Origin of the sequence: Allobosea sp. (assembly GCF_017308015.1) — a bacterium.
Classification (GTDB): Bacteria; Pseudomonadota; Alphaproteobacteria; order Rhizobiales; family Beijerinckiaceae; genus Allobosea.
The window spans coordinates 1-56,707 of sequence record NZ_JAFKFW010000030.1 but is presented as its reverse complement, the minus strand read 5'-3'; the positions used below and the strand labels follow the sequence as shown (position 1 = coordinate 56,707).

At 64.7% G+C, this 56,707-nt stretch carries 52 protein-coding genes and 1 pseudogene (1 of these 53 cut by a window edge); 17 read left to right on the top strand and 36 right to left on the bottom strand.

Annotation, left to right across the window (positions count from 1 at the left end; all coding sequences use genetic code 11):
• The 13 genes from J0I42_RS20825 to J0I42_RS20765 form a co-directional block, all read right to left on the bottom strand.
• Positions 1–349, bottom strand: partial view of a response regulator transcription factor gene (locus J0I42_RS20825; protein WP_291657655.1) — the 5' portion only. It extends 263 nt beyond the left edge of the window; only the first 349 of its 612 coding nucleotides appear in the window; the start codon lies at positions 347–349; its stop codon lies off the left edge, out of view.
• Positions 342–1,415 carry a sensor histidine kinase gene (locus tag J0I42_RS20820; protein ID WP_291657653.1) on the bottom strand — a complete coding sequence of 358 codons (1,074 nt, stop codon included), beginning with the start codon at positions 1,413–1,415 and terminating at the stop codon, positions 342–344. Before J0I42_RS20820 ends, J0I42_RS20825 begins: the two co-directional genes overlap by 8 nt.
• Before the next feature lie 149 nt (positions 1,416–1,564).
• A complete protein-coding gene (locus tag J0I42_RS20815; RefSeq protein ID WP_291657651.1) occupies positions 1,565–1,912 on the bottom strand; it encodes a hypothetical protein in 348 nt (115 codons plus the stop codon).
• 91 nt (positions 1,913–2,003) lie between these two features.
• Positions 2,004–3,335, bottom strand: coding sequence for an ABC transporter ATP-binding protein (locus tag J0I42_RS20810; RefSeq protein WP_291657649.1), 1,332 nt, complete (start codon positions 3,333–3,335; stop codon positions 2,004–2,006).
• A 22-nt stretch (positions 3,336–3,357) separates the two neighbouring features.
• Positions 3,358–5,109 carry an ABC transporter permease gene (locus tag J0I42_RS20805; protein ID WP_291657647.1) on the bottom strand — a complete coding sequence of 584 codons (1,752 nt, stop codon included), beginning with the start codon at positions 5,107–5,109 and terminating at the stop codon, positions 3,358–3,360.
• The gene (locus J0I42_RS20800; RefSeq protein ID WP_291657645.1) at positions 5,109–5,435 is read right to left on the bottom strand and encodes a hypothetical protein; all 327 of its coding nucleotides are present in this window, start codon (positions 5,433–5,435) and stop codon (positions 5,109–5,111) included. The genes J0I42_RS20805 and J0I42_RS20800 overlap by 1 nt, the downstream gene beginning before the upstream one ends.
• Before the next feature lie 644 nt (positions 5,436–6,079).
• Entirely contained in the window at positions 6,080–7,330 is a 1,251-nt protein-coding gene (locus J0I42_RS20795; RefSeq protein WP_291657644.1) for a serine hydrolase domain-containing protein, read from the bottom strand.
• 43 nt (positions 7,331–7,373) lie between these two features.
• Positions 7,374–8,210, bottom strand: coding sequence for an ABC transporter permease (locus J0I42_RS20790; RefSeq protein WP_291657668.1), 837 nt, complete (start codon positions 8,208–8,210; stop codon positions 7,374–7,376).
• Positions 8,211–8,242: 32 nt separating this feature from the next.
• On the bottom strand, positions 8,243–9,184 hold the full coding sequence (locus tag J0I42_RS20785; protein ID WP_291657643.1) for an ABC transporter permease: 942 nt from the start codon (positions 9,182–9,184) through the stop codon (positions 8,243–8,245).
• Positions 9,185–9,220: 36 nt separating this feature from the next.
• Positions 9,221–10,792 (bottom strand): ABC transporter substrate-binding protein, encoded by a 1,572-nt coding sequence (locus J0I42_RS20780; RefSeq protein ID WP_366509857.1) that lies wholly within the window; start codon positions 10,790–10,792, stop codon positions 9,221–9,223.
• Positions 10,764–11,777: a beta/alpha barrel domain-containing protein gene (locus J0I42_RS20775; RefSeq protein ID WP_291657641.1), complete on the bottom strand. Its 1,014-nt coding sequence runs from the start codon at positions 11,775–11,777 to the stop codon at positions 10,764–10,766. Before J0I42_RS20775 ends, J0I42_RS20780 begins: the two co-directional genes overlap by 29 nt.
• Positions 11,774–13,006 (bottom strand): CaiB/BaiF CoA transferase family protein, encoded by a 1,233-nt coding sequence (locus J0I42_RS20770; RefSeq protein WP_291657666.1) that lies wholly within the window; start codon positions 13,004–13,006, stop codon positions 11,774–11,776. Before J0I42_RS20770 ends, J0I42_RS20775 begins: the two co-directional genes overlap by 4 nt.
• An 81-nt stretch (positions 13,007–13,087) precedes the next feature.
• Positions 13,088–15,043, bottom strand: coding sequence for an aconitase family protein (locus J0I42_RS20765; RefSeq protein WP_291657639.1), 1,956 nt, complete (start codon positions 15,041–15,043; stop codon positions 13,088–13,090).
• A gap of 186 nt (positions 15,044–15,229) precedes the next feature.
• On the opposite strand from J0I42_RS20765, the gene J0I42_RS20760 reads away from it, so the two are divergent.
• On the top strand, positions 15,230–16,114 hold the full coding sequence (locus J0I42_RS20760) for a GntR family transcriptional regulator (RefSeq protein ID WP_291657637.1): 885 nt from the start codon (positions 15,230–15,232) through the stop codon (positions 16,112–16,114).
• Positions 16,115–16,381: 267 nt separating this feature from the next.
• On the opposite strand, the pseudogene J0I42_RS24115 reads toward J0I42_RS20760, so the two are convergent.
• Positions 16,382–16,619: pseudogene (locus J0I42_RS24115) on the bottom strand (IS3 family transposase); the annotation flags it as partial.
• 245 nt (positions 16,620–16,864) lie between these two features.
• Here J0I42_RS24115 and J0I42_RS20750 point away from each other — a divergent pair.
• Positions 16,865–17,533, top strand: coding sequence for a response regulator (locus J0I42_RS20750; RefSeq protein WP_291657635.1), 669 nt, complete (start codon positions 16,865–16,867; stop codon positions 17,531–17,533).
• Complete coding sequence (locus J0I42_RS20745) at positions 17,530–18,924, top strand: sensor histidine kinase (protein WP_291657633.1); 1,395 nt, start codon at positions 17,530–17,532, stop codon at positions 18,922–18,924. Before J0I42_RS20750 ends, J0I42_RS20745 begins: the two co-directional genes overlap by 4 nt.
• 100 nt (positions 18,925–19,024) lie before the next feature.
• Here the strand turns inward: J0I42_RS20745 and J0I42_RS20740 are convergent, their stop codons facing one another.
• The 5 genes from J0I42_RS20740 to J0I42_RS20720 form a co-directional block, all read right to left on the bottom strand.
• Entirely contained in the window at positions 19,025–19,900 is an 876-nt protein-coding gene (locus J0I42_RS20740; protein WP_291657632.1) for an ABC transporter permease, read from the bottom strand.
• Between the two features lie 11 nt (positions 19,901–19,911).
• Positions 19,912–20,736 carry an ABC transporter ATP-binding protein gene (locus J0I42_RS20735; protein ID WP_291657631.1) on the bottom strand — a complete coding sequence of 275 codons (825 nt, stop codon included), beginning with the start codon at positions 20,734–20,736 and terminating at the stop codon, positions 19,912–19,914.
• Positions 20,737–20,833: 97 nt separating this feature from the next.
• Positions 20,834–21,832 (bottom strand): ABC transporter substrate-binding protein, encoded by a 999-nt coding sequence (locus tag J0I42_RS20730; RefSeq protein ID WP_291657629.1) that lies wholly within the window; start codon positions 21,830–21,832, stop codon positions 20,834–20,836.
• A gap of 149 nt (positions 21,833–21,981) precedes the next feature.
• A complete protein-coding gene (locus J0I42_RS20725; protein WP_291657627.1) occupies positions 21,982–22,599 on the bottom strand; it encodes a ParB-like protein in 618 nt (205 codons plus the stop codon).
• 5 nt (positions 22,600–22,604) lie between these two features.
• A complete protein-coding gene (locus J0I42_RS20720) occupies positions 22,605–23,990 on the bottom strand; it encodes an RNB domain-containing ribonuclease (protein ID WP_291657625.1) in 1,386 nt (461 codons plus the stop codon).
• Positions 23,991–24,107: 117 nt separating this feature from the next.
• Here J0I42_RS20720 and J0I42_RS20715 point away from each other — a divergent pair, with 117 nt between their 5' ends.
• Entirely contained in the window at positions 24,108–25,835 is a 1,728-nt protein-coding gene (locus tag J0I42_RS20715; protein WP_291657623.1) for a SulP family inorganic anion transporter, read from the top strand.
• 81 nt (positions 25,836–25,916) lie between these two features.
• On the opposite strand, the gene J0I42_RS20710 is transcribed toward J0I42_RS20715, so the two are convergent.
• The 5 genes from J0I42_RS20710 to J0I42_RS20690 all read right to left on the bottom strand — a co-directional run bounded on the left by J0I42_RS20710 (position 25,917) and on the right by J0I42_RS20690 (position 29,141).
• Positions 25,917–26,249: a TRAP transporter large permease subunit gene (locus J0I42_RS20710; RefSeq protein ID WP_291657622.1), complete on the bottom strand. Its 333-nt coding sequence runs from the start codon at positions 26,247–26,249 to the stop codon at positions 25,917–25,919.
• A complete protein-coding gene (locus J0I42_RS20705; RefSeq protein ID WP_291657621.1) occupies positions 26,249–27,337 on the bottom strand; it encodes a TRAP transporter large permease subunit in 1,089 nt (362 codons plus the stop codon). The genes J0I42_RS20710 and J0I42_RS20705 overlap by 1 nt, the downstream gene beginning before the upstream one ends.
• Positions 27,334–27,813, bottom strand: coding sequence for a TRAP transporter small permease subunit (locus tag J0I42_RS20700; RefSeq protein WP_291657620.1), 480 nt, complete (start codon positions 27,811–27,813; stop codon positions 27,334–27,336). The genes J0I42_RS20705 and J0I42_RS20700 overlap by 4 nt, the downstream gene beginning before the upstream one ends.
• Positions 27,814–27,867: 54 nt before the next feature.
• Complete coding sequence (locus J0I42_RS20695; RefSeq protein ID WP_291657618.1) at positions 27,868–28,188, bottom strand: hypothetical protein; 321 nt, start codon at positions 28,186–28,188, stop codon at positions 27,868–27,870.
• Positions 28,189–28,268: 80 nt separating this feature from the next.
• Positions 28,269–29,141 (bottom strand): undecaprenyl-diphosphate phosphatase, encoded by an 873-nt coding sequence (locus J0I42_RS20690; RefSeq protein WP_291657616.1) that lies wholly within the window; start codon positions 29,139–29,141, stop codon positions 28,269–28,271.
• A gap of 583 nt (positions 29,142–29,724) precedes the next feature.
• Between J0I42_RS20690 and J0I42_RS20685 the strand changes: the two genes are divergently transcribed.
• The 6 genes from J0I42_RS20685 (at position 29,725) to J0I42_RS20660 (ending at position 34,343) form a co-directional block, all read left to right on the top strand.
• On the top strand, positions 29,725–31,110 hold the full coding sequence (locus J0I42_RS20685; protein WP_291657614.1) for a YncE family protein: 1,386 nt from the start codon (positions 29,725–29,727) through the stop codon (positions 31,108–31,110).
• Between the two features lie 11 nt (positions 31,111–31,121).
• Positions 31,122–31,562 carry a DUF305 domain-containing protein gene (locus J0I42_RS20680; protein WP_291657612.1) on the top strand — a complete coding sequence of 147 codons (441 nt, stop codon included), beginning with the start codon at positions 31,122–31,124 and terminating at the stop codon, positions 31,560–31,562.
• A gap of 1 nt (position 31,563) precedes the next feature.
• Entirely contained in the window at positions 31,564–32,079 is a 516-nt protein-coding gene (locus tag J0I42_RS20675; RefSeq protein ID WP_291657611.1) for an RNA polymerase sigma factor, read from the top strand.
• Positions 32,076–32,843: an anti-sigma factor family protein gene (locus tag J0I42_RS20670; protein WP_291657609.1), complete on the top strand. Its 768-nt coding sequence runs from the start codon at positions 32,076–32,078 to the stop codon at positions 32,841–32,843. The genes J0I42_RS20675 and J0I42_RS20670 overlap by 4 nt, the downstream gene beginning before the upstream one ends.
• A gap of 89 nt (positions 32,844–32,932) precedes the next feature.
• Positions 32,933–33,343, top strand: coding sequence for a hypothetical protein (locus J0I42_RS20665; RefSeq protein ID WP_291657607.1), 411 nt, complete (start codon positions 32,933–32,935; stop codon positions 33,341–33,343).
• Between the two features lie 217 nt (positions 33,344–33,560).
• Positions 33,561–34,343: a DJ-1/PfpI family protein gene (locus tag J0I42_RS20660; RefSeq protein ID WP_291657605.1), complete on the top strand. Its 783-nt coding sequence runs from the start codon at positions 33,561–33,563 to the stop codon at positions 34,341–34,343.
• A gap of 285 nt (positions 34,344–34,628) precedes the next feature.
• On the opposite strand, the gene J0I42_RS20655 is transcribed toward J0I42_RS20660, so the two are convergent.
• The 4 genes from J0I42_RS20655 to J0I42_RS20640 are packed head-to-tail and all read right to left on the bottom strand — an operon-like array spanning position 34,629 to position 37,649.
• The gene (locus tag J0I42_RS20655) at positions 34,629–35,360 is read right to left on the bottom strand and encodes an amino acid ABC transporter ATP-binding protein (RefSeq protein ID WP_291657603.1); all 732 of its coding nucleotides are present in this window, start codon (positions 35,358–35,360) and stop codon (positions 34,629–34,631) included.
• Positions 35,357–36,010: an amino acid ABC transporter permease gene (locus tag J0I42_RS20650; RefSeq protein WP_291657600.1), complete on the bottom strand. Its 654-nt coding sequence runs from the start codon at positions 36,008–36,010 to the stop codon at positions 35,357–35,359. The genes J0I42_RS20655 and J0I42_RS20650 overlap by 4 nt, the downstream gene beginning before the upstream one ends.
• A 7-nt stretch (positions 36,011–36,017) precedes the next feature.
• Positions 36,018–36,719 carry an amino acid ABC transporter permease gene (locus J0I42_RS20645; protein ID WP_291657599.1) on the bottom strand — a complete coding sequence of 234 codons (702 nt, stop codon included), beginning with the start codon at positions 36,717–36,719 and terminating at the stop codon, positions 36,018–36,020.
• 45 nt (positions 36,720–36,764) lie between these two features.
• Positions 36,765–37,649, bottom strand: a complete 885-nt coding sequence (locus tag J0I42_RS20640) for an amino acid ABC transporter substrate-binding protein (RefSeq protein ID WP_291657596.1) — start codon at positions 37,647–37,649, stop codon at positions 36,765–36,767.
• 211 nt (positions 37,650–37,860) lie between these two features.
• On the opposite strand from J0I42_RS20640, the gene J0I42_RS20635 reads away from it, so the two are divergent.
• Positions 37,861–38,775, top strand: coding sequence for a LysR family transcriptional regulator (locus J0I42_RS20635; protein ID WP_291657595.1), 915 nt, complete (start codon positions 37,861–37,863; stop codon positions 38,773–38,775).
• 419 nt (positions 38,776–39,194) lie between these two features.
• Entirely contained in the window at positions 39,195–40,127 is a 933-nt protein-coding gene (locus J0I42_RS20630; RefSeq protein ID WP_291657593.1) for a LysR substrate-binding domain-containing protein, read from the top strand.
• Between the two features lie 77 nt (positions 40,128–40,204).
• On the opposite strand, the gene J0I42_RS20625 is transcribed toward J0I42_RS20630, so the two are convergent.
• From J0I42_RS20625 to J0I42_RS20590, 8 genes are all read right to left on the bottom strand, one after another.
• Positions 40,205–42,553 (bottom strand): xanthine dehydrogenase family protein molybdopterin-binding subunit, encoded by a 2,349-nt coding sequence (locus tag J0I42_RS20625; protein ID WP_291657592.1) that lies wholly within the window; start codon positions 42,551–42,553, stop codon positions 40,205–40,207.
• A 25-nt stretch (positions 42,554–42,578) separates the two neighbouring features.
• Positions 42,579–42,941 (bottom strand): RidA family protein, encoded by a 363-nt coding sequence (locus J0I42_RS20620; protein ID WP_291657591.1) that lies wholly within the window; start codon positions 42,939–42,941, stop codon positions 42,579–42,581.
• Positions 42,942–42,973: 32 nt separating this feature from the next.
• Positions 42,974–44,209 (bottom strand): amino acid ABC transporter substrate-binding protein, encoded by a 1,236-nt coding sequence (locus tag J0I42_RS20615; RefSeq protein ID WP_291657590.1) that lies wholly within the window; start codon positions 44,207–44,209, stop codon positions 42,974–42,976.
• A gap of 32 nt (positions 44,210–44,241) precedes the next feature.
• Positions 44,242–44,952, bottom strand: coding sequence for an ABC transporter ATP-binding protein (locus tag J0I42_RS20610; RefSeq protein WP_291657588.1), 711 nt, complete (start codon positions 44,950–44,952; stop codon positions 44,242–44,244).
• Positions 44,949–45,716: an ABC transporter ATP-binding protein gene (locus J0I42_RS20605; protein WP_291657587.1), complete on the bottom strand. Its 768-nt coding sequence runs from the start codon at positions 45,714–45,716 to the stop codon at positions 44,949–44,951. The genes J0I42_RS20610 and J0I42_RS20605 overlap by 4 nt, the downstream gene beginning before the upstream one ends.
• Entirely contained in the window at positions 45,713–46,660 is a 948-nt protein-coding gene (locus J0I42_RS20600; protein WP_291657585.1) for a branched-chain amino acid ABC transporter permease, read from the bottom strand. The genes J0I42_RS20605 and J0I42_RS20600 overlap by 4 nt, the downstream gene beginning before the upstream one ends.
• Positions 46,660–47,529 (bottom strand): branched-chain amino acid ABC transporter permease, encoded by an 870-nt coding sequence (locus J0I42_RS20595; protein ID WP_291657583.1) that lies wholly within the window; start codon positions 47,527–47,529, stop codon positions 46,660–46,662. The genes J0I42_RS20600 and J0I42_RS20595 overlap by 1 nt, the downstream gene beginning before the upstream one ends.
• A gap of 83 nt (positions 47,530–47,612) precedes the next feature.
• Positions 47,613–48,092 carry a hypothetical protein gene (locus J0I42_RS20590; RefSeq protein ID WP_291657582.1) on the bottom strand — a complete coding sequence of 160 codons (480 nt, stop codon included), beginning with the start codon at positions 48,090–48,092 and terminating at the stop codon, positions 47,613–47,615.
• Between J0I42_RS20590 and J0I42_RS20585 the strand changes: the two genes are divergently transcribed.
• From J0I42_RS20585 to J0I42_RS20565, 5 genes are all read left to right on the top strand, one after another.
• Entirely contained in the window at positions 48,075–49,196 is a 1,122-nt protein-coding gene (locus J0I42_RS20585) for a metallophosphoesterase family protein (protein WP_291657581.1), read from the top strand. The two genes, J0I42_RS20590 and J0I42_RS20585, sit on opposite strands and share 18 nt — an antisense overlap.
• Positions 49,193–51,814 (top strand): AAA family ATPase, encoded by a 2,622-nt coding sequence (locus J0I42_RS20580; protein ID WP_291657579.1) that lies wholly within the window; start codon positions 49,193–49,195, stop codon positions 51,812–51,814. The genes J0I42_RS20585 and J0I42_RS20580 overlap by 4 nt, the downstream gene beginning before the upstream one ends.
• 342 nt (positions 51,815–52,156) lie before the next feature.
• The gene (locus J0I42_RS20575) at positions 52,157–53,113 is read left to right on the top strand and encodes an XdhC family protein (protein ID WP_291657578.1); all 957 of its coding nucleotides are present in this window, start codon (positions 52,157–52,159) and stop codon (positions 53,111–53,113) included.
• A gap of 4 nt (positions 53,114–53,117) precedes the next feature.
• Complete coding sequence (gene ctaD, locus J0I42_RS20570; RefSeq protein ID WP_465247704.1) at positions 53,118–54,728, top strand: cytochrome c oxidase subunit I; 1,611 nt, start codon at positions 53,118–53,120, stop codon at positions 54,726–54,728.
• A gap of 540 nt (positions 54,729–55,268) precedes the next feature.
• A partial coding sequence (locus tag J0I42_RS20565; RefSeq protein WP_291657574.1) for a heavy metal translocating P-type ATPase occupies positions 55,269–56,707 on the top strand: 1,439 nt, incomplete at its 3' end.

Here is a 56,707-nt window from a genome sequence, read left to right as displayed (position 1 = left end):
CCGCGTCCAGCAGATCCTGTTCCCGGAACGGCTTCAGCAGGAATTCCACCGCGCCGGATTTCATGGCCCGCACCGCCATGGGCACGTCGCCGTGGCCGGTCAGGAACACGATCGGGATCGGGTCGCCCATGCCAGCAAGCTCCGCCTGGAAGTCCATGCCGCTCGGTCCGGGCATCCTGACATCGAGCACGAGGCAGCTCGGCCTGTCCGGCCGCCTGTGCAGGGAAAACGCCTGGACCGAACCGAAGGTCGCGACCGCATAGCCGACGGAGCGGAACAGGCTGTCCAACCCGTCGCGGACGGAGGGATCGTCATCAACGACGAAGACGACGGGCTGCCCGTCAGGCATGGCTCCAATCCGATCCGGTGCCGCCCGTGGGCAAGGTGAAGCCGAAGACCATGCCGCGCGGCGGATTGGCGGCGGCGTAGATCGCCCCCCCATGCGCTTCAACGATCGAGCGGCTGATCGCCAGCCCCATACCCATCCCGCCGGGCTTGGTCGAGTGGAAGGCGTCGAAAACCTTCTCGATCGCGGCCGGAGCGAGGCTCATGCCGCTATCGCGGACGCTGACCGTGATGGTCATGCCGTCCGTCGCGGCGCCGACCAGAATGTCGCGAGGGCCCGTTTCCTGCTGTCCAAGCGCCTCGGCTGCGTTGACCACCAGATTGAGGACCACCTGTTGCAACTGGACGCGGTCGGCGAAAACGGGCGGCATGTTGTCCGCCAGGTCGGTCCTCAGGACCACTTGCCCTTTCCGGATCTCGCTACGCACCAGCGACAGGACGTTCTCGACCAGATCGGCCACGTCGACCAACTCCCGCGAGGGGGGTGCTTTCGCCACCATCCTGCGCACGCGGCCGATGACGTCCCCGGCGCGGTCGGCATCGGCAACGACGCGTTCCAGCGCCCGCCTGGCCTCGGCGGCGTCGGGAGGAGTCGCCGCAAGCCAGCGGAGAGCTGCGTTTCCATTGGCAACGATCCCCGCGAGAGGCTGGCTGACCTCATGTGCGATCGAGGCCGTCAACTCGCCCATCATCGTGACCCGGGACATATGGGCAAGCTCTGCGCCCGCCTCGCGGGTCCGCGCTTCGGCAGCCTCCGCCCGAAGAACCAGGTAGGTCGTCGCACCGATCGCGACGAGGCTCAGGAGGCAGTTGACCAGGCCCGCATGCTGGGCTCCGCGAGGAGTGAGCAGATAGCTGAGAATCGTCAGCCCGGCACTGGCTCCGCCGACCCAGAGCACGAGCGCCGGCCGGTCGAACCGCACAGAAACCAGAATTACCGCGACATAGAGGACCGCAACGGCGATCTCTAGGTCGGTATAGGTATCCGCGACGAAGATGACGCCTGCCAGCAGAGCAAGGCAGAGGCCAATCCCTGTTCGTCCGAGGCGGAAACGCTTGGGATTGAGCATCGCGCATCGCCTCTCGCCCGGTGGCCTCAGTTTCGTCTTTCGGATCGATGTCCATTCCGCCGAGCGCATCGCCCCAGTACCGCAAGGTCGTTCGTCGCGCCATGGTATCTGCATCGCAATGAACGGTTCTTGCGGGGTGGGCGAGCTACCTAGAAGCGGCCGCGATCCCTGGCCCTGCAGGCATGGCGGACATCCCATTCACGCCTTTGCTGCATCAATGCCAGCGCGGCCTCTCCAAACCGACCGGACATGCGCAGCAGCCTTCTTGTGGCACGAGGCGACAGCATGCCGGCGAAATAGAGCCGCGAGATCACGCGCAGCAGCCGATCGGACATCCAGAGCAGCAGGCTGACGATCGGCCAGAAGAGCCGGATGCGCCAAAAACAGAGAACCACACGGCCCGGAGCACCCGCCGCCTTGCGGCTTAGCGACCGCATGGGACGGCTGCGCCGGCGAGCGGCAAGCCATCGCTCGAAGAGATCGCCATTATCGGCCATGACGACGCCTCCAGAACTGGAAATCCGCACATATTTGGCGAGGATCGTTGCCTCCGGGGAATGACAAGTCCTCCTTTCCCTCGCGAAGGCTTCAGCTCGGATTTTCGAGCGTGAAGAGGTCGGCCGTCTCGTCATAAGCGAAGTATTCGCCATAGCGGGCCCAGTTGGTGACGGCCTTGAGGGTCGTGGCGGCGTAGTCCTCCGACATGTGGTCCTCCAGTTCGTCGCGGAAGCGCCGGGCGGGGGCCTGGTGGCTCGACCGCTCGTCGAGCACGCGGCGAATATGCGCCGCCAGCGGCACGTAAGCAGCGAGCTGCTGCGCGAAGAGGCGCTTGCGCTCGTCGACATTGCTGTCGGCGAAGCGCAAGCCCGGCGCCGTCAGCCTGATGTCGCCGCCTTCGAGGTCAGCGAAGCGGAGGAGTTGCAATGTCTCCGCTACCGGGAAGAGATCGTCGATCTCGTGGTGGAGCTGCGCGGCCAGCAGCGGCAGATCGGCTTCGCCCTTGTAGGGCTCGGCGGCGATCGCCTCGATGAGGCCGGCCATCAGATTGGTCGAGACGCGCGGCAGCGACATGGCGATGCCGGTGCCCGGAAAGAAGCCTTCACGCGCCGGGGTACCCGGACGGGCGGTCATCCGCGAATAGATGTCGTCCACCAGCGCGCGGAAAGCCGGATCGAGGCGGTTGCGCGGCTGGGGCAATTCGACGCGCAATTCGGCGATGACGCGGCCGGGATTGGAGCCGAAGATCAGGATGCGGTCGCACATCAGCACCGCCTCCTCGATATTGTGGGTCACCATCAGGATGGCCTCGATCGGCATCCGCCCCTCGCACCAGAGGTCGAGCAGGTCGGTGCGCAGCGTCTCTGCCGTCAGGACGTCGAGCGCCGAGAAGGGCTCGTCCATCAGCAGGACCTTGGGGTGCACGACCAGCGCGCGAGCGAGCCCGACCCGCTGGCGCATGCCACCCGAGAGCTCCTTCGGATAGGCGCTTTCGAAACCGTCGAGCCCGATCAGGTCGATCGCGGCGAGCGCGCGCTTGCGCCGCTGGGCCGACGCCACGCCCTGCGCTTCCAGCCCCAGCTCGACATTCTCGAGCACGGTCAGCCAGGGGAACAGCGCGAAGCTCTGGAAGACGACGGCGACGCCGGCATTCGGCCCCGTCACCCGCCGGCCGGAGAATTCGACGGTGCCGCCGCTCGGCTGGATGAGGCCGGCAATCGCCCGCAGCAAGGTCGATTTGCCGGAACCGGAGCGCCCGAGCAGTCCAACGATCTCGCCGGGGTTCAGCTCAAGGTCGACCTTGTCGAGTACGACGAGGGAGCCGGTCGAGCCCTTGTCATAGCTCTGACAGATCTGCTGCGCCTGAATCAGGGGAGTCGAGCGGCTGGTGTTGAGTGCGGAAACCGCAGTGATGTTGTCCATGGGTCGGGGCCTTTCGGGAGCGTCAGTCGAGACGCATGCGGCGCTCGGCGAGGACATAGAGCGGACGCCAGAGCAGGCGGTTCAACAGGGTGACGAAGAGCGACATCACGGCGATGCCCAGCACGACCCGCGGGAAGTTCCCGGCCTCGGTCGCGTTGGCGATATAGGAGCCGAGGCCATAGGCCTCGAGCTTGGTGTCGCCCCAGCTTGCGACCTCGGCGACGATGCTGGCGTTCCATGAGCCGCCCGAGGCCGTGAGCGCGCCGGTGACGTAATAGGGGAAGATCCCCGGCAGGATGACGCGGCGCCACCAGGTCCATGAGCGGAGCTGATAGACACGCGCCGCCTCGCGCAGGTCGGTCGGGAAGGCGCTCGCCCCGGCGATGACGTTGAACAAAATGTACCACTGCGTGCCCAGCACCATCAGCGGCGAGAGCCAGACTTCCGGGCTCGCGCCCGTCGTCACGATCGCGATGACGGCGAAGGGGAACAGGACATTCGCCGGAAAGGCCGCGAGGAACTGCGCCACCGGCTGGACGCGTTCGGCGACGCCGGGACGCAGGCCGACCCACACGCCGATCGGCACCCAGATCACGCTCGCAACCGCGATCAGCACGACGACCCGCAGCAGCGTGACCAGCCCGCGCAGCAGCGCGTCACCCGCGTCGGCCCAGCCCAGGCTCTGCCCGACATAGGAGACGGCGATCCAGCTCGACCAAGTGCCCAGCGCCACGACAAGGCCAAGCCAAGCATAGTCCAGCGCGCGGCTGGCCGCGGGGGCCATTCTGAGCGGTCGTGCGGAGGCCGGCCGAAACCGCAGGAGCAGCAGATGCCCGCCGAGCCATGCAAAGGGCGTCGCCAGCCGCTTGACCAGCCGGGTGCGGCGCGCGAGGCCGTAGACCCAGGAGCGCGGCTTGCTCTGCCCGGCCGTCTGCTCGAAGCGGAACTTGTCGGCCCAGGCGACGATCGGGCGGAACAGAAGCTGGTCGTAGAGGCCGATCACCACCGCCATGGCGAGCACGGCCCAGCCCACTGCGAGGAAATTCTGTTCCTTGATGGCGAGCGCGAGCCACGAGCCGAGCCCGGGCAACTGGACCGTGGTGTCGCCGACGGTGATCGCCTCCGACGCGACGACGAAGAACCAACCGCCCGACATCGACATCATCGTGTTCCAGACCAGGCCGGGCATCGCGAAGGGCGCCTCCAACCGGCAGAAGCGCTGCCAGGACGACAGACCGAAGCCGCGGCTGACCTCGTCCAGGTCACGCGGCACGGTCCTGAGCGACTGGTAGAAGGAGAAGGCCATGTTCCAGGCCTGGCTGGTGAAGATCGCGAAGATCGAGGCGCATTCGGCGCCGAGCTGACTGCCGGGAAACAGGCCCATGAAGAAGGTGACGGTGAAGGTCAGGAAGCCGAGCACCGGGACCGATTGCAGGATATCGAGCGCCGGGATGATCAGCATCTCGGCGCGGCGGCTCTTGGCCGCCAGGGTCGCGACGACGAAGGTGAAGACCAGCGAGGCGGTGATCGCTGCGAACATCCGCATCGTCGTGCGCAACGCATATTCAGGCAGCAACGCCGGATCGAGCACGATGGGCGCGCTCGACAGGCCGGCAAGCGGCGTGTGCATCGCCGCCGCGCCATGGAATGCCAGCACAGCGACCGCGGCGAGCAGCGCGAAGGCGGCAAGATCGTAGCTGTTCGGCAGTACGCGCTCGCGGGCGAGGGCCGCGAGCGCGCTGGACCGCTCCGGACGGCTGGACAGGAATGCCATCACGACACCTCTGCTGGAGAGCGGCCGACATCGCCGACGCGGCGCGCTGCCTTGCGCCTGGCGTGTCGCAACCCAGCGCCCCCCGCGGCTGCGGAAAGACCTGTGCGGGATCGTCGGGAAGCCTCTTGCCAGCCGGTTTCGTCATCTTCCGAACGCCAATGGCATTCCAGGCGCTGGACGCGATCGTTGAAGCGCCATTCCGCGACGAGACGGGGGGCGCGGATCGCCGGGCGCCGGGCAAAGGAGAGGACTTCGCCGGAACGGGCTGGGCGCGTGCCGAAGCCGATGACGGGCGTTGGCCGATGAAAGGCGAGGACATTGGTCATGATGCGTCTCCTTCGATACGCTCGAAGTCGTCTTCTGCTCAGGGCAAGGCCCGGCACGGCATTCGGGACACCGCAGGCGCACGAAATCGCGGTCGGCACCGCCACGCCAGCGGCCGACGCCCCCTCCCCTGCGGGAAAGCGCTACGATGCGAGAAGGCACCGCCCCGTTGTTGCGCTACCGTGCTCTGTTTGCGCGACGCAGGGAGCAGGATCAATCGGACCAAGGCATCGCTGATTTATACCGAAGTATAGATCGGCCACGCGCCGCGCCGCGTATCAAAGCGTATCGCCCACGCAACCGGCTCCGCCGGAGGCGGCAGGGTTTGCAAGGTGGGCTCTGTCGCCTTGCACCGATGAGCTTCGGCTTGTCGCAGGCCCTGCGCCGGCGGTTCCGGGTCTTCGAACGTTTTCGGAAGCCTTCAGCCAACGCGGGCGCAACTTCCAGGTAGATCGCTCCAATCACCTGGCAGGGCTTTCGTCGATGAGTTCGTCGTGAAAGCCCTAACGGCGAGGCGCGCTATCGACCGATCGATGTCTGCAATCTGGCGATCTCGCAACGTCTGGAATTGGCCCAGCGTACGTCGACAGATCGCTTACGATCCAGATTGGGGTTGCTTGCACCCCAGCGGCCTCCTTGCTGGCGTCTAAGCAACTGCATCCATCAGTGCTGCAAACAGAGTAGCGTCGGCATGACGACCACGGCCGTTCGGCCCCTGGCTATCGCTCCAGGCCGCCCATTTCACGATGACGATCCCTTCGGTCGAATTAATCGAAATCGACTGCCCGGCATTGCCGAGTGCGTAGAACATCGAACCAGCTCCGCGCAACGGCACCGGGTCGCCGAAGGGCGTGCCTGGATCGACGGCTCCCGCGCGAACCGAGTTGACGTCTTGGGCAACATGGAGCCACCATTGAAAACCATATGGTGCGCGTTCCTTCAGCGAGGCCTCGGAGGGTTTGGTCGCTTCCGAAAGCCACCAGGACGGCAGGACCTGCGTTGTTCCGATCGAGCCGCCTTCGAGAATGAACTGCCCAAAGCGCGCATAATCACGCAAGGTCGCTCCTATACCCGACGCCGTGAACGTCGTGCCGCCATCAGCTTCCGTGTTCCAGAAACCATCGGCTTCCATGCCGAACGGCTTCCAGATCTTCTCCGAGAGGTAGGCTGCCGGGCGCTTTCCTGTAGCCCGTTCTACGACGATGCCGCACAGGATGGAATCCAGAGACGAATAATAAAAGACGCTGCCGGGGGGAGTCCTCTGCTTCGGCACACGATTGGCCACCTTGTTGAGCAGGCGAAGAAAGGAGCCGATTTCACGCCTGACGGTGCACGCCTGGAGCGCATACACGTCGGCATTGGGGTCTTTGTAGTCTTCGATAAAGGGCACGCCCGAGACCATCTGGAGGACTTGGCGCAAGCTGACGCCATCGTAGAGGCTGTCTTTCAGCTCTGGCACATACTTCGAGACAGGATCGTCCACGGCATCGATCGCGCCATCCTGGATGGCGGCCCCGACCAGCGTCGACGTGAAGGACTTGGCCATCGAGCGCGACGCCCAACGCGTCGAGGCGTCGTTGCCATGGGCATATTTCTCCAGGACGATCTTGCCGCCCTTCAGCATGATCAATCCGGTCGCCTGGTTGTCATCGAAGTAGCCGTCGAGCGTCAGGGGCTTGCCTTGGTAGGTGTAGCTGACATCGATGTTCGCCGCCGTTTCAAGCGGACGAACATGCTCCCCCGCCGAGATGACATCCCGCGGAAACAGATGGTGCATGTTCCGGTGCGCGACGAACTTCTCGGCGGTTGTCCATCTCAGCTGATCTTCGGGCTTCGGCAACACGACCTGGTCCTGCGTCAGAACCGACGTGAGATCGCGGCGGGCGATACGGGACATGGAGCGTCTCCTGAGCTGGAAGCTTCGGCTTCGGGTTTGCGACCTACAGGTCTTTCGCCATTCTCGGGTCGAGCGCTTCCCTCAGGCCGTCGCCGAGCAGATTCACGCTAAGCACGCAGAGCGACAGGAAGAGCGCCGGAAAAAGCAGCATCGTCGGCCGGATCTGCCAGAATGTCCGGGCATCGGCGATAATGTTACCCCAGCTTGGAATGATGGGAGGAAGGCCTGCTCCGATGAAGGAGAGGATCGACTCCGCGATCAGGGCCGCCGCGCAGACATAGGTCGCCTGCACGGATAGCGGCGCGACGGTGTTCGGAAAGATGTGCCTAATCGCAATCCGGCTCGTGCTGGCTCCAGCCACGATAGCGGCATCGATGTAAGGTTCTTCGCGGATCGACAGAACCACGCTGCGCACGAGGCGCGATGTCCGTGGGATCTCGGCGACCGTTATGGCGACGATCACGGTCAGAAGGGACCCTCGGATCAGCGCGACGATCGCGATCGCCAGCAAGATCGAGGGAATGGACATCATTCCATCCATGATGCGCATGATGATCGCGTCGAACCTGCGAACGAACCCCGAAATGGTCCCGATGATCACGCCGCACACGGACGCGAAAAAGGCGACCGACAGGCCCACGATCAGAGACACCCGGCTGCCGTAGATCACGCGCGAATAGATGTCGCGGCCGAGCATATCGGTACCGAACCAGAACTCGGCCGATGGTGGCTTCAGTCGATTGGCGGGGTTGAGCTGCGCGGGATCGACGGTTCCCAGGAACGGCGCGAAGATTGCGATCAAGGCCAAGACGACGAGCAGCGCGCTGGGAAATGCGATCAGCGTGTTGCGGCTCATATAGCGGAGCAATCGGCTGCCCATGGTGCGCCGAGCCGCCAGGGGGAGGGTCATGGTCAATAGCTGATCCTCGGATCGAACACCGTGTAGAGCAGATCGACGATGAGATTCACGAAGACGTAGCTCGCTGAGAAAATCAGGACGACGGCCTGGATGACAGGGTAGTCCCGCCCCATGATCGCATCGATCGTCAGACGCCCAAGCCCCGGGAGGGCGAAGACGCTTTCGGCTACGACCGAACCGCCGATGAGCAGGGCCACGCCTGTGCCCACTACCGTCACGATCGGAACGGCCGCATTCTTGAGCGCGTGCCCGAACAGAAGCGACCGATCAGCGACACCTTTTGCCCTGGCCGTGCGGATATAGTCCCGCGACATCGTCTCAAGCATTGTTGCGCGCGTGATGCGGGCGATGAGCGAAATATAGACCAGACTCAGAGCGAGAGACGGAAGGATGATCCCGCGGAGCCATGGCAGGACGCCGTTCTCGATGCGTGCGTAACCCTGAACGGGAAGCCATGACAACTGCAGACCGAATGTGTAGGCGAGAAGGTACCCGGTGACGAAAACCGGCAGCGAGAACCCGCCGACGCACAAGATCATGACGGCTCGATCAATTAACGAGCCTCGTTTCCACGCAGAGAGAACGCCCAGCGGCACGGCGACGCTCACCGAGATGACGAGGGTCGCAAGCATCAGCGAGACGGTCGGCTGAATGCGCTGGGCGATCAGATTGCTCACGGGCGCGCCGCTGAGAACGGACTTCCCGAAGTCTCCTCGCAGAACATCCCAGAGCCAGTGTCCGAAGCGGACGTAGATCGGCAAATCCAGGCCAAGCTGCTGGCGTATGCGCTCCACGACCGCCGGCGTTGCCTGATCGCCGGCGATCATGAGAGCGGGATCACCCGGTGTGATGTAAAGCAGGCCGAAGATCAGCACTGCCACGATCAGCATCACCGGGATCGTGGAAAGGCATCTCTTCCCAATATAGAACATCATCTCGCGAGGAGCCCGTTATCACTGTGTTGCGACGGACTAGGTCCGTTTCACGCCCCAGAACTTGGCGAAGCCCGGCGCGAAGCCCTGGAGATTAGAGCGTGCCAAGCCAGGCGCCTGGACCTCACCGATCGGGACGTATGGGATGTCTTTCCAGGCTTGGAGCTGGATTTGCGACGCGATCTCTTTCTGCGCGGCGACGTCGGTCGAGTTGAACCACTCCTCGGTGAGCTGCTCGATGCGAGAGCTGTCAGGCCAACCGAACCAGCCGTCCCGGCCGTTCGCACGCGCCAGGAAGTTCGTCGCCGGATCGAGGAAGTACTCGGAATCCGCCCCGACGAAGAAGCATGCCCAACCGCCCTTCTCCGGCGGTTCCATGCTTGCGCGGCGCTGCGAGACGGTTCCCCAGTCCAGGGACTGGAAGTCGACGTTCAGCCCCATCTTCTTGAAAGTGCTTTCCGCGACCTGGCTGGCGGCGAGATTGCGGGGAGTGTCCGTCCCGACGAGCATCACCATCCGCTCGCCCTTGTAGCCCGCCGCCGCCAATTCGCTCTTGACGTTGTCGAAATCGGTCCTGCCGCGGAAGGCCTCCTTAATACCTGCGTCCGTTTTCATGGAGCCCAGATAAAGTCCGATATCGTCGCGCCACTCGCCGCCCCCGCCGACCGCTTGCATGATCGACTTGCGGTCGATGCAGCTAAGCAGGATCCGCCGGATTTCAGGGTTGTTGAAAGGCGGATAAAGATGGTTGAGCCGGAGGAACATGACCTGACCGCCGGCCGGCACGATCTTCATGCTCGGATTGCCCTGCACGATCGGCAGGAAGTCCGGCAAGGGGGACTCCCACCAGTCCATTTCGCCGCTTTGGATCGCGGCGAGCGCGGTCGATCCATCCGGGATGACATGCCACTCGACGCGGTCGAAATGCACGGTCTTCGGGCCGGAGCTGAAGCCGACCTCGCCGCTGGCGCGGGGCGTGTACTTCTTGAATTTCTCGTAGGCGACGAGAGCGCCGGGACTGTAATCCTTCGCGACGAAGGAGAAAGGCCCGCTGCCGATGACTTCGGTCACAGCCTTGGACGGGTCCGTCAAAGCAAGGCGCTCCGGCATGATCACGGCGATGTTGGAGCCGACCTTACCCAGCGCTGCCGGCAGGAGCGCGAAGGGACGCTTCAGGCGGAAGCGCACCGTCTTGTCGTCGACTGCGAGCAACTCGTTGGTTCTGCTGAACAGGGTCTTTCCGAATGTGTCGCGCTTGCTCCATCTATTCAGGCTGGCGACGACATCCTTGGCACGGACCGGCTCGCCGTCATGGAAGAACAGCCCGTCGCGCAACTTGATTGTCCAATCCAGACCGTCGGCGGACACCTCGTGACCTTCAGCCATTTGAGGCTGAGGCGCGAAATTGCTGTCGAGCCCGTACAGCGTGTCATAGACCATGAAGCCATGGAGACGCGTAGGCGCCGACGTGTTCGCGATCGGATCGAGGATCGCAAGACTAGCGCCAGGAATGAACTTCAGCACCGACGCCGGCTGAGCAACCGCGAACCGGGGCAAGCTCGCGGCGGCAGACGCAGCCAGGCTACCTTGCAGGAACGTACGTCTCTTCATCACTTCCTCCCTGGACTTGGGCTTGTTGTTGGCGGTTTTCGCCCTTGGCCCATTGAATGTTTTTTGGAGTGCCAGCGCGTGCGATGGCGCCATAGAGCTGCTCCGCCGGCATTGCAGCTTGCTGGATCCGGCGAACGTCCGTCAGAGCATCGAGGTCTATGCCCGTTCGATAACCCTTCCTTTCACAGAGAAAGACGAGGTCCTCGAAAACTGCGTTACCCGTCGCACCGGGCGCGAATGGGCAACCACCTAGGCCGCCAAGTGAGCCGTCCAGAATCCGGCATCCCGCGTCGAGCGCGGCGGATGCATTTGCGATCGCCATCCCACGCGTGTCGTGCAGGTGAACGAAGAAGCGACCTGAGCCAACGATCTGGTGGACCGCCTTTGACAGTTCGAACACCTGATCGGGGCCGGCAAAGCCAACCGTATCCGCGATTCCGACCAGATCCGCGCCAGCCTCGAGGCATCGTTCGACGAGCTCGACGACCTGCGCGGACTTGACGTCACCGGCGATCGAGCATCCGAACGCCATCGCGATGCCCACAGAGACGAGAGCCGGATGTCCTGTCGCGTTGCGCTTGGCGACAGCCGCCCGGACGAGATCGATGGCTGCGGAACGCGATCGGCGGATATTCGCCTGGCTGTGTTCTTCCGTCGCCGAGACCACGCAGGCAATTTCGGCGATGCCAGTCGCGAACGCGTCATCGATGCCGCGCTCGTTCAGCACAAGTGCCGAGGCATGGAGGTTCGGCCGATCCCGGAAGAACTCCAGGAGACCGGCCAAATCAGCAAACTGAGGAAACCGGCCGACCGGAAGGAACGAGCCGACCTCGAAGTGCGTGACGCCGGCCGCGCATTCGCGAGCGAGCCAATCCAGCTTCTGATCCGTCGATGGCCATGCTTTGACGAGTTGGAGGCCGTCGCGCAGTCCGACTTCGCGAAGGACGATCCGATCGGTCGGATAGGTCACTTCCACCGACATCAAATCGCCTCGCCGTGGGCGCGGGCGCGTCGTGCTATCAGCTCGGCCAGCACTTCTTCGGTGTGCTCACCGATCTTCGGAGGATCGCGCCTCTTTTGCAGACGCGCGCCGCCGAACGTGAAAGGCAATGCCGGCGTCTTGACCTGGTGACCGCCATCGGTGGTCAGGTCCATCAACCCGCCCGACGCATTGAGATGAGGGTCGCCGAACAGATCGCCGGGTGTGTTTACCGGTGCGAACGGAAGCCCGAGCTGTTCCAGAATCTGGCTGATCTCTTCGCTGCCGTATCGAGCGATGATGCCCCTGATCTCGGGAATGATCCAACTGCGGTTATCGACGCGCCCCTGACTGGTTGCAAGGCGCGGGTCGCTCAACCAATCTTTTCGATCGAAGGCCTCGCAGAAACCGACCCAGTGCTCCTCACCGACGATCGAAACAAAGATCTTCTCGCCGCCCTTGGTATCGAACAGGTCGTAGACGGGCCAGGGGGCCTCCTTCACGGACCATGGTTGAGAGCGCTGCCCTGTGACGCTTTCAAACATCATGGCCTGGGCCATGAGAAAGACGTTGTTCTCGAAGAGGGCACTCTGGATGTAAGTCCCCATGCCTGTCTTCTCGCGCTGCGCCAGGGCTGCCTGGATCGCGATGACCCCGAACATCCCGCCCATGATGTCGTTGACCGACGCGCCCGCGCGCATCGGCCTGCCGGGGGGGCCGGTCATATAGGCAAGCCCGCCCATCATCTGAACGACCTCGTCCAGAGCCAAGCGGTTCTCATAAGGGCCGGGCAGGTAGCCCTTGAGCGAACAGTAGATGAGCCGGGGAGCTTCCGGCGCCAAAGTTTCATAATCCAGACCGAAGCGCCCGAGGAGACCCGGGCGGAAATTCTCGATGAGAACGTCAGCATCCAAAGCAAGCTGTCTGGCTGTCTCTCGGCCTTCCGGAGTCGCAGTATCGACCACGACGCTGCGCTTGTTGCGGCTGTAGGTATTGAAGAAGCCCGAGGCCACGCCCTTGAAGATACGTGTCCGATCCCCTTTTGGCGGCTCAACCTTAACGACATCAGCCCCGAGATCGGCGAGGATCATGCCGCAGGAGGGCCCCATGACCATCTGCGAGAACTCAACGACGCGCAGGCCCTCCAATGGCAGCGGATTCATATCACCTGCCTTTAATCGAGCCGGGAGCAGCGCTCGAACCACGGCCTCCCGCCGGGCCTCGCCGCGTTTCATCACGGGGAGTAGTTTTCATAACCGCCCTAGTCCAGTTTTTGTAATTTATCCATTCAAATTACAAAAACTGGACTACAATTGTCAATGTGTTTCAGGCCCGCTTGGGGGGCGGGCCCTGATATCGTCGAAGCTGGCGATCTTGCCTGCGATTGCGCTGGCCGCGACGGTGAAAGGACTCGCCAGCCAAACCTGACCAGGGCCCGAACGGCCGGAAAAATTGCGGTTGATCGCTGAAATCGTCACCTGATCGCGCGTAGTCGAAGAGCCAGGACCGCAATTCGCACATGCGCCGCAGGCCGGCTGCATGAGCTCAGCGCCAACGGCACGGAAGGCGTCGAGATATCCTTTCGCCTTGCAGTAGTCGCGAACATCGATGGTTCCGAACTGCAGGATCAGAGTGACGCCTGGCGCCACCTTCATTCCCCTGGCAGCCGCCCAGGCGAGAACCTCGTGGTAGTTGTCGAAGTCTTCACGCTTCCCGGCCGTGCACGAACCGCCATAGGCGATATCGATCGTCACAGGCGTCGTCAGCGTCGACAGGTCGATGCCATTGCCGGGATCTCCCGGCTTCGCCACCATCGGCGCCATGGCGGAAACATCCAGGACAATGCGCTCCGCATAATGGGCGCCCGGATCGCTTCGCATCCAATCCTCGACGACGAAATCGAAGCCTCTGCGCTCGCGGATGAAGCGCGCCGTCTCGTCATCCGGCGCGACCAGCCCCGCGAACCCGCCCAATTCAGCGACCATGTTCGTCAGCGTGGCCCGCTCGTCGACCGACATTCCGGCAATGGCCGGGCCTGCGAACTCGAAGGCCCGGCCCACGCCTGCGCCCGACCGGATCGAAGGCAACGCCAGCAAGTGCAGCACGACATCCTTGGCGGTCAGGCCACGTGGCCTGTCTCCCTCCAGCCAGATCAGGATGCTTTCGGGCATTGCCATCCGGACAGCGCCAGTAACGAAGCTGTTGGCGATATCCGTTGTTCCCACCCCGAAGGCGACGCATCCAAGGGCGCCCGAATGAGGCGTGTGGGAATCAGTGCCGGCGATCAGTTCTCCCGGCAACGCGTAGCGCTCAGCCATCAGGGCATGAGAGATGCCCTCCGAGCCCGGCCCGCCCTTCAGATAGCCATGATGGCGCAGGCCATGCTCCTCGACGAATGCACGATGCGCAGCCGACAGCTCTCGGATCTGCGGCATGAGATGACGATGTGCCGGGCTCAGATGAGTATACGAATAGTGATCCTCGAAAACCAGGATCGATGACGGATCGCTCAGACTGAGCGCCTGCCCGAACTCGCGGTGGAGCATGTGCCGGGCCATGGCCGTGTAGATGTCGTGGATAAATCGGATATCGGCCCGCACGAAGCCGCTGTCGCCGATTTCCCTGACTGCCGGCGTGTCCATCGTCCTGATCGCATGGCGATGCACGATCTTCTCAAAGAGCGTGCGTGGAGCAAGGTCAGACGGAACCTCCACCGCCTCGATGGGAGCAAGCTGTTGCCGCCCGTAGCCAAGCAGACCTCCGGCGCGGAGAATGGACTGTGCGAGCGCGTCTCGCCCAACCAGCAATTCGTCGACAGAGATCGCCTCGCCGGCTTGAATCCGCCCGATCAAGGAAAAATCGGTCGACGTAAACAATCCGACATTGTCGGCGTTCTGACGGTAGATCCGCTCGAAGCTTTGCGCGATCACGAGCCTGATACCGGCCATGCGCTCGGCAACCGGGGCGTGCTCGCGGGAGGATCCCTTGCCGTATCGGCTCCCGGCGACAATCGTGGAGAAGCCGCCGCTCTCGAGTGCTCCTAACCCGATCGGATTGTCGTCTCCGGCCCTGAAACCGATATGAGCATGGGATGCCAGACGTTCGTCGAAGAACGCTAGTGACGGGATCGGCGTAATTTCGTCAGTCGAGATTTCGGAGCGCAACGGGCGGCAGTCGTCGAGAGACAGGTCTCCACCGTCAAGCTGACGCCTGACGCACTCGGGATCACATGACAAGAACAGAACGCGACGCCCAATCTCAAAAGTGGTCATCGACTGACTGCCCCGATCATCGGTGTTCCACTTCCACCCGCGAGAGCTTTTCCGTGCCTCGGATTGTCACTCTGCCGTTCCGGGTTATTTTTGTTATTTGTAGCCGAAAATGACAAATTGACGAGCGTTTGTCAATGAGACGTCAGGATATGGTATCAGAGGCCAAACTGGCTTGGGCGAGCAGATATGAGCGCAGATTTAAAGGTTTCGCCGAAGACATTGGAACTGGTCGGGCAAATCATCCAGATCGCGCGAAGCGACAACATTCGCCGTGGCGAGCGGCTGTTTCCCCACCGCTTCGCCAATCGCCTCGGAGTCTCTCGCGGACCGGTTCATAGCGCGATGCAAATCCTGGTGACCAAGGGAATTGCCGAGGCTGTCCCGAACAAGGGCTTCGTTCTGGTTGATGAGCTCGACACCGCAACTGCGCTCGAAGCGCTGGGGAGTGCGGATGACGAGAGCGAGGCTCACTATCTGAGAATTGCACGGGATCGCTTGAACGGCGCACTCCCGGACGTCGTCAGCGAAGCCGAACTCATGCGGCGCTACGAACTGAAACGCGCGGCGGTCTTAAGGTTATTGGACCGGATTGCTTCGGAGGGTTGGATCGAACGTTCGCGTGGTTATGGTTGGCGCTTCACCCAGACACTCAACAGCGCGCGATCTTACGCTGAAACCGGCAGGTTGCGCATGATGATCGAGCCCGGCGGCATTCTCGAACCCGCTTTCCAATGGCGCGCCGATCTCATGGTACCTGTGCGAGAGCACCAGCAGCGCCTGCTCGAAAACCCCGGCCGCTTCACCCCTCCGGAGCTTTTTCGCTTCGGATGCGAGATTCATGAGGCCGTCGCCGAGTGCTCGGGGAACGCGGTACTGTTGGAGACATTAAAGCGCCTCAACCGACTCCGTCGCCTGTTCGCATACAGCTTCATCACCGATCTGCAGGTGGAAAAACATGCTCGGGAGCACCTAAAACTGCTCGATCTGCTAGAGACCGGACAGCATTCCGATGCTGCGGAGCTTATGAAGCATCATCTTCGCTGGAGCGGTGGCGGAGACCAGATCGGATAGCTCGGGGCTGTCTCGGTTGATCCGCACAGTTTTGGGGCTTTGGCTAAGCGGGTTTCGGCCTTGGTTATGCTGCCGCCGGGATTGTCTGCAGCGCCTTGAAGCAAGCATGGTCCGGCGCCTGCCGGACCAGCCCCTGATGAGATCTCCGGCCGTTGTCGGAGTCGAGAGACCGACCGATCGAGGCGCGAGCCCCGACACGCTGGCATCGGCGCGCAGGTAGGGGAAGATCGCGTGCCCCGGCGCCCGCTTCGAGGCCTGCGGCTTTCAATAGAGCGCCTCGATGCCCTGCGCTTCGCCAGCGTGGCGGCGTGTAGCCGCCCGGCGACATGCCCCTCGGCATCGAGCAGGCTCTGCAACATCCGGCCGCCGGCGAAGCGATAGTCCAGATGCAGGGCGCCGATCCGGCGCATCAGAGCCGGATCGGCAGCGGGAACCGCGCGAGGCACAGACTAAACGCTGCCCCGGTCATCCCAAGAACCTTCGCCTGCCGGCTGAGTGGCAGATCTCTGCGACAAATCCCAGCGCAGCGACGGTACCTTCAGCCGATTCGATTTCACCTATGACCACACCCGCAATCCCGAAACCTGCCGGGCGGGACGCATCCGGAGCTCAATGGAGAGATCGTGGGCGACATAACCACATACGGGCGGCGAATAGCGGTTGCCTGAAGAGCGGATCACTTGGAAGGTGTTTCCGAGAAGGGCGTCCGGTTCCGTCCTTTCGGCAACCTGAAGTTCGGTGCTCAGCCGCATGCGGATATTGCTGGTCGAGGATAATCGCGAGCTTGCCGACTGGCTGGCCCGGCTGCTGCGCAAGAGCCGCTATGTCGTGGATTGCGTCCATGACGGCGTCGACGCCGATGCCGCGCTGGCGACGCAGACCTACGATCTGGTCATCCTCGACATCGGCTTGCCCAACATGACCGGCCTCGAATTGCTGCGCCGCTTCCGGCACCGCCGGGGCCAGACGCCAGTCATCATCCTCACCGCCAACGATGCCGTGTCGAGCCGTGTCGCCGGGCTCGACGCCGGCGCCGACGACTATCTGGTCAAGCCGTTCGAGCCCGACGAGCTGGAGGCCCGAATCCGGGCCCAGTTGCGGCGTCGACAGGGCAGCCGCACGGTAAGCATCGCGTTCGGCCCGCTGGTGATGGCGACGGATGCGCGCCAGTTCACGCTCGACGACGTGCCGCTCGACCTGACGGCGCGGGAATACAGCGTGCTCGAAGCGCTCCTGCTCGCCGGCGGACGCGTCGTCTCGAAGGCGGCTTTGACCGGGACGGTGTTCGGCCTCGACGACGACGCCACCGACAATGCGCTGGAGATCTATGTCCATCGCGTCCGCAAGAAGCTCGGCGACAGCAGCGTCTCGATCGGCACGCTGCGCGGCCTTGGCTATGCCCTGAGGCTGGCGGAGTGAGCCGGAGCCTGCGCGCCGAACTCCTGGCCTGGCTGCTTTTGCCGCTGGCGGCGGTCGTCGCCTTCAATGGCTGGAGCCTGCACCGCGACGCCATGCGGACGGCCGACCTGATCACGGACCGCACATTGCTAGCATCCGCTCGTGTCATCGCCGAGCAGGTCAAGGAAGCCGATGGGCGGGTCGAGGCCCTGATCCCGCCTTCGGCTCTCGAGATGTTCGCCTCACCCGAGCGCGACAAGGTGATCTACCGGGTGCTGTCGCCTTCGGGCGAACTGATCGCCGGTTTTCCCGATGTCGTCGCACCGCCCGCGCAGCCACGCGGATTGGAGCCGGCCTATTACGAGGGCACGTTCCGCACCGAGGCCATGCGCGCCGTCGCCCTGGCCCAGCCGGTCATCTCAAAGGTGGATGGCGGCAACGCGCTGGTGATCGTCGCGACGACGCTTCACGGCCGCGACCGCCTCGTCGACGAGATCTGGCAGACCTCGCTGCGGGACCAGCTCCTGCTCGTCGGCATCGCGGCGCTCCTGACGCTGTTCGGATTGCATCGCGGCCTCGCGCCGCTGCTGCGGCTGCGCGACGAATTGCGCAGTCGCGATCCGGAATCCCTGAAGGCGCTCGACCGCAACCGAGTGCAGGGCGAGCTCAGGCCCGTCATCGACGCGCTCAACCATGCGCTCGACCGCGTGCAGGCCTATATCGCCCTGCAACGGCGCTTCGTCGCCGACGCGTCGCACCAGCTCAGGACGCCGCTCGCGGTTCTGAAGACGCAGGTTGCGATGGCGCGCCGTGACGATGATTCGCAGACCCGCCACGAAGCGCTCGCGGCCATCGATGGCCGCATCGACAGTATGGCCCGGCTGGTGAACCAGCTTCTGACCCTGGCCAGGGCCGAGCCCGGCGGCGCCGCCCTGCGCAAGGACGTCCTCGATTTCAACGAGGTCACGCGCACTGCGCTGGAGAGCCTCGCCGGCATCGCCTTCGACCGTGCGATCGACCTGTCCTTTGAGGCTGCTACCGCTGCCCTGCCGGTCCGTGGGCATGTCACGCTGCTGCGCGAGCTGGTGCTCAACCTCGTCGAGAACGCGCTGCGCCATATTCCGCAGGGCAGTGCCGTCGCGGTGAAGCTGGAGCAGGGAGAGGCCGGCCTCCTGCTCGTCGTCGAGGACAACGGCCCGGGCATTCCAGAGGCGGATCGCGAGCGGGTGTTCCAGCGCTTCCATCGCCTCGCGGCCGCGACGGTCGAGGGAACCGGGCTCGGACTCGCCATCGTCAGGGAGATCGTCACCGCCCATGACGGGACCATCGCGCTGATGGAAACGCAGCCCCCGCCGGGGCTGCGCGTCGAGGTCAGGTTGCCGGCCGCTCCCGGAGAGATGCCGGCAGCCTAAGGCTGCGATCGCTACGCCTCGTTCCGGAGGCGTAGCGATCGATCTTTTGTTTTACCGCATTTTCTTCACGCGAACCGGTCCCACTTCGCTCGAAAATACTTCAGTGCTGGTCCTGCAGCGGCGCCGGGCGCCAGGTCGCGAGCCGGCCTTCGACCCAGGTCATCAGGTATTCGGCAGCGAGCGCCACGACCATGATCACCACGATCGCCGCATACATGCCGGCCGAGTCGAAGGTGCCCTTGGCGATGTTGATCAAGAGGCCGATGCCGTGGCGCGAGCCGACGAACTCGCCGACGATGGCGCCGATGATGGCGAAGCCGAAGCTCACATGCAGCGAGGCGAAGATCCAGCTCATCGCGGATGGAATCACCACCGAGCGTGTGAGCTGCCAGCCACGCGCGCCGAGGATCTGTGCATTGGCCATCAGGTTCCGGTCGGCCTCACGCACGCCCTGGAAGGCGTTGGCGAAGACGACGAAGAACACCATGATGAAGGCCAGCGCCACCTTGGAGCCGATGCCGAGCCCGAAGATCATGATGAAGATCGGCGCCAGCACGACGCGCGGGATCGAGTTGAACACCTTGATGTAGATCGAGAAGATATCGGCCAGCATCCGGTTGCGGCCGAGTGCGATCCCGACGACGATGCCTGCTATGGAACCGATGACGAAGCCGAGCATGGCCTCTTCCATCGTGACGTAGAGATGGAGCCAGAGCGGGCCTTCCGAAGTACCCTCGACCGTCCATTCGACGAGGCGGCTCCAGATCGCGCTCGGGCTGGAGAAGAAGAACTCGTCGATATAGCCGAAGCGGGCGCCGAATTCCCAACTGCCGAGGATGGCGAACAGGATGGCCCAGCGCCAGAACAGCACCTTGTAATGCCGGTTGCGGGCGGCCTTGGCCGCGGCGGCCTCGATCTCGGCGTCGGATGTGCCCGGCGCGAAGGCGGTGGGCGCGGTGAGAGCAGCATCGGTCATTGTGGCTCTCCTCAAGCTGCGCGGGCTTCGTCGCGGGCGGTGCCGCGCTCGACCTCGGCGCGCAGGTCATCCCAGATGCGGCGGGAGAGCTCGATGAAGTCGCCCTGGTAGCGGATCTCGCTGACGACGCGCGGGCGCGGCAGCTCAACCGGATAGACCGCTCTCACAGTGGCCGGCCCCGCGGTCAGCACATAGACCTTGTCGGCCAGCGCGATCGCCTCCTCGAGATCGTGCGTAACGAAGATCACGGAGGCCTTGGCCTCCGACCAGAGGTTGAGCAGCACCTCGTGCATCACGACTCGAGTCTGCACGTCGAGCGCCGAGAAGGGCTCGTCCATCAGCAGCACCTGCGGCTCGTTGATGAAGGTCTGCGCCAGCGAGACGCGTTTCCTCATGCCGCCCGAAAGCTGGTGCGGATACTTCGTCTCGTGGCCGCTGAGATGGACGCGGGCGAGCCATTCGCGCGCCTTGGCATAGGCCTCGTCACGCGGCTTGCCGCGAAAGAGCGGGCCGGCGACGACATTGTCGATGACGTTGCGCCAGGGGAACAGCGCATCGGTCTGGAAGACGAAGCCGATGCGCGGGTCGATATCGGTAACCGGCTGGCCGAAGAGCCGAACCTCGCCGCTCGAGGGGCGGGCGAGACCTGTGACGAGGTTCAGCGTCGTCGACTTTCCGCAGCCCGTCGGGCCGACCACGGCGACGAACTCGCCGCGCGCCACGCTCATGTTGAAATCCCGGATCGCCGTCATCGACTTGCCGTCCGGGGTGATGAAGCGGCGCGAGACGTTGATCAGTTCGACGACCGGGCTGCCGGCCGCGTCGGTTGCAGGCATGGAGCCTCCTTCGCCGCGATGGCGGCGTCACGGGTGCGCGCTCGATGGAAAGCAGGAAATGAAGCGGCCGGGCTGTCCCCGGCCGCCGCGGCGCGCGTTACTTCGCGGCCTTCACGAACTCGGTCGTGTAGGTCTTCGACAGGTCGATCTGCTTGCCCTTGATGTTCTTCGAGAAGCCGGAGAGCACGGCAAGAACCGTCTCGGGGCCACCCTGCGGCATCACGCCATCGACGGTGAACATCGCCTTGCCGTCGGCCAGCGCCTTCACATAGCCGTCCTTGTCGCCGACGTAATAGTCCTTCGGCATCTTGTCGGCGATGTCTTCAGCGCTGTGAGTGTTGATGTATTTGAGCGTCCGGACGAAGGCGTTCGCCAGCTTTTGCACGGTCGGCTTGTTCTTCTCGACCCAGGCTGTGGGCATGTAGAGCGAGGCGGCCGGATAGGTGCCGCCGAGCGCGGCCTTGGTCTTCTCCATCGTGCGCATATCGACGAGGATGCGTGCCTCTCCGGTCTTCAGCATGCGCGAGATCGTCGGCTCCGTGGTCATGCCGGCCTGGATCTTGTCCTGCTGCATGGCGGCGATGAAGGTGGCGCCGGCTCCGACGGGCACGGAGGTGAAGTCGCTGAGCTGCACGCCAGACTTCACCATCAGATACTGGGTCAGGAAATTGGTGGATGAGCCGAGGCCGGTCACACCGAGATTCTTGCCCTTGAGGTCGGCCATCGACTTCACGTCGGGATACTTGCTCGAAACAAGTTCGACCTCGCCGGGAGCCTGGCTGAACTGGACGACGGATTCGACGAACTTGCCCTTGGCCTGCAGGTCGACGCAGTGGTCGTAGAAGCCGACCACGCCCTGGACCACGCCGGCGAGCATCTCGTTCTCGGCATCGACGCCGGCGGCCTCGTTGAGCAGCTCGACATCGAGACCCTCATCCTTGAAGTAGCCGAGGCTCTCGGCCAGCTTGGCGGGCAGGTAGATCTGCTTCTCGTAGCCGCCGACCATGATGGTGACCTTGTCGGCGGCGAGCACCGCGGTCGAACCGGCAAGGGCCGATGCGAAGGCGAGCGAATAGATGGCGGCACGGATGCGCATGGGCAGGCTCCTTGGTTTCACGTCCTCTCGCCCGGCACCGCTCTCGGGGGCGGCTTGGTGGCGATGGCCATGCCCTAGCCCGCCAAGCTTTCACCAACCTTTCGGCCGTGGAGCGAGCAACGAGCCTCTCCCGACCTCGTGGAAGCCGGTCAGGCGTCGACCGGGCCACACCAGCCGGGGAGATAGTCGGCATCGCTGCTGCGCGCGAGCTTCAGCGCCTTCCGGACGGCCTTCTCAAAATCGGCATCGACCTGCTGGCGGGTGAGGCGCCGCCTGAGGAAATCGGCCCAGAGGAACTCGGAATAGGGCGTCGTGTCCTTGGCGAAGCCGCCACAGCGGCGTAACTCCCCGGCCAGCGAGCGATAGGGGTCGTCGACGAGGTCTCCGATCTTCTTCGGAATGGCATCGGTGGCGCAGCGCCGCCCCTTGCTGTCATAGGGATGCACCCAGTTCCGGTGCTCGCACACGGTCCAGAACGACGCCTGGGTCAGCGAGGAGATATCGGCGATCACGTTGACGAGGACCTTGGCCTGCCCCTCGTCATGGAGCGCACGGACCAGATGATGATGGTCGATGACGTAAAGCCGGTTCTTGGGACCCTTGATCACCGGGATCATGTGCCGGCCCAGGAAATCCTGCGCCTCGCCGCCGTCCCGTTCGCGCCAGATCCGGCGCTTGTCCTCGACCTCCCTGAGGCCGACGGTCATCTGGGTCGGACGCAGTTCCGTGATCCGCACCGGCTGCAGGACGGGTTCTCGAAGTGTCATCGCGCTCACCCGACCCGTTCGAAGTTGACCATATGCTGCAGGGGGATGGCGGATGTCAGCCGGACCCGTATCTTGTCGCCGGGCTTGCCGCCCGGTCCGCGAATGCGGGCGACTACGGGCAGTTCGCAGAGTTGCATGCGCAGCCCGTGCTCGTCCGCATCGGTCACCACCGCCTCAAAAATGGTGCCTTCGCTGCCCTGAAGCATCAGGGCCTCGGCGAGATCGATCACGTTTCGGTCGATCTGCCCGTCGCGCGCATCGGCCCGCGCCATGACCGCCGGCAGTTGTTCGAATGCGGCCGATACAGCCGGCGGTACCGGCTTGCCATTGGCTACCGCGAGCGCAGCGCGCACGACATAGCGATCGGCCAGGCGGCGCAGCGGCGCCGTGGCATGCGCATAGGTCGCCGCCATCGGCGCATGCCACGGCACGATGCCCTCGCGATAGGGAACATAGCTCGCCCCGCCGCTGGTCCGCCGCACCGCCAGCATGAAGGCAGCGTGGCTGCTGTCGGCGGGGTCAAGCGTTTTCTCGAACTGGACGAGCGTCTCCATGTCCGGCCATGACAGCCCCAACGCCCGAGCGGTCTGGCGCAGGCGCTGGACGGCCTGCTGGTCCGGTTCCGGCATAACCCGGAACAGACCGGTCCGTGCCGCCAAGAGCGCGTCGGCAATCGCGATATTGCTAGCCAGAGACAAGGTCGCGTTCTGCTGTTCGGAACGCAGACGCGGGCGGAAGAGCAATTGGTAGCGGCCGTTGCCGAGTGCATCGACCTCCTGCTCGGGCGGGTCGACGCGCGATGCGCCGCGCCGGCTTTCGGCCGCCTCGATGCGCCGGGCCAGTTCATCGAAACCGGGCGGTAGCTCGGACGCGCTCACGCTGTCGTAGGCGAGCTTGGCCGTGCTGCAGATCACGGCCCGCTCGGCGCCGTCGAGATGGACGTTGCCATCGGCGTCGACCCGGGTGGTGAAGATCACCGCCGGTCGGGGGACAGCAGGCAGCAGGCTCGCGGCCCCCTCCGCGAGTATCGGCGGATACAGCCCGGCCTTGCCGTCCGGCAGGTAGATCGTCGTGCCCCGCTGCCACGCCTCCCGATCGATCGCGTCGCCATCCTCGACGAACCAGGCGACATCGGCGATGGCGTAATGCAGTAGCAGGTCGCTGCCGCTGCGCTCGATCGCAAAGGCCTGGTCGAGATCGGTCGAGGTCGCCGGGTCGAGCGTGACGAAAGGCCGGCCGGTGCGATCGACATGTGCGGTCGGCGCGCGACCGGCAGCGCTTTCCGCTGCAGCGAGAACAGCGGGTGGAAACCGTTCCGGCACATTGAACTGCCGGCGGATCGCGGCCAGTCCACCGACCAGTGCATGGGGGGTGTCGATGAGCGTCTTCATCCCGTACGGCCGGCCTCCACCTGTCGTTCGGCTGGCTGCGAAGGCGCCAGCGTGAAGACATACGAACTGCTATAGTTGCAACCGTTTGGGCTTCGCATGCAACGTGGTGAACCGGTCATGTCGAATGGTGGCGCTCTGGCCGGGCCGGAACGGTCTCCAAAAAACCTTTCGCGCCTTGCAAGTCTGGGGCGCGATCTGCTCGCCGGCCTGACGCTCGCGGCGATCACCGTCCCCGAGCAGATGGCGACGGCGCGCCTCGGCGGCTTTCCGGTCCAGGTCGGCCTGTTCGCCTTCGTCGCGGCGACGATCGGGTTCCTGTTGCTGGGCGCCAGCCGGGTTCTCACCGTCGGCGCCGACACGACGATTACGCCGATCTTCGCCGGGGCGCTGACCACGCTGGCGGTCGGCGGTGTCGTTGCACCAGCCGCGGCGCCGACTCTCGCGATCCTGGTCGGCGCCCTGCTGCTGCTCGCTGGATTCCTGCGCTTTGGCTGGATCGCCGATTTCCTGTCGACGCCGGTCGTGACGGGTTTCCTGGCCGGTATCGCCGCCCATATCGTCGTGTCGCAATTGCCCGGCCTGCTCGGGCTGCATGTGGAGACCAGCAGCCTGGTCCCGCGGCTGGCGGAAATCTGGGCGGAGCGCGCATCGAGCCATCCCGTCTCGGTTCTGCTCGGGCTCGGTGTGCTCGGCGTCATCATCCTCTGCGAAAAATCGGCAGCGGCGCTGCCCGGAGCGCTGATCGCCTTCGCGCTGGCGACAGCGGCCGTGATGGCTTTCAACCTGGAGAGCCATGGCGTGGCCGTGCTTGGTTCATTGCCCAAGAGCCTGCCGCCCTGGCCGGGCTTCGCCCTGGCCTGGGCCGATCTCCGTGCGCTCCTGCCGCTCGCCCTGATCGTCGCGCTTGTCGTGATGATGCAGACGGCGACCGTCAGCCGCTCCTTCCGCGACCCCGATGACCACGCGAGCGATGCCGGGCGCGACTACCTCGGACTGGCGGGCGCCAATCTGCTTGCCGGCCTCGCGGGCGCCTTCCCCGTCAATGCCAGCCCGCCGCGCACGGCCATCGTTGTCGAAAGCGGCGGCCGCAACCCTGTCGTCGGGCTCGTCGCCGCGGCGCTGGTCCTCGGGCTCGCACTGTTCGGCACCGATCTGCTGGCCGATGTTCCCGAGGCGGCCTTCGCCGGGGTCCTTTTCTTCGTCGCCGGGCGCATCCTGAGGATCGGCCTGATCCTGCAGATCGCTCGCCAGAGCCGGCCGGAATTCGCGCTCGTCCTGCTGACCGCCCTGGCCGTCACCCTTCTGCCGATCGAGAGCGGCGTCGCCATCGGCATCGGCCTGTCCCTGCTGCACGGCATCTGGATGACGACGCGCAGCCAGTTGGTCGAGTTCGGCCGCATCCCCGGCACGACGGTGTGGTGGCCGCCGGAACAGGGCAAGCCCCTGGCGATACTTCCGGGCATTCTCGTCGTCGGCTTTCCCGCGCCCCTGCTCTTCGCGAACGCGCTGGGCTTCCAGCAGGAGCTGCTCGACCGGCTCGTGCAGCGGAAGCCGCACCTGCTCGTCCTGGAGGCCAGCGGCATCGCCGCCATCGACTATACGGCGGCGCAGACGCTCCTGGCCGTTGCAGAGGCCTGCGAAGCGCAAGGAACGGTTTTCGCGATCGCGCGCGTGGAATCGGCGCGAGCCCGCGCCGCGCTGGATCGTTTCGGCGTCGTCGGTGCGATCGGAGGCGAACGGATCTTCCACAGCGTCGACCAAGCCGTGATCCGATGGGGAGGCGAGACCGCCGCAGAGGCGACGATGGCCGATGACGTGGCAGGATCGTCGCAACCTCCCTCGTAGCCGCGGCTCCTGGCCTTGGGATAGTGCAACGCGCGGACTCGCGGCAAGCCGGACTGCGCAGCGAATGCGAAGAAGCGTTCGTCAGAATTTGGGAGGCCCGATCTCCAGCAGGTCGACGGGTGGGGCGATCTCCCGCAACCGGCGCGTGACTTCCGTGTCGGACGGCACTGCGACGTCCGTGGCAGTCGACCGTCCTCCATGCGTCAGGCCCGGCCACCACATGACGGCCGCGGTCACCGTGAGTTGCACGAGGATGAAGGGCAGGAGCGCGCTCATCACGCTGCCCAGCGCCGCGCGACGCGTGGCGGCGGCCCGGGTCATGGTCAGCGCATAACCCAGCGGTGGAAGCAGGAAACTCGTCTGCAGCACGAGCAGGGTCAGGACCGCAACCCATTGCGCATCCTCGACCCGCATCAGGATGGGCGCAGCAGGATCGGCACGAGTACGAAGATGATCTCGAAGGCGTCGAGAACGAAAGCCGCGAGGAAGATCAGGGCGAGCCCGGCGCCGAGGATTCCCAAGGGGCCGCCAGGCACCGCCTCCATCCAGCCGGCGACGAGCCGGTCGCTTCCAAGCACGCGGAAGACGAGGGTGAAGGTCGTGGCCGCCACCAGCAGGGCCATCAGCGCACCGGTCATCGACAGGGTGTCGTCGAGAGCGGCCTTGAGACGCTGGAGATCGAGCTGCCGGCTCAGGAGTCCGGCAGCCAGCAGGCCGACGGCGCCCATGGCGGCCGCCTCCACCGCATAGAAATAGCCGAGCGCGACGCCGACGAGCAGTCCGCCGATGAAGCTGACGGTGAGGAGCGCGACAACCGCCTCTCCGAGCATGGGTATCGGCAGGCGCCGGCCAGGCTCGCGGCGCAGGAACGCCAGGAGAAGACAGGCTCCGAGAAACAATCCGGCCGGCAGCATTGCGCCGCGAAAGACATCCTGCGTGTTGATGATGCGATCGGCCCGGCCGGCTGCGTTCAAGGCGATCGTATGCGCCGCCATCATCGCATCGCCGAGCAAAATCAGCACCAGAGAAGGCGGGACGAGCACGCCGAGCGTGCTGGCGACGCTCAGCAATGCGACGCTTTCGGCAGGCGCGACTTCGTGCTCTGCCAGGGCCGGCTCGATCGCACGGGTCAGCGCGATCGCATTGGCGCTGACCGAGCCGTTCATCGGCCCCAGGATGGCGCCGAGCGCCAGCGTCGCGCCGCGCGCTCCACCGAAGGGGCGCAGTGCCGCCCGGAACAGGATACGGGCGAGCGGCAGCCGGTTCAGCAGCGCGCCCATGAAGACGAAAAGCGGCAGCGCCTGCAGCAGGTCGGATTCCAGCAAGCCGACGAGCCGGCTCGGCAGCGCCGCAAGCACGGCCGCGCTCGATGCGTCCAGCACGACCGAGGCGGCCGCGCCCATGGCGGAGAGGCTGACGAGGACGCCCCAGACAGGCAGGCCCGTTGCCATCGCGCCCAGCGCAACGCCGGCAAGCATGGCAAGGCCGATCCACTGGCTCATGCCCGGCCCCGCAGCAAGCCGAGGAGGCCTGAGGCGAAGACGAGCGCCGCCAGGACGAAGCCCGAGGCCCGGATCAGGAAATAGCCGGGATTGCCGGTATCCGGGAACGACTCGAGCACACGCAGACTGCTCAACACCGCCGGCCAGCCGATGATCAGCAGAAAGAGCGACCAGGGCAGGATTCCGAGCAGGATCAGGCTGACTTCCAGCGCCCGCCGTAGCCGTTGCCCATGCCGGTGCGCCAGGGCATCACTGGCCAGATGGGCGCCGCTGCGTGTCGCTGCCGTCAGCGAGACCGCGACATAGAGAGCGAAGACGCACTGTCCGAGATCGTTCGCTTCCCGCGACCAGCCCTTGAACAGATCGCGCAGGGGCCATTGCAGAAACAGCAGGAGCACCAGCGGCAACGCGAGCCACCGGGCTGCGCGACAGAGAGACCCAAGGCTTCGGTCGAGCGCGTCAACAGCAAGCTGCATCAGTCGCTCCGGAAGCAACGTTGCCAAAAAGCCCCTTGTGCTGGCGCAGGTCGCTCATGGAACGAATTGCCAGTCGAGTTCGACCGTGCTGCGCCCCAGGCCAGCGTTATAGCGAGCGGCCGATGCGATGGAGGCTGCCACCGCCGCGCGATCAGTCCCGCGCGGACACCCTGTCGTCTCATATCGCACGACCTGCCGGCTGAGCCAGGCGACCCACTGCCGCTCGACGGCATCCGGGGATCCGGAGCTCGGAAACGGCTGCGAGACATAGAAGCGGCGACTCTGCTCGGAGCCGGCATAGCAATAGCGCCATTCGCCCGAAGGCCCTGCGAATGCCGGCCACACCGAAATCCAAAGCAGGAAAATCGCGAGCATCGCATGGCTACGCGCCTCGCTCCGCTTGAAACGCTTCAGATGGACGACCGTGTGGGGATGACTGTCCCAGGCTACAGGCATCAGGCGAGCCAGCCAGCCGCGACTGCCCAGAGCAGGAAGATACCCATCCCCGCGCGATAGACCACGAAGACCCAACTCGACATCCGCTCGAGATAGCGCATGAGCCCGGAAATCGCGGCAAAAGAGGCCAGGGAGCCGGCGATCAGCCCGACGATCAGAAGCGCCATGGCGTGAGCGTCGATCCCGGCCCGCGCGATTTCCCATGCCTCCTTCAACCCGGCGAGCGCAATGGCCGGCAGGCCGAGCAGGAACGACAGTCGCGCCGCTTCGGCACGCTTGAAGCCGAGCCCCATCGCGGCCGTCAGGGTGGAGCCGGAGCGGGACACGCCGGGGATCAGCGCACCGACCTGAGCCAGGCCGATCAGCAGGAAATCCCGAAAGCCAGCCTGCTCCGCCGCCCGCCGGTGGCTGGCGAGCCATTCCGTCGCCGCGAGCAGCAGCGCCATGACCAGCGACGCCGCGCCGATCACGCCGAGCGAACGCAGCGGAGAGCCGCAGCGGTTGAGCAGCGGAGCCAGGGCGATGCCCGCGATGACGATCGGGATCGTCGCGAGCACCACGCCCAGCGCCAGCCGGCTCGGCCCTTTCGTGAACCGGCGCGTCCTGAGTCCGTCCAGGGCGCCGCCGGCGATCTCGCCAAGGTCACGCCTGAAATAGCTGATCACTGCCGCCAGCGCGGCGAGCTGCATCAACGCCGAAAAGGCCGAGCCCGGATCGGGCCAGCCCAGCAAGGCCGGCACCACCCGCATATGGGCGGTCGAGGAAATCGGCAGCAGCTCGGTGACGCCCTGGACCAGCCCGAGCACGACGATCTGCCCGAAATCGAGCGTGGCGAACCCGGTATCGAGTCCAGTGGAGCAAGCGGTGGCCATGGCGATCGGTCTCGTGAAAAACTTTGGTGCTCCAAGCACAAAGCATTCCGACAAGAAAAGGCTGGCGCGATGCGCCGGTCGCTGCGTTCAATGTGTCAATTCATCATGTAAAAACAATGAATTAGATGACACACTAAACTCAACGACCCTGGTGCCGAGCTTGGCCTTCGCTTCAAATTTTGCTGCTTGCGCCAATTTTGCGAGACGCTTCGCGATGCGTCCGCATTGCTTGCGACCATCGTCGTCTCGCGATGGTGGTGGATAAGCCGCAGTCCCGTTCGGCCAGCGCAGGAGCCCCTCCTTTGAACGATCGGGGGCCTTTCGACCACCGCACCAAGGGGAGTTGCGGATATCCAAGCCTATCGATGCACAGCTACGGCACGAACGATGTAGCTGCGCATCGCATCCCGCCACCTGAAGCCGACGACAGCCCTCCCCGGGCTAGGCGGGCTGTCGTCGGCCGGGGCTTTCGAACGCGGAGAGGAACGACGGGGCCGTCATTGTCACGGAAGCGTGAGGCCGGTCCGGCAGGCGGAATAATCAGCGCCGCGGCGCGTCTCACCTGCTCAACCAGGAGCAGGGCATGTCCAGCAGTCATCCGATCAAGCCAAGCCGCCGCGCAGTGATTCAGGGAGCCGCAGCCGTCGCATTGAGTCCGGCGGTCGCCAGAGCGCAAAGCAAATCCACGGAATCGGGGCCGCGCGCCGGAGACCGGGTCTTCCTGACCAATGAGGATTCCAACACGCTGAGCGTGATCGATCCGGTGACAGACGAGCTCCTGCCGACGGTCAACCTGACCAGCTTCGACGAGGATTCCCGCCCTCCTTTCCGGTTCGTGACGGGCAACGTCACCCCCACCCATGGCGAGATGGTGCAGAAGCCGCTCTATCACGGAGCGATCTCGATCCATGGCTGTGTGCCGTCGCCCGATTCCAGCATGTTCGCGACGGCCGGCCGCGGCACGAGCAATCTCTATCTCGTCGACACGACCAAGCTGAAGGTGATCGGCAATCGGCCGAACCCGCAGGCCGGCACGACCACATCGCCGGACATCCTGACCTCCGGCATCCTCGTCGGACGCGAGCCGCATGAGCCGACCTTCACCCGCAACGGCAAGGAAGTCTGGGTCGCGCTGCGCGGCGAGAGCAAGATCGCGGTGATCGACGTCCAGCGCGCCGTCGCCGAATCCGCCGGCGAACTCGCTCGAGGCGCGGCGATCCGTCGGTTCATGCCCGTCCTGCCCGGCCCGGCGATGGTCTGGTTCTCGGCCGGCGGTGAGACCGCCTTCCTGATCTCGCAGAAGCTGCCTCGCATCGAGGTGTTCAACGTCAAATACGACGCGCAAGGCTTCTCGACGACCGAGCGCAAGGCGATGATCGACACCTCCGCGCAGGATCGCTTCGGTTTCGCGCCGTTCGTGAAGATCTCGCCCGATGGGCAGGAATTCTGGGTATCCCAGAAGCTTGCGGATTGCCTTTCGGTCTACGAAGCCCGCGGGGAGCATCGACTGCTCGACCATGTACCGCTGGGCGACAAGGCCCGCCCCAACCATGTCGAGTTCGTCAAGAACGCGCGCGGCAGCGTCGCTTACGCCACCTTCGCGCGGGTCGACGATGACGGTCCGGAAGGCCGGACGTCGAGCCGCATCGCGATCATCGACCGCTCCGTGCCTGTCGGAAAGCGGCGTGTCATCGGTCATTTCTTCAGCCATGGCCGCGAGGCGCACGGGATCTGGACCGATCCGTCCAAGACGAAGCTCTATGTCGCCCATGAACTCGACGAACTGCCCGGCTCCCCCCATGCCGGGCAGACCGTCTGCAGCGCGTTCGATATCGGCGACCCCATGCAGCCGCGCTTCATCAAGCAGATTCCGCTCGGCACGCTCGACCTGCCATCCGGCAAGCTGCGCAACAAGAAGTCGATCAACCTGGTCTATGTGCGTCCCGGCGCGCGCAGCGAAACCGCGTGACGGAGGACGAGATGAGATTTCCTCTCGAATCCATGCTGACCCAGATCGCTGGGAGCGCCGTCCCGGTGCATGATCATTCCAATCATGGCAAGGCGAAGCCGCCTTCCCCTGATGAAACAGCGGCTGCGGCGGCCACTGCGCCGAAAGGCTACGATGCGTATCTCAGCGACATGCATGTCGGCATGGAGAAGATGATGCGGGACATGCATGCCGATCCACCGTCCGGGGACCCCGATATCGACTTCCTCGCTATGATGGTTCCCCATCATTGGGGAGCGGTCGAGATGGCGAGGCTGGTGCTGCGCGACGGACGGGACCCGATCGTCCGCGAGATCGCCGAGGCCATTCTCGCCGGCCAGCAGACGGAGATGCAGGGGATGCGCGGACGCCTGGAAGCCTTGCGCAAGGGCGACGACGACTATCCCTCGCTGAGCGGCAACCGGGGACCGTGACGTGCTCGGCAGCGTGTCCGACCTCGAGATCGAGGCCCAGATCCCGGCGCTACGGCGGTTCGCACGCTCGCTGGCGCGCAATCCCGACGATGCCGACGAACTGGTTCAGGACACGCTGCTGCAGGCGCTCTCGCGCTGGCGGCAGCTAAGAAGGCCGGAGAGCATCCGAGCCTGGCTGTTCCAGATCCTGTTCAATCTCCATCGCACCAGGGGTCGCGGCCGTCAGCGCGACCTCGCCCGCTTCAGCGACGCTGACGGTGCCGACCATCCCGACCCCTCCTGCGACCCCGCGCAGGCGCTGCATCTCGGCGATACGCTCGCAGCACTGGCGCGGCTGCCGCAGGATCAGCGCATCGCGCTCGAACTCGTCGCGGTAGAGGACATGACCTATGAAGAAGTCGCCAGGGTGACCGATGTCCCGATCGGAACGGTGATGTCGCGCCTGAGCCGCGCCCGCGAGCGGCTGCGCTCCGAGCTCGAAGGCGGCAATGTGACTCAATTGCGGAGGCTGAAATGATCTCCGGTTCTCGGCCGATCGGCGACGATGACATCCAGGCTTTCATCGACGGACGGCTTGCGCCGGTCCGCCAGCGGGAGGTCGAGGCCTTCCTCGCATCGGAGCCCGCCCTGCGCATCCGCGCCGAGCAGTTCCGGGCGGACGCGCAGGCGCTGCGGGCGGCCGCTCAGCTTTGCCGTCCCGCGCCGATCCCCGCCTCCTTGCGACTGAGCGAGGTAAGGCGCCGAAACGCGGCGCGGACCATGGCGGTCCACCGGCGTCTGGCGGCCGGCATCTGCATCTTCGCTCTTGGCACCGCGCTTGGAATGGCCATTCCTCGGCAGGCGGCCGAAACGCCGCCGCCACGGCCGCAAATGACCGATGCGGTGATCGCCTTCCGCGCCTTCGCCGGGCGTGCGGGCGACGCAGTCGAGGTCCCGGCGGCCCAGACCGCCGCGCTGAAGCGGATGATGTCCCGGCACCTGAAGCAGAATGTCTCGGTTCCCGATCTCTCCGGACTCGGACTGGCTTTTCGGGGAGGCAGGCTGCTGTCGAGCGACGAGGGCCCTGGCGGCATGTTCGTCTATGACGATCCGGCCGGCGGCCATGTGGCGCTTTACATGAAAACCCTCGCCAGCCCGCGCAAGGCAGCGCTCGCATCGCGGCAGGAGGGGGACCTGGTGGCGTATTTCTGGTTCACCGGCGAGCTCGGCTATGCGGTGCTCGGCTCGTCAGGCTCGCCCTTCGTCACGCGGGCCGCCGAACGGCTGAGCGATGTCCCGTGAAGCGCGGCGGAGCCATGGCGAATTCTCCTGCGCGTCGCCTGTCGCGGTGCGGCACCCATCGGAGCGGCCGTGGTAGCGAGGCATTCGCGATGTGGTCGTGGCTTCGCCGCTTCCGTGCCCCTGCGACGGTGCGTCTCGTGGCGCTTGCCGTCGCCTATCTTCTCGTTGCTCAGGCGGTTTTCACGGGGCTCGCCGCCGGCGCCAAGGCAGGCACTTTGCGCCTAGACCGGACATTGGCCATCTCGCTTTGCGCGCCCGATGAGGCCGCCTCCGCGACAGCGGCAGAGCATGGCTCCCCGCCCCTCGACGAGGCTCTCTGCTGTGCCGTCGGTTGCACCGCATCCGGCAATGCCGTCCCAACGGCGGCACCGGATTTCGAGACGACGCGACATGACCTCCTCTCCGAGCCGAAGCTCGATAGCGAAGATGCCTGGCTCGCGCGGCCGGTGATACGATCACCGATCCATCCGCGCGCGCCACCCGTTTCGCACGAGCGATAATCCGCCGTTGGCACATTGCCGACCCCGGCGATCACTGCCCTTGCGGGCGCAAGCCTCGTCGCGAAACCTTCCCGATGGGCCGCTCGACCCGGCCATTGCGCAGGCACGCCCGCATGGCATCCCGCCATCGCGCTTTCCTTCAGCTTCCGGCGCGGTCCTTCGGCCGGCGCCAGCCGAGGCTGCGCAACGCCTCATGACAGCCATTCCGGAGATCCCCATGAACCGTAGAGATGTGACCTTCGGCCTCGGAGCCGCCGGGCTTCTGCTGGCCGGCGCCGATCGCGTACAAGCCGCTCCGGCCGATCCGTCGCGACCGGCGCCGAGCTTCGCCATGCTCGTCCACCCGAAAATGATCCTGCTCGACCTGACCGGCCCGCTGACGGTGTTCAACCTGACCATGGGCAAGACCCATCTGGTCTGGAAGGACCGGAGCCCGGTTTCGACCGATGTCGGGATTGCGGTCGCACCGACGACGACCTTCGCCGAGTGCCCGCGGAACGTCGATGTCCTCTTCGTTCCCGGTGGCCTCGCCGGCACGACCGCCCTGCTCGAAGATGCCGAAACGCTGGCCTTCCTGAGCGAGATGGGCGCTCGCGCCCGCTTCGTGACCAGTGTCTGCACCGGCTCGCTCGCACTCGGCGCGGCGGGGCTCCTGAAGGGCCGTCGGGCGACCTCGCACTGGTATACGCGCGAACTGCTGCCGATCTTCGGGGCGGTCCGCTCAGACGAACGCGTGGTCGAGGATGGCAACCTGATCACCGGCGGCGGCGTCACCGCCGGCATCGATTTCGGCCTGACGATCTCGGCGCGGCTGCGCGGCGAGGAATGGGCGAAGCGCACGCAGCTCACGCTCGAATACGACCCGCAGCCGCCTTTCGTCGGCGGCAGCCCGGCCAAGGCCGGCTCCGACGCAACCGGCGCCGTCCTGCATGCACGCAGCAAGGCGATCGCCATGGCGCGGGAAGCCTCGGAACGCGCCGCCGCGAAGCTGCGAGGCTGACGGGACATGCGCGGGTTCAGCTTCCCGAGCGACAATATCGCATTCCGCGGCCTGTTCGGCATGCTGCCCCAAGCAGCGTGTCGAGCCGGAGATCGCCGAGCGGATCGAGATCCTGTCCTGGGCCATCGGCAACCGGGACAGCAGCACCACTATCAGCCCTGCTCGGGAGCGTCACACACAGCCATGCCGACGGGTGACAGATCATCGGCTTGACGAGAGTCGCGCCCGCCGCGTCCAGGCAGGCCATCCAAGCGGCGTCGGCGCCCTCCTGCCGGGCTGGCCCAATCAAATATGCGCCAGGATCCTGGAGAGGAAAGTCTTCGCCCTGTCGCTGGACGGTGCCGTAAAGAATGCATCCTTGTCGGCATCCTCGACGATTTCGCCTTGATCCATGAAGATGACCCGATCCGCGACCTTGCGCGCGAAGCCCATTTCATGCGTGACGACCATCATCGTCATGCCATCCTGTGCAAGCTGAACCATGACCTCGAGAACCTCATTGATCATCTCGGGGTCCAAGGCCGAGGTCGGTTCGTCGAACAACATCGCGATTGGATCCATCGCCAGCGCCCTCGCGATGGCCACACGCTGCTGCTGCCCTCCGGAAAGTTGCGAGGGCAGTTTCTTCTCGTGCTCGGCCAATCCGACGCGCTCCAGCAGCCCCCGCGCGCGCTCTTCCGCGTCCCCGCGCGACCGATTCAGCACCTTCTCCTGAGCGAGGCAGATATTATCCAGCACAGACATATGCGGGTAGAGTTCAAAACTCTGGAAAACCATGCCGATCCTGGCCCTGAGCTTTGGCATATCGGTACCTAGCGCCCCGACGGAGACACCATCGACGATGATCTCGCCAGCTTGAAAACTCTCCAGCCCATTGACGCATTTGACCAGTGTGGATTTACCCGAGCCAGAAGGCCCGCAGATCACGAGGACTTCGCCACGCGAGACATCGACCGAGCATTTTTTGAGGGTATGAAACTGTCCATACCATTTATCCACATTACGCAGGCTGATCATCTTACAGCTTTCTTCTCGAACTGATGGACGAATCGCGATGCGACAAAGCAGATCGCGAAGTAAACCACTGCGGCAAAAATATACATGCTGACCAGGCGCCCCTCGTTCCGGGCAACGATCGTGACGGACGTCAGAAAATCACTGAGCGACACGACGAAGACGAGGCTGGTATCCTGAAACAGGATAATACCTTGCGTCAGCAGCAACGGCGTCATGTTCCGGAAGGCTTGCGGCAAGATGACGTAACGCAGGCTCTGACCATAGGTGAGGCCCGTGGCCGCCGCCGCCCAGCCCTGCCCGCGTGAAACGGAAAGAATGCCGGCGCGGATGATTTCCGTGTAATGCGCCGCCTCGAAGAGCGTAAAGGCGATAAGGGCGGAATAGAAACTGCCGACCGGCCGGCCAATGACCAGAGGCACGAGAAAGAAAAACCAGAATATTACCAGGATCAGAGGCATAGATCGGAAGAAATTGACGTAAGTGGCGGCCAGCGTGGACAAGGCCCGGTTGCCCGAGAGCCGAAGCAAGGCCAGCACGAGCGCCATCAGAATGCCCCCCACCGCCACAAGAAGGGTGAGAAGCAGCGACAGCCCGAGGCCCTCCAGCAGGAACGGCAGGGACTGGAGGATGAGTTGCAGGTCGCTCATCATAACGGCCTCACGCTACGGCCGGCAGGCGTCGCTCGACGAGCGACATGGCGGCAGCGACCGTCATGGTGATAAGGATGTAGATCGCCGTCGCCGCCGTAAAAGCTTCGAAACTATGGAATGAATACTCGGAGATCTGCCCGCTCTGCGCCGTCAGTTCGAGAACGCCGATGGTCAACGCCAGTGAGGAATTCTTGAAAACGGTCAGGAATTCCGTCGTGAACGGAGGGATGACCACGCGGAACGCCACAGGCAGAAGGATATGGCGATAGACCTGCGCGACCGTCATCCCCTGCGCATACCCGGCCATCGCCAGGCCGCGGCGCAGCGACTGAATTCCCGCACGAACCTGGATGGAGACGCGCGCTGCGGTGTAGAGGCCGAGGCCGACCACCGCAGTGGCGAATTCAGGGAGCGGAAGGTCGCGCTTGATCCAGTGGCCCATCGGCGCCGGCAGGATTTCCGGAGCGACGAAATACCAGAGGAAGAGCTGGACGAGCAGCGGAACGTTACGAAACAGCTCGGTATAGGCCGTGGCGATTCCGGCGACAAAGCGGTTCGGCAGAGTGCGCGCGATACCGATCAGCGTGCCGAGCACCACGGCGATGCACCAGGCAGCGGCAGAGACCGCCAGCGTCCACCCCGTACCGGTGATCAACCACCACAGATAGGGTTCCTGCACCAGGATCGACCAATCCCAATTGTATTCCATATCGATTTCCCGATGCCGTGGGCCCGTATGCCTTCCATCTCGCGGTCAAGGCAGGGCGTTCAGTTCCCATGACGCCTTGAGGAGATCGCTGGGAGGCTCGGAAACCTTGGCGTTGTTCGGGAAGGGCTGGAACCACTTCCGATAGATTTTCTCGATTTCGCGTGACCGAAAGAGATCAGCCAGCACCTTGGTGCCGAGAAGGCGGAAATCCGCGTCGTTGCGGCGGATCATCAGCGCATAGGGGTCGTAGGAATAGAAATCGCCGACGATCCTGAAGCCCTCCGGATTCTGCGCTTTCGTCAGCAGGCCGGCGAGAAGGATATGATCGGTCGAATAGGCGTCGACACGATCGCTTTGCAGCGCGAGGAAGCCCTCGGCGTGGTCCTTCACATTGAGGACGCCGACACCGAGCTTCTTTTTGTCGACATAGCTCTTGACGGCCCGCTCGTTCGTCGTGCCCTGCGGCAGACCGATGCGATGACCGACGAGATCGTCGATGCTCTTGATCGGGCTGTTGGCCTTCACCATGATCTTGGTGCCGGTGATGAAGGTCGTCGGCAGAAAGGAGACCTGCTCCTGACGCGTCAGGTTGTTGGTCGTCGATCCGCATTCGATGTCGATCGTGCCATTGATGAGCAGCGGAATTCGCGTTTGCGGCGACACCGGGACGAAACGCACCTTCAAGACCGGATTGCCGATCTTTTGCTTCACCTCCTCGGCGATGCGCATGCACAGATCGATCGAATAGCCTTTCGGGGTCTGATCCTTCTCGATGTACGAAAACGGGATCGAGGTTTCCCTGTAGCCGAACACGATTTCTCCGGCCGCCTTGATCTTGGCCAGGGTTCCGGCCGCTTCCTGAGCCCTTGAGGGCAAGGCCGAGCCAGCCATCACCAGCGACAGAAGCGCTGTGCCTAGCGAACGATACATCTCATCCCCTTCGTCATTGCACGCTCCGCCGCGTTGCTTTCCTGAAGACAGCAGCAGCGAGAGGCTTCCTCACCCAAGCACTCCGTCCGAGCGGAGGTTCTGCGGTCGCTGCTTCAAGGGGCAGCGTCTCGCCATTGGTATGGGCAAAAAGGAATGGGTCAAACTCAAAGAACAGCATATATAATGCGTTTTTTGCATATAGGAGCGCACGATGGAGTTGGGGTGGCTGGAGGATTTTCTGGCGTTGCGCGAGCTCGGCAGCTTCACGGCCGCCGCCGAGCGCCGCAACATCAGCCAGTCGGCATTCTCGCGACGCATCCAGTCCCTCGAGGAATGGCTCGGCGTCACTCTGATCGACAGGAGCGTACGGCCGCATCGCTTTACGCCGGTCGCAGCGGAGAATTACGGCGATTTCCAGCGCAGCCTCAATCAGCTCTATGAACTGCGCAGCCAGCTACGCGGCGAGCAGACCCGAAGCTCGCGCCTCAAGGTCGCAATCCAACACTCGCTGGCTTTCTCGATCTTCCCGCGCCTCGTCGGGATCCTGCGACAGCAGGGCTACCAGCCAGCCTATCACCTAAGCTGCGCGAACCGGGCCGAGTGTGTGGAAATGGCAATCCGCGGCGAGGTGGATCTGATGATTTGCTACGAGCTGAGCCCGTCGCTTGAGCCGATCGCCTCGACGGCCGCCGTACGCGTCGCAAGCGCTCGGGACGACATGATCCTGGTCGGCCCGGCCGCCCTCGCCCCCGATGAGGAGCAGGCCATGCCGCTCCTGACCTATCCCCAGCGCAGCTTTTTCGGCGAGGTGATCTGGCAGAAGGTCATGCCGCAGCTGATCAAGCGCTACCGCTGCGAAACGATCTGCGTGAACTCGCTCAGCAGCGCATTGCGCGAGATGCTGCTCGCAGGGCTGGGCTTCGCCTGGTTGCCACGCAGTCTCGTACTCGACGACCTGGAGCGGGGGCAGATCATGCAACTCGACGAAGAGACGCTCTTTCATTCCATGGGCGTCGCAATCTACGCGTGCCCGCACGATTCAGGAGCATTGTCACCAACGGTACTGGATCGCCTGCGTGCCGTCGATTTGCAGGCACTGATCGACCGGAGAATTGAGAGCCCTTAAGATCAGCGTCGGGGTCGTTCAGCATACGTCCCACCGGGACGGAGGCGATCATAGGAAAACTCCCCTCGGCTTTCTGGCTGACTTTATCGCCCCGGGGCCTTCGCGCGCGCCATGCAAAGGACGGGAAGTGAAGCGCCTTGCATGCAAATCCTGCATTCAGGAACGGCGCTCGCCTGCATGAGACGGCTCCTCCGTCAACCTCGCGCAGACCTGGGAAGAGCGTCCGTCAAGCTCAATCGGGATGATCGAGAGCGCTGGGCGCCGGCCGCATTGTCCAGAGAGAAACCCTCGAGCTGCGGCGCCGGTTGCGGCAGGCCGGCCGCGACGCACATATCCGGGCGGTCCGCGGCGCCGGCAATCCTCTGGCGGCCCGATGATCTCTCTTCCATTACGAGATTTCACGCGCCAAAGTGAATTACATGCGGATCGGCTCGGTTCCCTCCACCCAGTTGTTGATCGTGTTTGAATGCGCTGCGCGCCACAGCAATTTCACGCGCGCGTCGGAGGAGCTCTTCATTACCCAAGCGGCGGTCAGTCACTCGGTGCGGCAGTTGGAAACCCTTCTCGGCTTCGACCTGTTCGTCCGCGCGAAGCGCCGTGTGACGATCACCCAGCAAGGTCGCGACTACCTGATCGATGTGAGGCGTATTCTTACCGAACTGGCCGAAACCACTCATCGCATCATGGCACTGGCCGGCGCGCCGACGATCAATCTGGCGGTGGTGCCGACATTCTCGACCTACTGGATGATTCCGCGCCTGCCCGGGTTTCTCGCGCGCTATCCGGACATCACAATCAATTTCCGAACCCGGCTCGCCCCCTTCGACATTCGGGCCGAAGGCGTCGACGCAGCGATCCACAACGGCGAACCCACCTGGCGCGGCGCGGTGGGGGAGTATCTCATGACTGAAGAAATGCTCCCCGTCTGCAGCCCGGCGTTTCGTCGAGATCAGGGGATCGAGAAGCCCTCGGATGTGAAAGACGTCCGCCTCCTGCATCTCGCGACCCGCTTCAGCGCGTGGAACGATTGGTTCACCCTTGCAGGCGTCGAGGTGACCGGTTCGCTGCGCCATCGCGGGCTCGCCTTCGACCAGTTCGGCATTCTCGCCCGGGCCGCCGCCGCAGGCGCCGGGGTTGCGCTGCTGCCGCGTTTTCTGGTCGACGCCGAGAAGGGAGGTGGGGATATCGAGATCTTGTTCCCCGACATGCCCAAGCTTTCGCACGATTACTATCTGGCTTATTCCGGCTCGGCGCCGATGTCGGCGGCCGTCGATACATTCCGGTCCTGGCTCGTCGAGGAGATCGGAAAATGGAGCAACGGCGCTACCGAGGCTTCGGCCCGACCGGCGTAAGCCGTCCGGCTGCCGATCGTACGCGAAGACGATTATCCGCATCGACAGCGCCTGTGCTTGTCGAGCAGCCTTGGATGTCAGCGCTCCGGTGCGGCGATGCCGCGCCCGCTCACACCGGCATCGGCGTCGATCTGGACGCTTCGGATCGCCTGCCAGATACGTTGCGGCGTCGCCGGCATGGCCAAATCGGTAACGCCAAGAGGGCGTAATGCATCGAGGAGAGCTGCCATCACTGCCGGTGGGGCTCCCACAGTGCCGGATTCTCCGGCTCCTTTGCTGCCAAGCGGGTTGGTTCTGCACGGCCAGCGCTCATCGACCACAGTGGCGAAGCTCGGCAGATCGTCAGCGCGCGGCGCAGCATAGTCCTGGAACGACGCCGTCAGCAGTTGCCCCGAACCCTCTTCGTAGACCACACCCTCCAGCAGCGCCTGCCCGATTCCCTGCGCGAGTCCGCCCTGGATCTGCCCTTCGACAATCGCCGGGTTAACGACGGTGCCGACATCGTCGACGCAAGTGTAGCGATCTATCTTCGCTTGGCCGGTATCCGGATCGACCTCAATCTCGCAGATATGAGCGCCATTCGGCCAGCTTCCGCCCGCGACGGTGTTCTCGAAAACGAGATCTATCCGACCCTCATCGGCGGATTCTGCAAGCTGGGACAGCGAGATGCTGCGATCTGTCCCGACGATCCGGAAAATGCCGCCCTCATAGGACAGGTCGCCAAGGTCTGCTTCGAAATGGTCAGCCGCATGCCGGTGGCACAGGTCGAGTGCTGCGCGTGCCCCCAGCACGACGGCACTGCCGCCCACGAAGAGCGAGCGCGAGCCGAAGCTGCCAAAACCGCGTGCCTTGTCGGTATCCCCGAGCGTGACGACGATCCGGTCATGATCGACCCCAAAAACTGAAGCGATCATCTGGACGAAGCTGGTTTCCAATCCCTGCCCCATCGCAACCGTCGCCGAGTCGACCATGATGACGCCATCGGCCCTGACAGAGACCCGAACCGTCTCGGAAAACGCATTGCCGCCCGTCCACTCGGCGAACATCGACAATCCGCGGCCGCGAAGCAGCCCCTTCTTCCGGCTCCCGCGGCGGCGACGTGCAAAGCCTTTCCAGTCGGCTTCCTGAAGCGCGCGCTGCAACAGAGCGGGGAAATTGCCGGAATCATAGACCTCTCCGAGCGCCGTGCGGTAAGGTATCTGGCTGGCGCGAACGAGGCTGCGGCGCCGTAGCGAGGCTGGATCGCGCCCAAGGATCGCAGCGGCTTCGTCGAACAATCGCTCGATGAGAAAAATGGCCTCCGGCCGACCGGCCCCTCTGTAGGGGGCCGTCGCCTGTGTGTTGGTGAGCACGCCGCTGGCTTCGATATCGACGTGCCGGATGTCGTAGACGCTCGTCGCGACCTTCGCGCCCAACATGAGTGCGACCAAAGGGCCGGAAGGTGCCGGATAGGCCCCGAGATTGCCAAAGCTCCGGATGCGCAGGGCCGTTGCCCGCAATTGCTCGTCGAAGGCCAGGGTGGCGGTCGCCTGCTGATCGCGGGCATGCGTGGACGACAGGAAATCTTCGCCGCGCGTTGCAATCCATCGAACGGGCTGCCCAAGCCGCGCCGCGCAATATGTGGCGAGCGCATCTTCCGGATACAGATAACCCTTCATGCCGAAACCGCCACCGATGTCCGGAACGATGATCCGAAGACGCTCGGGCGGCCAGTTCAGCACGTGTTCGGCCAGGTGATCGCGGACGACAGCCGGGTTCTGGGTCGCTGCGAATAGAGTGACCCGCCCCGTGGCGAGATCGGGCACGGCCAGCGCGCCGCGCGGCTCCAACGGCGCTGCATAGAGGCGCTGGTTGACCAGGGAGAGTTCGACCTGATGGGCCGCGCGATCGATGGCACGAGCCGTCGCATCGCGGTCGCCGAAGCGGGCAACGGCGACGACGTTTGAGCCCGCGGCGGGCCAGACGAGAGGGGCGTCTCCCCGCATGGCCGGCTCGATGCCCGATACCGCGTCCAGCTCCTCGAAATCGATCGCTACGGCTTCGAGCGCGTGGTCGGCCTCCGACTGGGTGCGGGCGACGATCGCCACGACCGGCTCGCCGACATGGCGGACAGAATCGATTGCGAGGAGGTGACGCGGGGGAGCCAGCATGGGACCGCCGCCGGGTGCTTCGTATCGTCGAATGCCGGGCAGCGCACCTATTCCTTCGGCAGCGAGATCGGCGCCGGTGATCGCTGCGACCACCCCGGGACAGGTGGCCGCTGCTGTCACATCGATGCTGCGAATCCGCGCATGCGCATGAGGGGAGCGGAGCAGGACGAGATGCAGCGCGCCTTCCGCATGGATATCGGCGACGAAGCACCCCGCTCCCCTGACGAGCCGGTCGTCCTCACGACGAAGCAGGTGTTGGCCGGCTCCGAACTTCATCGACCTGATCTCGCCGCGACGCTGGTCAAGGCATCGCAGCCGATACCTGGATCGCAACCAGGTTGTGTTGCGTCACCAGCTTCGCTTCGAAGGCCGTTCGCGTGGGGATAGACCCCGGCACGACCCATGCGTCCCAGACCTCGTTGACCGCCGCGTAGTCTCGCATATCCGCGAACAGCACGGTTGCGGTCAGCAGGCGCGACTTGTCCGTTCCGCATTGCGACAGGTAATCGTCGATCTGCGCGAGAATCTGCCGGGTCTGCTCGGCGGCGGTCGGGGCAGGGTTCACCGCCACCTGCCCGGCCAGATACGCGACTCCGCCGTGGATCACCGCCTTGTTGTAGAGTGGGCTCTTTTCCGGCCGCAATCCGATACGCTGAATGGTCATAAAGTGGGTTCCTTGATCCAAGAGAGGCAGGTTCAACGCGCTGCAGCGCGCGGGTAGGTGATATCGGCGGTAGCGGCGGCGCCCTTCGGATAGACGATGACAGGCGTTCCGTTCTTCACCTGGATGACGAGCGAGGGTCCGAGGACGTTGGCGCCGCGCTGGTCGAATTGCACCGGGCCGAAGAAGGTCTCCATCTTGAGATTGCGCAAAGCGTCGCGGACGGCCTCGTTGTCGAGAGAACCAGCGTTCTGAACAGCCTGCTGCAGAACGATGCCGGCAGCCGTGGCGCTGGCAGAGGTGTGGTTCGGATCCCGTCCGAACTTCTCGCGGAAGGCCTTGGCATAATCGGCGGACGAAGAGACGAGCGGGCCGGTGAAGGTCATGCTCGGATCCCAGTAGAGAACGCCGACCAGGCCTTCGGCCTGCGGACCCAGCACGGAGCGAACTTCCGGCACATTCAGCACAAAGGCGCTGCCGACCAGTTTCGGCTCGAAGCGCAGTTCGTGCATCTGGCGGATCAGCAGGATCGAGTCCTGCACGAAGCCGCTCGTCATCACCACGTCGGGATTGGCCGCCTTGAGGGCGGTGACGACGGCGGAGAGGTCGGCAGCGCCCTTGGGATACTTGCCGACGTAGACGACTTTAAAGCCCTTGTCCTCGGCCCGCTTCTTGAGAGCCTCCACGAAGATGTTCGGAAAGAGATCATCCATCCCGACGATCGCCACGGTCTGGGGCTTCGGGGAGACCGTATCGAGCACGTCGATGAGCGGGATCGCCGTCATTCCGCTGAGGGGCGAATTCGTGAAGAGATACTTGAAGCCCCGGGCGAACAGGTTGTCGGCGGTCGCCATTGGCGCGATCGTCACGACCTTGTAGCGCTCGCTGATCGAGGCGGTCGCGAGCGCAATGCCGGACGAATAGGGGCCGAAGATGAAGTTGACCTTGTCCTGGCTAATCAGCTTCTCGGTCAATTGGGCCGAGGTCTGCGGCCGGCTTTCGTCATCGTAGTAGACGACCTCGACCTTGTAGGTCTTGTCGCCGACCTTCAGCCCCCCGGCGGCATTGAGCGCGTCTTGCCAGAAGGCATAGCCATCACGCAGCAGAACCCCCTCGCGCGCCAAGTTACCAGTCAGGCTGACGGCGGCGCCGATCTTGATGGTATCTTGGCCCATGGCCGTTCCGGCCAGGCCGAACAGCGCCAGGCCGGCAAGGCCGAGGCTGCGCAGTCGCGACAGGAAGCCCTGGCCGTTTTGCTGGGTCAGCGTCATCTTTCCATCCCCTTTCTTGATTGATCTCGTCGTCACAAGCCGAGATAGGCTTCTCTGATCTTCGGATTCGCGCGCAGCGTGTCCGACGGACCGCTCAGCACGATGCGGGACGTTTCCATCACGTAGCCAAAGTTCGTGATGTCCAGAGCGAGTTCGACGTCCTGCTCAACCACGAGGATGCTGGTTCCGTCCGTCTCCTGGATGCGCGACAGCGTGCGCGCCAGATCCTCGGTGACCACCGGCGACAGGCCGAGCGACATTTCATCGACGAGCAGATAGCGCGGACGCGCCATCAGCGCCCTGCCGACCGCGCACATCTGCTGCTGGCCGCCCGACAATGTTCCTGCCAACTGCCGCCTTAGCGGCACGAGCGCGGGAAACTGGTCGTAGATGCGCTCGAAATCGCGGGCGATCTGCACCGTGTCGCGGCGCGCGAAGGCACCCATGCGCAGGTTCTCGTGGACGCTCAGCCCCTGGAACAGGCGCCGGCCTTCCGGCACCATCGCCAGACCCAGCGCGGGCCTCTGCTCGGCGTCGAGCCCGGTCATCCGGCGGCCATCCACGATGATCTCGCCGGCTGTCGGCCTCACCAGGCCCATGAGCGTGCGCAGCAACGTCGTCTTTCCAGCGCCGTTGGCGCCGATGAGCGCCGTCATGCCGCGGTCGGGCAGAACGAGGTCGATACGGTCCAGCACCTGACTGTCGCCGTAGTGAACGGTGAGGCCCTTGATTTCGATCGTCATGCCGTGCGCCCCGCTGCTTCGCGGGCCCGCCGTTCTGCGAAACGCTGCCCCAGATAGGCCTCGATCACGTTGCGGTCGCTCGCGATCTGCTCAGGCGTTCCCTCCGCGATCTTGCGCCCGAACTGGAGCACCACGATCCGGTCGCAGGTCGACATAACGGCCTTCATGACGTGCTCGACGAGAATGATGGAGAGACCGGAGCGCGCGAGACCTCTGACCAGTTCGATGATCGGCTCAACCTCGGCAAGGTTGAGGCCGGCCATGACCTCGTCGAGAAGCAGGATGCGTGGCTTCATGGCCAGCGCCCGGGCCAGTTCGAGGCGTTTGCGCTCCGACAAGGTGAGCTGATGCGGAAGCGCGTCCGCCTTCGCTGTCAATCCGACCTGCGCGAGAGCTTCGAACGCTCGCGCCACGGCCTCCTCGCGCGAGGGCCGCGCATGCGAGGCGAAAGTGGCGCCTACCGCCGCGTTCTCGGCGACGGTCAGATGAGCGAAGGGCCTGACAATCTGGAAAGTCCGCGCGATTCCGCGCCGCGTAATGCGGAACGGCCGCATTCCAGCCAGCGAAACGCCATCAGCCCTGACATCGCCACCGGCCAGCGGGGCGATCCCGGAAATCGTGTTCAGCAACGTCGTCTTGCCTGCCCCGTTAGGGCCGATCAGGCCGAGCACCTCGGCGGGACGCAAACCGAAGCTGACATCGCTCAGCGCCTTGACGCCACCGAAGTTGACCGAGACGTTGTCGATGGTGAGGACGTCGGTCATCGTGCTGGCCTCGCCGGACGCAGTGCCCGCCGGACCAGGGGCACGATCCCCCCCGGAAGCGCCAGGGCCGTGGCAACGATGAGGCATCCCAGCAGCAGGCGGTGAAGGTCGAGGAACTGGGCCCAGATCAGGGCGCCGAACAGTTCGAGGAGAAGGGCGCCGATCAGCGGCCCGGCTATCGTCCCCATCCCGCCGATCAGCATCATGATATAAGCTTTGACTCCGATCAGCGGGTCGAATGCACTGGACGGCTCGATGAAGGTGATCCAGTAGGCCCAGATGCCACCAGCCAGCCCGGTCATTGCCGCGCTGATCATCCAGGCGAGAATTTTGGCGGAGACCGTATCGATCCCCATCACTTCCGCACCGCTCTCATTGTCCTTGAGGGCGCGCAGCGCGGTGCCGAGCCAATGGCGGCTCAGCCACCAGGTTACTGCGATGCAGACAGCCAGCACTGCAACCATCATCCAGTAGATGCGTCGATAGGCGATCTGCGGAGCGAGATCCGACAATGGCAGCGCGATGCCGTTGGCGCCGCCGGTGAAGCCGCCCGCCTGGGTGACGAGTTCGGCGAAGGCGAGGTTGAGCGCCACCGTCGCGATGGCGAAGTAATGCCCCTTGAGACGCAGAAGCGGCCAGCCCAGCAGGCCGGCCAGCAGCATCGGGGCCAGCAGAGCCAGAGGCAGGCTTGCCGAGAACGACCAGCCGGCATTCATGGCGATCGAAAGCGCATAGGCACCGCAGCCGAAGAAGACCGTGTTGCCGAAGGCGTGGTAGCCCGCGAAACCGACGATGACGTTCAGGCCGCAGGTAACGATCGCAAACATCGCGATCGTCGTTGCCAGCCGCAACCAGTAGCCATCGAGCAGAAAGGGCAGAGCCATGGCGGCGAGCGTGAGCGCGACCAGCCCGAGCAGCGCGAGGTGGGTCCGGGTAATCATCATCAATGCTCGCCGAAGAAGCGCTTGCCGAATAACCCCTGGGGGCGCAGCAACAGAATAAGGATGAAGATCAAGAAGGCGGATATCTCTTGCGTCTCCACGCCGAAGACGGAGGCCGACAAGGCCTGGATCAATCCGTAGAGCAGGCCGGCGATGATGCAGCCCTCGACGCTCCCTATGCCGCCGAGCACGGTCACGACGAATGCCGCGCCGATGAATTTGAGGCCGATGAAGGGCGATACGGGGTAGATGATCGCGGCCAGATTGCCGGCGGCGCCGGCAAGAGCCGCTCCAAGCCCAGCGGCTATCGCGTAGATTCGGCGCGGGTTGACCCCCATCGTTCGCACGATGTCACGATCGAGCGCGGTAGCCATGATCGCCTGACCGAGGCGGGTCCGATTGAGCAGGAGATAGCAGCCGAGGCCGAGAAGGAACGCCAGCGCGAATACGATGACCCGGACCACCGGGATCACGACGCCACCAATCTCAAAGGAAGCTCCGCTGTAACTCGGCCGAACGGAAAAAAAATCGGTCGTGAAAAGCAGGATGACGACATTGATGATGATCAGATCGATGCCGAACGTAACCACGAAGGACAGCAGCAGATTGGTTTGCGTCGCACGATTGATGATGAGCGTCTGGATTCCGTAGCCCAGGATGAACAGCGCGATGATCGATATGGGTATCGATAGAAGAGGATCGATGCCGAAGGTGCTGAACAGCGAGAATGCGATGTAGGCGCCCACCGTTATAAAGGCAGTATGCGCCAGATTGATCACCCCCATCACGCCCCAGACGATTGAAAAGCCGATCGACGCGATGCCGAACAGCCCTCCAAGCAACAGCCCGTTTACAATCGTCTGCGTGATCATTCGCTGCCGTTCTCCCCTGCGGGCGACGTTAGACGTCAAGCTGCCCTGCCCCAAAAGGATCAAATTTCATAACTTGATAAAATCTACTTATTGATAGGAGCGACCGACGGCTCGGGCCCGCAGCATGACGGTTTCGAGGGCACCGCGATCGAGCTCGGCGCAGGGTTAGCGTCGGGCGAAAGGCGGCCCGCGCTCATGGCTGGTTGCCCGCCGGCGGCGGCATCCGCGAGCGCGCCGGCCTCGACCGGCGCGGGCTGGACACGACCGCAGAATCGAGCGGCGAAGCCGTTTCGGATAAGGAGCCGACTTCCGAGATCGGCCCCTCGCGGCAGGCGACGTTTACCGATGCGTGCCGCGCGATCGCCGATAAGCCGCTGGCCGCAATTGCTTCGGCGGTCCTGGACAATCCCGATCTGCTGGACCAGCCTGACCTTGCGCGCGATCTCGCACGATTGCCCGGCGTCGAGTATCTCGCTTGCCCGGCAGCACGCAGCGATCGTCCGGGCGCGCCAGTATTCCACGACCATCCAGCCTGCCGGATAGATATGTTCCGCTTCATCCATTCCAGCGATCTCCATCTCGGCAAGCGCTTCGGCCAATTCACTGGTGACCTGCCCGGCCGCCTGAGAGAGGCGCGGCACGGGGTCATCGGGCGGCTCGCGCAGCATGCGCGCGAGCATGGTGCCGACACGATCCTGCTCGCGGGCGATACGTTCGACACCGAGACACCGGCGCCGGACGTTCGCCGGCAAGCACTCGCCGCGATGCGCGACCATGCGCCGGTCCGCTGGGTGGTCCTGCCCGGCAACCACGACTCGCTGCAGGCGGCGCAGCTCTGGGCGATGCTGAAGGCGGAGGCCCCCGAAAACGTGATCCTGGCGACCGAGCCGGTCGCGCTGCCGCTGTCACCCCAGGTCGCGCTGTTGCCGGCGCCCTGCACGACGCGGCGCCCCGGCCGCGATATGAGCGAGTGGATGGATGGCGCCACCACGCCCGAGGGCACGCTGCGCCTCGGCCTGGCGCATGGCGCGATCCGGGACTTCTCGGAAGAAGGAGCAACGTCGGACGTGATCGCACCCGACAGGGCGGCCCGAGCCGGTCTCGACTATCTGGCCCTCGGCGACTGGCATGGGGCACTCGTCGTCGATCCGCGGACACGCTACAGTGGAACGCCCGAGCCTGATCGGTTCAAGCACAGGCGACCGGGAGAGGCCCTGCTGGTGAGCATTGCCGGCCGGTCCGCCTTGCCGGAGGTAAGCGCGCTGGCGACCGCTAGCTTCGACTGGCAGATTCTCGATCTTCAGCTCCTCGACGGTGACGACCCCGTACAGGTGCTGGAAGCGCTGCTTCCGGAGAGCCGGCGGCGGGAGACGTTGCTGCAACTGGTCGCGACTGGACGCAGTCGCCTCCCGGGGCGGACGGCGATGACGGAAGCAGCGGCGCGCTCGGCGCCTGATTTCGCCTTTCTGGAGCTGGACGATAGCGGGCTCACCACGGAATGCGAGGCCGGCGATCTCGACCTGATCGACCGCGCCGGCGCCTTGCGCGAGGCCGCCGCGGCCCTGCTCGCAGAGGCGGAGAGCGAAAGACACTCGGCCGGGGAACGCGAGATCGCACGCGCCGCGCTCGCCCGCCTGTTTTCCTATGCGCAGGCGGTGACGCCATGAAGATCTCGGCGCTGCGCCTGTTCAACGTCAAACGCTTCGCCGGCCGCGGCGTCGCGATCGAGGGTATTGGAGATGGCGTGAACGTGCTCTGCGCCGCCAATGAATTTGGCAAGTCGACAAGCTTCGAGGCGCTGCACACGCTGTTCTTCCAGCCCTATTCGGGCAAGTCCGGTGCGGTGAGAAATCTGCGCCCCTATAGCGGAGGCAACCCGCTGGTGGAGGCGGATATCTCGCATGGCGACGATCGCCTGCGCATCACCAAACAGTATTATGGCGGCGGTTACGCGCGCGTCACCGATCTGGCGACCGGGCGCCTCGTGGCACAGGCCGACGAGGCCGAGAACTTCATCAGCGCCCTGATCAAGGGAGGACCGGCCGGGCCGGCGGGCCTGCTCTGGGTGCGCCAGGGCGTGACCGGCATCGACAAGCGCAGCAATGCCGAGGAGGACGGCGAAAAGCAGGTGCGCGCCAGCTTGCTCGAATCAGTACAGGGCGAGGTCGAGGCCATCACGGGCGGCCGGCGCATGGCCGAGATCATCCAGGCGGTGGCCGGCGAGCTCGACAAGGTCGTGACCAAGCGCGGCCCCAAGGCGGGCGGGCGCTACGCCGCAGCGATCGAAGCCCGCGACAGGCTGGCCGCGGACGAGAAACGGCTCGCCGCCGATGTCGCAGCCCTTCGGGACGCGCTGGACGAGCGAACTTCCACACAGAAGCGGTTGGCCGAACTCGACGGCGCCGATGAGCGGCAGGAGCGCCAGAGGGCAGCGGCGGAAGCACAGGCAGCGTTCGAGGCCGCGCAGGCCCAGGGCGAGAAGCTGAAAGCCGCGGAAGCCGAGCTGAAACTTGCCCGCGAGCGGCGTGATGGCGCGGAAGGGGCGCTCGATGCCTTTCGTACGACCTCGCAGAACGCGAAGGCGCTCGCGGCGCGGTTGATCGAAGGGGAGCGTCGGCGCGACGAGGCTGTCGGCCGGCGGCGCGAGGCCGGCGAATTGATCGCGAGAGTGCAAGCGGCGGCGGACCAGGCGGATATGCAGGAGCAGGAGGCTCGTACCTTGCTGGCCCGTCTGGATGCAGCGTTGCGGGCGCGGGAGGCGGCTGAACGTCTCGCGGAGTCGAACAGGCGTCTGAATGAGGCCGAGGCCAGGCGCCAGGCGCTGGAGGAAACGGAGGCGCAGCTCGCCCTCGTCAAAATCCCACCCGGCGCCATCGAGGAGCTGCAGGCGCTGGAGGTCGAGCTTTCCGGGCTCCGGGCGGTCGCCGAAGCCGCGCGCCCCTCCGTCGCCGTCGCCTATGCGAAGGACGCCCAGGGCGAGGTGACAATGGACGGGGCGCCGCTCGCCGACGGGCGCGAGCGCAGCTATGACGGGCAGGCGCAACTGGTTGTGCCGGGCATCGGCGTGATCTCCCTGCGCTCCAACAAGAAGCCCTCCGGCGACACCCGCCTGGAACAGGTCGAGGAGAGGCAGCGTAGATTGCTCGGCTCGATGGGTGTCGAGACGCTGGCCGAAGCGCGCGAGCGTCAGGTACGTGCCCAGGAGATCGACGCCGAGATCCGCGAATTGCGCGGCAGCCTGTCCTCGCTCGCTCCGGCGGGGCTCGCAAGGCTCCGCGAGGATGCCGCGGCGCAGGCCCTCGCAGGGGCCGATGTTTCCGGCCCGGAGGGCGATCCGGCAGAGCTTCGCGCCGCGCTCACGCAGGCCGAGCGACACCGCTCGGAAACACGGCACGCGCTACGAGAAGCGGAGCCGGCCCGCGGCAGGGCAGAGGACGCCGTCGTCGCGGCCGAAATATCGCTGGCCACGATGCGGACCGAACAAGCTCATGTCGAAGCCCAGCTCGGGCCGGAAGATCAGCGAGGCGCACGCGAACAGGCGCTTTCCACAGAGCTGGCCGAACGCCTAAGCCAATTCAGCGAAGCGGATGCTCGTGTTGCCGAATTGCGCGCTTCAGGCGTAGATCTGGCATCCGCCGAGGCGGCGTTGAAGCGCGCCCGGTCGGTTCAGAGCGGTGCCGAGCAGCAGATCGTAGCCCTGCGGGAGATCGTCGCCGGCCTCAATGCCGAGATCCGTGCCAGATCGGACGAGGCTGTCGAGGAAAGCTGGCGCGAGACCGCCGAGGCCCTGTCGGCAGCGGAACTGCGCGTCGCGGCGTTCGAGAGGGAGGTCGCCGTCCTGCAGCGCCTGTCGCTGGCGCTCGATGATGCACGTTCAGAGGCGCGCGAGCTCTATCTGAAGCCCGTCATGGCCGAGCTGCGGCCGCTGCTGGGGCTTCTGTTCGATGACGTATCGGTCACCTTCGACGAGCGCACGCTTTTGCCCCAGACCATCTCGCGGAACGGCCAGGAGGAGGATGTCGAACGTCTGAGCGGCGGCATGCGCGAGCAGCTTTCCGTGTTGACACGGCTCGCTTTCGCCCGGTTGCTCGCCCGAGACGGCCGGCCGGCGCCGGTCATTCTCGACGATGCTCTCGTCTATTCCGATGACGATCGTATCGAGAAGATGTTCGACGCCCTCCATCGCCAGTCCCGGGAGCAGCAGATCATCGTTTTCTCCTGCCGGCAGCGCGCCTTCCAGAAGCTCGGAGGAAACGCGCTCGCTATGGTGGACTGGCAGCCTTAGCCGCCGAGGTTTGCTCCGGTCACCGTCCGGACCGTGTCACGCAGCGCAAGTAGCTGGCAGCGCCGGCGGATCGCCGACCATGTCGGAAGGAAGATCGGAGGCGCGCCGCTCTTCAAGAGCTTTGACGCCGGCTGGCAGCGGCTGACTGACGCCGGGCTGCTCAGCGGCGCTCGCAAGACGCCGCATCCGCGCGATTTCCGCGGACGGTCGCGCGAGCCTGATCTCCACATTCGACTCGCCCAGAATTTGACTGCACTATTTCTGCATTAAATCTGCCATTAAATTCGTTTGTTTGCTTTTTTTGCAGGCGCAAGATGGCGGCACTGGGCTTCGCCACCATCCATGCCGCGCAAGTCGGCGGCGTATCGTGAACCGGGCGGCCCCAGCCTTCGGGGATGGAATGCCATGGGCGTGCGCCCTGCCGATTTTACGGGAACGGATATCCTCCAACTGGCCGCCAAGCTGTCTGCCGCCGGCCGTGCTTTCGCACTCGGCGTCGTCGTCGAAGCCCAGGGATCCAGCGCCGGGCGCGCGGGTGCGAAGGCATTATTCGATGTCGAGGGCGAGATCATCGCCGGCTGGGTCGGCGGCGGCTGCGCCGAATCCATGGTTGCCTACGCTGCCGTCGAAGCCTGTACGAGCGGCAAGCCTCAGCTTGTCGACGTCGATCTCGACAGCGAGGTGCTCGGTGCCGGCATGCCCTGCGGAGGTCGCATGCGGGTTTATGTCGAGCCGCTTCTGCCGCGGCCGAAACTCTTGCTTCTGGGGCATGGCCGTGTCGCCGAATGCCTGTGCCACCTGGGCGCTCTCCTGGGATTCGCAGTCATCGTCAATGACATCGGTGCCGGAGCCGAGCGGTTTCCCGCGGCGGCCCGCATCATCACCGACGACCCGGACTATGCAGCGCTGGCGCCGGAAGCCGGCGACTTCGCGATCGTGGCGACCCAGCATCGCGGCGATCACGAAGCGCTCCTCCACCTGCTCGCAAGCGATGTCGGTCATATCGCCCTGATCGCCAGCCGCCGGCGCGCTGGGCTCGTGCTGAACCATCTGCGCAAGGCGGGTTTCGACCGTCAGGCGCTCGATCGGGTCCGCGCGCCGGCCGGGATCGCCCTGGGCGCACACACGCCCGAGGAAATCGCGTTGTCGGTCATCGCAGAAATCGTGCTCGTCCGCCGCAGTCGCGCTGACCGGAAATCCACGCGCCAGGCGGGCGACACGTCAGCGGCCGCGCCGGGGGAGACACGGCCTCCGATCTTGCTGTCCCGTCCCGAACCGCTGCGCGTCGCAGGAGAATGAGATGATGGCTCACGCGGAGACTGCCGATCACAGGCCCGGCTTCTGGACCCGCTGGTTCCTGTCGACCAACCACAAGGATATCGGCACGCTCTACCTGATCTTCTCCACGCTGGCCGGCGTACTCGGGACTGCCCTCTCGGTTGCCATGCGGATGGAACTGCAGCAGCCGGGTATGCAAATCTTCTCAAGCGCCGCAGTGTTCAACGTGGTGGTCAGCGCTCACGGGCTGATCATGATCTTCTTCGTCATCATGCCGGCGCTGATCGGCGGCTTCGGCAACTGGCTGGTGCCGCTGATGATCGGCGCGCCGGACATGGCCTTCCCGCGCATGAACAACATCTCGTTCTGGCTGCTCGTCGCGTCCTTCGTACTCTTCCTGTGCTCGCTCTTCGTCGAGGGCGCGCCGGGCATCTCCGGCCATGGCGGCGGCTGGACGCTCTACCCGCCATTTTCCGCCGCCGCGGGCCAGCCCGGTCCTGCTGTCGATTTCGTCATCCTGTCGATCCACCTTTCGGGCGCAGCCTCGATTCTCGGTGCGATCAACTTCATCACCACGATCCTGAACATGCGCGCACCGGGCATGACCCTGCACCGCATGCCGCTCTTCGCCTGGGCCATGCTGGTCACGGCGTTCATGCTGCTCTTTGCTCTGCCGGTGCTGGCCGGCGCGGTCACCATGCTGCTGACGGACCGCAATTTCAGCACGACCTTCTTCGATCCCGCCGGTGGCGGCGATCCGATCCTCTACCAGCACCTGTTCTGGTTCTTCGGCCACCCCGAAGTGTACATCATGATCCTGCCGGCCTTCGGCATCATCAGCCATGTCGTCTCGACCTTCTCGAAGAAGCCGATCTTCGGCTATCTCGGCATGGCCTATGCCATCGTCGCAATCGGCCTGATCGGCTTCATCGTGTGGGCGCACCACATGTACACCGCCGGGCTGTCGCTCAACACGCAGCGCTATTTCGCCTTCGCCTCGATGGTGATCGCGGTGCCGACCGGCATCAAGATCTTCTCCTGGCTCGCAACCATGTGGGGCGGCTCGATCCGCTTCCGCGTCCCGATGCTCTGGGCAATGGGCTTCATCGTCCTGTTCACCATCGGCGGCGTGACCGGCGTGGTGCTGGCCAATGTCGGCATCGACCGCGTCCTGCACAACACCTACTACGTCATTGCCCATTTCCATTATGTGCTGTCGCTCGGTGCCGTGTTCGGCATCTTCGCAGGCTTCTACTACTGGTTCCCGAAGATGAGCGGCTACCTGGCCAACGAATGGCTCGGACGGCTGCATTTCGCGATGATGTTCATCGGCGTGAACATGGTGTTCTTCCCGCAGCACTTCCTCGGACTCGCCGGGATGCCGCGACATTATGCCGATTATCCCGACGCCTTCGCCGGCTGGAACTTCGTCTCCTCGATCGGCTCCTACATCTCGGCCGCAAGCCTGCTCGTCTTCGCCGCGATGATCGCCGAGGCCTTCTGGCGCAAGCGTCCCGCGGGGGACAATCCGTGGGGCGAAGGCGCGACGACGCTGGAGTGGACACTGTCATCGCCGCCGCCCTTCCACCAGTTCGAGACACTGCCGCAGATCGTCGGCACGGACCATGAAGCCTGACGCGCGCCATCTCCACGGCTTTGGAGGCATGAGCCCCGCCCCGCGGGGCTAACGAGACCCCGACCCGCCTGTTTCAGCGGCCTGCTGCGATCGAACCCTGACATCGAAGATCGGGACAGAGCGAATCCCGGCCTCGAACGTCTGCGAGACGCGACGCCCCCTGATCCGGCAGCAGCAGCCATCTCCGCTCCGGAGTCGGTCGATCTCCAGCCGCAGGCCTGCGCCAATGCGGAATTGAACGGGCCATACAAACTGCTCGACCCCGGTGAGCCCCAGCAAGCGCGACCGCCTGGGCGAAACGCCCCGGGCGCGGGCTGGACTTCGCGAAGGCCGTCGCCACTGTCGCCGCGACAGCCTCACCCTGATCTCTCCCGAGAGTGAATAGCGGCTTCGATCCGCCGCCGGGACCGGCCAATCCACGACCTGCCGACGTTGATCCGTTCCGACTGACCCGGCGGTTGCACATGCAGCACAATGACTATAGATTAGAACAATTCCAAACTATGTCGCGTCGATACCGGTCACGCACTGGAGTAGCCGTTGTCTCGTTTCCTATCGAACCTCGCCGTTGTTCTCACCACGGCAACCGTGGCAGGCCTCGCCCTGGCTGCGTCGGGCAGATGGCTCATCGATGGCCAGTCCGGGGCGCTGGTCGCACTGCTCGGCACGGCGCTCGTCTATCTGACCGGCGGCGTACCTGCAGGTTGGCGCGCCCTGACGGCGCTCTGGCGCGACCGCATCCTCGACATCGATCTTCTGATGATCGTCGCGGCACTCGCGGCAGCGGCCGTCGGAGCCTCGCTCGAGGGCGCGGTCCTGCTGACGCTGTTCAGCCTGTCGACGACGCTCGAGGAGCGCGCCATGGGGCGAGCCAAGCGCGCGATCGAGGCCTTGATGGCCTTGCGGCCGGAAACAGCGTTCCGCAAGACACAGCATGGCGACGTCGAGGAGGTGGCCGCGACCGATCTGCGCATCGGCGATATGGTGATCCTGCGCCCGGGCTCACGGGTGCCGGCAGACGGCACGGTCGTTTCCGGCCGGGGCTCGCTGGACGAGTCCACGATCACCGGCGAGTCGATGCCGGTCCGCAAGGAGCCGGGCGAGCCTCTTTTCGAGGCGACGGTCAATCTCGACGGCGTTCTCGAGGTTCGGATCACGAAAACGCTCGAGCAGAGCACGATCGCGCGGATGATCGCTCTCGTCACCCAGGCACAGGCGGCGAAAGCGCCCTCGGAACGGTTCAGTGCCTGGTTCGGACAGCGATACACGGTTGCGGTGCTCATCGGCTCCGTCGTCGCGCTCGGTGTCTTCCTGTGGCTCGGAAACGGCTGGGAGACCGCCCTCTACCGCGCTGCGACGATGCTGGTCGCGGCAAGTCCCTGCGCAGTCGTCATCTCCGTGCCGGCCGCGATCCTGTCCGCTCTCTCGGCGGCGGCCCGCGGAGGCGTTCTCTTCAAGGGCGGCGCAGCGCTTGAAACCCTGGCAAGCGTCAAGGTTTTTGCGTTCGACAAGACCGGAACGCTGACGACTGGCCGGGCCACCGTGACGGACGTCGTCGCCCTTGATGGAGACGAGAGCGCCTTCCTGTCCACTCTCGCCAGCCTCGAGGCCCATTCCGAGCATCATATCGCCGATGCGCTGCGACGCGAGGCCTCGCAGCGCGGACTGCCCGTCCGCGAGGTACGGAGCGTGAAAGCCCTGCCGAGCAGGGGGATCACGGGTGAAGACGAAACCGGTCCGCTTTGGGCGGGCAATCGCCGAATGGCCGAGGCCATGGGCGCCGCGTTGGATCACGATGCGCTGAGGGCCCTTCACGACACAGCCGAGACCGTCGTTTACCTGGGTCGTGGCGACCATCTTCTCGGCGCCGTCAGTGTCGCCGACAAGCCGCGCGAGACGTCTGCCGGTGCGCTCACGGCGCTGCGGCACGGTGGGGTCGAGACAATCCTCATGATGACAGGCGACAGGCGCCCCGTAGC

Coding starts and splice junctions, on each gene's coding strand:
- J0I42_RS20750 (WP_291657635.1), top strand. CDS start 16,865: ATGCGGATATTGCTGGTCGAGGATAATCGCGAGCTTGCCGACTGGCTG.
- J0I42_RS20590 (WP_291657582.1), bottom strand. CDS start 48,092: ATGGATGAAGCGGAACATATCTATCCGGCAGGCTGGATGGTCGTGGAA.
- J0I42_RS20730 (WP_291657629.1), bottom strand. CDS start 21,832: ATGCGCATCCGTGCCGCCATCTATTCGCTCGCCTTCGCATCGGCCCTT.
- J0I42_RS20680 (WP_291657612.1), top strand. CDS start 31,122: ATGAGATTTCCTCTCGAATCCATGCTGACCCAGATCGCTGGGAGCGCC.
- J0I42_RS20685 (WP_291657614.1), top strand. CDS start 29,725: ATGTCCAGCAGTCATCCGATCAAGCCAAGCCGCCGCGCAGTGATTCAG.
- J0I42_RS20815 (WP_291657651.1), bottom strand. CDS start 1,912: ATGGCCGATAATGGCGATCTCTTCGAGCGATGGCTTGCCGCTCGCCGG.
- J0I42_RS20625 (WP_291657592.1), bottom strand. CDS start 42,553: ATGAAGTTCGGAGCCGGCCAACACCTGCTTCGTCGTGAGGACGACCGG.
- J0I42_RS20800 (WP_291657645.1), bottom strand. CDS start 5,435: ATGACCAATGTCCTCGCCTTTCATCGGCCAACGCCCGTCATCGGCTTC.
- J0I42_RS20645 (WP_291657599.1), bottom strand. CDS start 36,719: ATGGAATACAATTGGGATTGGTCGATCCTGGTGCAGGAACCCTATCTG.
- J0I42_RS20820 (WP_291657653.1), bottom strand. CDS start 1,415: ATGCTCAATCCCAAGCGTTTCCGCCTCGGACGAACAGGGATTGGCCTC.
- J0I42_RS20595 (WP_291657583.1), bottom strand. CDS start 47,529: ATGATCACGCAGACGATTGTAAACGGGCTGTTGCTTGGAGGGCTGTTC.
- J0I42_RS20640 (WP_291657596.1), bottom strand. CDS start 37,649: ATGTATCGTTCGCTAGGCACAGCGCTTCTGTCGCTGGTGATGGCTGGC.
- J0I42_RS20580 (WP_291657579.1), top strand. CDS start 49,193: ATGAAGATCTCGGCGCTGCGCCTGTTCAACGTCAAACGCTTCGCCGGC.
- J0I42_RS20690 (WP_291657616.1), bottom strand. CDS start 29,141: ATGGCCACCGCTTGCTCCACTGGACTCGATACCGGGTTCGCCACGCTC.
- J0I42_RS20810 (WP_291657649.1), bottom strand. CDS start 3,335: ATGGACAACATCACTGCGGTTTCCGCACTCAACACCAGCCGCTCGACT.
- J0I42_RS20575 (WP_291657578.1), top strand. CDS start 52,157: ATGCCGCGCAAGTCGGCGGCGTATCGTGAACCGGGCGGCCCCAGCCTT.
- ctaD (WP_465247704.1), top strand. CDS start 53,118: ATGGCTCACGCGGAGACTGCCGATCACAGGCCCGGCTTCTGGACCCGC.
- J0I42_RS20670 (WP_291657609.1), top strand. CDS start 32,076: ATGATCTCCGGTTCTCGGCCGATCGGCGACGATGACATCCAGGCTTTC.
- J0I42_RS20630 (WP_291657593.1), top strand. CDS start 39,195: ATGCGGATCGGCTCGGTTCCCTCCACCCAGTTGTTGATCGTGTTTGAA.
- J0I42_RS20785 (WP_291657643.1), bottom strand. CDS start 9,184: ATGATGTTCTATATTGGGAAGAGATGCCTTTCCACGATCCCGGTGATG.
- J0I42_RS20765 (WP_291657639.1), bottom strand. CDS start 15,043: ATGACCACTTTTGAGATTGGGCGTCGCGTTCTGTTCTTGTCATGTGAT.
- J0I42_RS20715 (WP_291657623.1), top strand. CDS start 24,108: ATGTCGAATGGTGGCGCTCTGGCCGGGCCGGAACGGTCTCCAAAAAAC.
- J0I42_RS20790 (WP_291657668.1), bottom strand. CDS start 8,210: ATGGGCAGCCGATTGCTCCGCTATATGAGCCGCAACACGCTGATCGCA.
- J0I42_RS20725 (WP_291657627.1), bottom strand. CDS start 22,599: ATGACACTTCGAGAACCCGTCCTGCAGCCGGTGCGGATCACGGAACTG.
- J0I42_RS20695 (WP_291657618.1), bottom strand. CDS start 28,188: ATGCTCGCGATTTTCCTGCTTTGGATTTCGGTGTGGCCGGCATTCGCA.
- J0I42_RS20720 (WP_291657625.1), bottom strand. CDS start 23,990: ATGAAGACGCTCATCGACACCCCCCATGCACTGGTCGGTGGACTGGCC.
- J0I42_RS20705 (WP_291657621.1), bottom strand. CDS start 27,337: ATGAGCCAGTGGATCGGCCTTGCCATGCTTGCCGGCGTTGCGCTGGGC.
- J0I42_RS20700 (WP_291657620.1), bottom strand. CDS start 27,813: ATGCAGCTTGCTGTTGACGCGCTCGACCGAAGCCTTGGGTCTCTCTGT.
- J0I42_RS20585 (WP_291657581.1), top strand. CDS start 48,075: ATGTTCCGCTTCATCCATTCCAGCGATCTCCATCTCGGCAAGCGCTTC.
- J0I42_RS20780 (WP_366509857.1), bottom strand. CDS start 10,792: ATGAAGAGACGTACGTTCCTGCAAGGTAGCCTGGCTGCGTCTGCCGCC.
- J0I42_RS20635 (WP_291657595.1), top strand. CDS start 37,861: ATGGAGTTGGGGTGGCTGGAGGATTTTCTGGCGTTGCGCGAGCTCGGC.
- J0I42_RS20655 (WP_291657603.1), bottom strand. CDS start 35,360: ATGATCAGCCTGCGTAATGTGGATAAATGGTATGGACAGTTTCATACC.
- J0I42_RS20610 (WP_291657588.1), bottom strand. CDS start 44,952: ATGACGATCGAAATCAAGGGCCTCACCGTTCACTACGGCGACAGTCAG.
- J0I42_RS20710 (WP_291657622.1), bottom strand. CDS start 26,249: ATGCGGGTCGAGGATGCGCAATGGGTTGCGGTCCTGACCCTGCTCGTG.
- J0I42_RS20660 (WP_291657605.1), top strand. CDS start 33,561: ATGAACCGTAGAGATGTGACCTTCGGCCTCGGAGCCGCCGGGCTTCTG.
- J0I42_RS20650 (WP_291657600.1), bottom strand. CDS start 36,010: ATGATGAGCGACCTGCAACTCATCCTCCAGTCCCTGCCGTTCCTGCTG.
- J0I42_RS20735 (WP_291657631.1), bottom strand. CDS start 20,736: ATGCCTGCAACCGACGCGGCCGGCAGCCCGGTCGTCGAACTGATCAAC.
- J0I42_RS20620 (WP_291657591.1), bottom strand. CDS start 42,941: ATGACCATTCAGCGTATCGGATTGCGGCCGGAAAAGAGCCCACTCTAC.
- J0I42_RS20605 (WP_291657587.1), bottom strand. CDS start 45,716: ATGACCGACGTCCTCACCATCGACAACGTCTCGGTCAACTTCGGTGGC.
- J0I42_RS20760 (WP_291657637.1), top strand. CDS start 15,230: ATGAGCGCAGATTTAAAGGTTTCGCCGAAGACATTGGAACTGGTCGGG.
- J0I42_RS20665 (WP_291657607.1), top strand. CDS start 32,933: ATGTGGTCGTGGCTTCGCCGCTTCCGTGCCCCTGCGACGGTGCGTCTC.
- J0I42_RS20770 (WP_291657666.1), bottom strand. CDS start 13,006: ATGAAACGCGGCGAGGCCCGGCGGGAGGCCGTGGTTCGAGCGCTGCTC.
- J0I42_RS20600 (WP_291657585.1), bottom strand. CDS start 46,660: ATGATGATTACCCGGACCCACCTCGCGCTGCTCGGGCTGGTCGCGCTC.
- J0I42_RS20795 (WP_291657644.1), bottom strand. CDS start 7,330: ATGTCCCGTATCGCCCGCCGCGATCTCACGTCGGTTCTGACGCAGGAC.
- J0I42_RS20615 (WP_291657590.1), bottom strand. CDS start 44,209: ATGACGCTGACCCAGCAAAACGGCCAGGGCTTCCTGTCGCGACTGCGC.
- J0I42_RS20805 (WP_291657647.1), bottom strand. CDS start 5,109: ATGGCATTCCTGTCCAGCCGTCCGGAGCGGTCCAGCGCGCTCGCGGCC.
- J0I42_RS20740 (WP_291657632.1), bottom strand. CDS start 19,900: ATGACCGATGCTGCTCTCACCGCGCCCACCGCCTTCGCGCCGGGCACA.